The organism is Pauljensenia sp. UMB10120 (genome assembly GCF_030212035.1).
Classification (GTDB): Bacteria; Actinomycetota; Actinomycetes; order Actinomycetales; family Actinomycetaceae; genus Pauljensenia; species Pauljensenia radingae_A.
Map to the genome: position 1 here is coordinate 1 of NZ_JASODH010000002.1, position 57,671 is coordinate 57,671.

Consider the following 57,671-nt stretch of genomic DNA (forward strand, 5'->3'; position numbering starts at 1 on the left):
AAGCCGCCTTTGCGCTGATGGTACTGCGACCGGGGGGTCGTGGGAGAGTAAGACACTGCCGCAATCAACCGTGAGTTGGGGGTGGGGTACAGGCCTGGAGACAGGCACGTACCCCACCCCCCCTTTTTACGCGCACACGCAAGCCCGCACGCGCGCCTGCGCGCATAGCAGGCACTGCCCGAGCCTCACGAGCGAGATGCATCTGTCGGATTGGCTTTCAGCACCGAAGAAGCCTCCCCCCACGCACGGGGGGAGGCTCCCATAGACGGGAGGCGTCTTCAATTGCCAGGTGAGGGCCTACCTGCGGTGCGTCACCAAAACTGTTCCCATTAAGATTGCCGCCAGGCCCGCAATCACAAGACCAGAGTCCGAACCAGTCGCAGCCAGGCGCGAGGGACGCTCCAAGACCACACCTTGACCCCGACCCTCCTCATCACCAGTAGTCTGAGCTGGATCAACCTCTGGCTTGCCAGATGGTCCAACAGGCGAGGACTTCGTCAGCAGTGGAGATTCCGTTTGAGCTTGTCCAAGAAGACAATGGCGCAGCTCGGAGACCTTGTACCAGGATGATCCTTCGGCAACCGCAGTACACGAGGAATTAAACGGTGTTTCCACCTCGTTGACAAGCATGCGGACAATCGGGGTCCACGACCTACCCGTTGCAGGATCGGTGCCGGCCTGACAGGCCGTGTCCCACTGGACGTTTGCCGCCATCGGCATGACGGTGGATCCGCGCCATTCGTTGGTGGCGTAGTTAAAGACGTCGTCGATGCTGACAGGCTGTGAGACAGCAGGTGCCTGCTGGGTTGAACCAGGCAAACGAAGCAGGGCGGAGAAAGGAGCAATCGTTTCTGCGTGAGCAAAGCGGAACGTTGCAACGTGGGATCCACCTGCGGTGCGCTCATCGATCTGGGCGAAGAAATCATCGAGCAACGGTTGCGCAGGCGCGTATGACCCGTCAGTTCCCGTCACGCCCGGACCTTTTTCGTAAAAGTCCTCAGCGTCGAGCAGATAGGAGAACCACTTGGCGTCGTCCTGGTAGTTTGCGAAATACTGCTCGAAATCGAATGCGTGCTCCCCGGTGTTTTCCTCCTGCATATCAGCACCGATGATGTACAGGTTGTACAGATCCATCGCCGCATCAACAGCGCTGGTGATCTTCTTTTTGGCGGAGCCGCACGCATCAGCGTCAGTGCTTTCATCAGCGTTCGGTGCGCAGTTCTTGTCGCCGTCCTTCGAGCCATCGGCAGTGTTGAACCATGTATGCGCATCATCTCCGATCGAGTCAATAAACTCGGGCGTGAAGATCTGCGAGAGAACCCGGCGTGCCGATTCCTGCGACTGAGGCAGCAACTCGATGTAATCCATCGCTCCGGCGATCACTCCACCGTCACTGGTCTGCTCCCCAATGAATGCTTCGTAACGAGAGGCTACTTCGTAAGCCGGCGTCCCCTCCTGCTTCACTGAGCCATCAGGGTTCTCCAGCTTGTGGAAGTAAAGTGTTTCAGGATGCGCTTCGAGGGATTCCACGATCGGCGTCACACTGTTGTGCGAGGCGGCTTCAAACCCTGTGAGGAAGCTTTCGCCGGATTCGGTGGCGCGAGCCTCACCTGAGGACTCAAAGCGGATCGCGTCACCCTCGGCAATGGCGCGCTCGAAGAGAGCAGAGTTGCGTTTGTAGGTGCGTTCACCAATTCCGCGGTGCTGCGTAGCGCCCTGACCGGTGAGCATTCCGTAGCCGTTGGCCACGTTGGCCGCTGTGATCGACTCGAGGTTCTTCATGAAGGCCTCGCCCACCTCCGGTGACACGAAACCATTTTCTTTCTGAGCCGTCTGAGCCATCAGCATTAACAGAGCATCGTACTTATAGGAGGACAATCCTCGCGAACCATGGCGAGCGACGAGCTGAGTATGTTCAATGTCGAAACCTGCTGGAGGCTGTGAATATCCTGCGATGTCACTTTCGCTGGGTGCGATGTACGGCTGCTTCGAGGAATAGAAAGGACCTTCCTCGGTGGCGTCAGCAAAAGCCAGTTGCTGAGTTGACACCACGGACAATGCCGCAATTGAACAAAGCGCAGTCAGCCCGACAATCCGGGCGCGCTGTGTAGTCGTGTTCAGACTCCTAAGCACTATGAAAGCGAAACACATACAGCCCTCACGCTAAGTGGTCAAAATGGCAGGAAGGGCCATGAAAGCTAACGCGCACGTTACAGGCGCGTGAACATCTGCCGGAAGGTCGATGGCCTTGCTGTCGAGCGTCACAAGACCGACCGTGGTGCCGCACTGACATCTACTTACGGGGTTGCACTACAACCCTGTGACGGACGGTAGTGAGCGCCCAGTTGTCATGTTCGTGAAAGAGCTGATTATGCGCCGGTTGACACCGAGATAATACCTTTGATCAGGACAGTTGCAGCGCCCACAACTGCCAGGACCAGTGCCAGCGCACGGGAATGAGACTTGCTGACTCGAGGAGCAATAAGCACTCCCGCAGCGATCCCCACGAGCATCGCGCCAATAGCTACTGCGATGAGCCACCACGAGGTATGAAGCTGCACAGAACCACTCAACCACTTGGTTGTCAGCGAAATCAACCCGCCGTAGCTTCGCCCCTCGAACCACAGATGCGATCAGTGACACGGTGATGAGTGCGCCAACAATAACCTGCACCCAGGCAGGTGAAACACTACGCACCAGCAAAGCCCCAGGAATTGAGCCGACCACCATGATTGGCCCGAGCAGCACCCACCGTTTCCAGTCGATGTCGCGCCACACGGTCAGCGCGATGATGCTCGCATTGATGACAGCCAGAATATTCATCATGACGATGCCGTCCACACCGCCCATCAGCAGCGACAACACCGGGCCAGCAACCAGGCCCAGCCCCATGCCGGAAATGCGTTGCAAAGACGCTCCCAGCAGGACTGAGCAGGCAATACAACACGCTACTAGCATGTGCCGCACCTCCTTGCTGGTGGCTATCACATCCACCTAGGCGATGCCTCCACCTCAATGAGAGGAGTGTCGGCCCTTGGCGGTGCTACCTACTATTCAGCCGGCGCGTCCTTCGAGCCGGACGGTATTTCCGGTGAGTCAGTCGGTGCCGCTTGGCAGTCGAGGAATTGCAGCAATCAGTGCGCGCGCATAGTCGCCCTCGGGAGCTGACAATACACGACGAGTCGGGCCGCGATCTTCGACGTGCCCATCCTTGAGCACGACGATAGTGTCGCACGCTGAGGCCACGGTCGCCAGATCGTGAGAAACCAGCAGAAGCGACATGCCGCGCTCACGGGTGATCGAATCGATCATCTCCATGACGGAGGCGCGCGTCGCCATATCCAGTGCCGAAACAGGTTCATCAGCGATGATGACGCTCGGCTCAGACACCAGCGCCCGGGCAATGGCGATGCGTTGACGCTGCCCACCTGAAAAAGTTCGAGGATACTCGTCAGCGCGCTGCGGATCGACACCGACCAGGCGCAATGCCTCGTGCACCATCTCCCGCGCCCGTGCGCCCGACGCCACCTTCAGCGCGTGCAGCGGCTCGGCAACGATCGCCCCGACACGCATACGCGGGTTGAGGGAAGAATACGGATCCTGGAACACCGCCTGAACGTGTGAACGGAAATTGCGCATGATACTGCGCGAACGCGAGCGCACCGGCATCCCGGCAAAGGCGACAGACCCCGACTGCGCGGGCAGCAGTCCCAGGCCCAGCCGCGCAGCTGTGGTTTTCCCGCTTCCGGATTCACCGACGAGGGCGACGCGTGCACCCGGCTCGAGGTGCACGCTGAAGTGGTCAATGCCGGCATCTGTTGACGGGTAGTGGAAGGTGACGTCGTCAAAAATCAGAGCAGAATCACTCATCGTTGTCCCTCCGATCGTCGCGGGACTGGATAGTGTCCATCATCGTGTCGAGGTGGCGCGCCGCCTCCACAATGCGGCGTGTGCCATCGCTCAGATCCGTTGCGTCTGCGGCCACGAGGTTCGAGGTTGACACGTCGTCGCTGATCCGTCCCTCCTCGATGACGACGATGCGATCAGCCATCTGTGCGACCACCGGAAGGTCATGAGAGATGAACAGTAACGCAGTGTCGTGCTGGCGCGTGGCCTGGGTGAGGACATCCAGAATATGTGCCTGCACTGTCACGTCCAGCGCCGTGGTGGGCTCATCTGCGATCAGGAGGTCTGGCTGACAGGCCAGCGCCAGCGCAATCGCCACGCGTTGGCGCTGGCCTCCGGACAGTTCATGCGCAAATGCGTGGGCAACGCGTTCAGGATCAGGTAGCTGCACTCCGCTCAGCGCTTCATTGATTGCAGCGCGCATGGCGCGTCGCCCTCGTACATGCTGATGGTGGGCCAGCGGCCATTCCAACTGCTTACCGATACGCATGAGCGGATCGAGGGCAGACAGGGGATCCTGGAAAACCATTGCGGCAGTGGCTCCGCGGAAACTGCGCAAGTCTTTTTCAGAGGCGCTGGCCACATCGAGGTCGCTCACCCGTAAAGATCCGCTCACCTGAACTGGCGAAGGCAGAAGCCCCATCACAGTCTTGGCGAACATTGATTTACCCGACCCGGACGCACCGATCATGCCCACGTGCTCGCCGCGATTCATGGTCAGATTGAGCGAGTCCAGAATCGTGCTGCCGCCGATGCGCACGGTCAGATCGTTGGCCTGGAGCAGTGGCGCGGTCATGAGGCCTCCTGCTGGGTAGGATCGACCACGGCGCGCAGGCCATCCGACAGTAGATTTGCGCCGATCACGAGGACGACGATGGCGACGCCTGGTGCGATTGCGCCCAGAGGCTGTGTGGTGAACGTGGCCTGAGCATCCAGCAGCAGACGTCCCCATGACGCGTTCGGCGGGGGAGTGCCCAGCCCCAGGTAGGACAATCCTGCTTCAGCCAGAACCGCCGAACCGAACAGGACGGCCACGTTGACGATCAGGAAGGGCCAGATATTGGGTAGAACATGGCGCCAGACAATGCCAAGGGTCCCCACTCCGGACGTGCGTGCGGCAACCACGTACTGCTCGCGCAGCACACGTGATGTGAGGATGCGCGTCAGCCGCGCTATCACGGCAGATGCCGACAGGCCAATCGCCACCGTGACGGTCAGCAGTGATGCGCCTCCAACTGCGACCATCAGCATGGCGAGCAGTAGTGTCGGAAAGGCGATGAGGACGTCCAGGATCGAGGAGGCCACATCGTCGAACCAGCCGCGCGAAAGTGCTGCAAGGAGTCCGAAGCTGATGCCGATGATGGATGCGATGAGCGCTGCGCCGGCGCCGACCGTCAGCGCGATACGCGCACCGATCAGTACGCGTGTAGCGATGTCATGGCCTAGGCGGTCGGTGCCGAGCCAGTGCTGCCACGATGCGCCTTCCAGTCGGCCGCCCGACGTGTCATCGACAGGGTAGGGCAGCCAGAACAGTGAGATGAGGGCGGCCAGGGCGACCGCGGAGAGAAGAACGACGCCGATGATCAGGCCGGCTCTGCCGGTTCGACTGGTCCGGCGGCGCGGAGCGGATGGCGAAGGGGAGGGTGCGGGAGTCATTTACGCGCGACCTCCTGTCAGGGAAGTGCGCAGACGCGGATCAACGATACGTTGAAGCACGTCAGCAAGGAACCCGATGACCAGCACGAGGGCGGTGGAGGCAAGCAGGACCCCTTGAATAGAGGGGAAATCATGCTGAGCGATCGCTCGGGTCAGCATGGAGCCCAGGCCGGGCAGAGCGAAAACCTGCTCAACAACGACTGCACCGATGAAGGTTGTTGCAAGCTCGATGCTGGCTACCGAGATCACCGGGATCGATGCGTTGCGCAAACCGTGACGGATCATTGCGCGCGTGCGCGACTGGCCCAGCGCCCGCGCGCACGCCATGTAGCCTGAGTCAATGACATCGAGGGCGGCTGAGCGGGTGTAGCGCGTCATCGACGCGCTGGAGACGAAAGCGATGGTGCTGACCGGCAGGACGAGTGCCGTCCACGCGAGGAACGGGGTACCCCATCCCTGGGGTGGGAAACCGCTCGCGGGCACCAGACGCAACCTGACGGCAAAAACGATCACCGCCATCATGGCGATCCAGAAAACTGGAACAGCGATGCCGATCTGCGAAAAGATCGACACGATCAGGCCGGCAGGCCCGTTGCGCCATCGAGCCGCCACGTATCCCAGAGGAATGGCAATGATCAGGGCGAATGTGAAGGCGATCAGAGTCAGAGGAATGGTCACCGACAGGCGTGAGGCAATCTCAGCACCCACCGACGTTCCTGATGTAAACGACGTGCCCAGGTCGCCATGCGCCAGGTCAGAAATCCAGCGGACGAACTGGGTCACAACCGGCTGGTCAGATCCGACCTGACGGCGCGCCGCCTCAATCTGTTCCGGCGTTGCGGTCGATGTCAAAAGCGCATTGGCTGGGTCGCCGGGCAGGAGCCTGAGCAGCACAAATATTGCAATGAGGCCCGCCACCCCAGTGGCAACCAGCAATGCGCTGCGACGAACCAGGTACCGGATCACTCGGACTCGCTAATCCCCGCCACGAAGAACTGTGAGTTCAACCCGTTGACCCCGTATCCGCTCAGATGAGACCGTGCGATCACAACTTGAGGGTACAGGTAGAGCCAGGCGCTTGCGGCTTCCTCGGCAATAATCCTGTTGGCCTGGCGCAGCAGGTCGGCTTGTTCATCGGTGGAATGCGCGTGCTGAGAACGCTCGACAAGGTCGGACACTTCAGGATTGTCGTAGCCCCAGTAGAAATCCGGGTTGGCGTACCACACGACGTCGCGAGTGTTGACGTGCTCCTGCAACGTGGCTTCGAAATCCTTGTTTGTGAAGACCTTGGAATACCATTCGTCAGCGGTGATCGGATTGATCGTCACGGTTACACCGATCTTGGCCAGCTCGCTCTTGACGAACTCAGCGACCAGTGGATGCGGATCGTAGGTCGGAGTGTCCAGCGTGAAGGAGAAGCCGTCAGCCAGTCCGGCTTCGGCCAGCAGTGAGCGCGACAACTCCGGATCGTAAGGGTTCAGGTCAGTCAGGTCCTCATACCACGGGTCCGAGGGCGGCACCATCGAGCCGATGACCTGTCCCTTGTCCGCCCACACGGACTCCAGGAGTTTGTCGCGGTCAATGGCTGAGTAGACAGCTTTGCGCACGCGCGCATCATCGAACGGCTTGAGTCGGTCATTGAAAGCGAGCAGTTCCTTCGTCGTGGACATGCCGTCAGAAACGGTGAAGTTCGCGTTCGAATCGAAAGTGGGGATCGCATCCGGTGACTGCACATTCGTCACAATGTCGATGTCACCGGCCTGCAGAGCGTTCGTCATGGACGTCACATCGGTGAAGTAGTGGAAGATGGCACCGGCATTGGCAGGCTTGTCACCCCAGTAGTCCTCGCGAACCTTCAGCGTGAGGGTCGAACCTTTCGTCCACCCCTCCACCGTGTAGGGTCCGGTGCCGTCAGTTTGCGTCGTGGTGTCGAGCCCTTCGGGAACAACCCACATGCCGGACAGGTCATAGTCCAGTGAAACGGAAGGCTCTGACAGCGTCAGGACGACGGTCGTGCTGTCAGGTGCCTGCACGTCAGAGATAACGGATACTTCCTTCTTGCGCGCGGACTGCGATTCGTCAGACAGTAGGTGCTTGATGGAGGCGACAACGTCGTTGACGGTCATCTCTTTTCCCGAGGAGAACGTCACGCCCTCACGAATGGTGAGCGTATGGGTCAGTCCATCTTCGGAGACGACGTCTTCAGTGGCCAGCCATGGTTCCACGTCACCCGAATCAGTCAGGCGGAACAGTGTTTCATACACGTTGCCTGTCAGCGCTTCGGTCGCGCCCTGCCCACCGCTACCTGAGTTTGATAGGTTCGTCGGCTCGTACAGGGAGCCAATATCGATGGTGGCCGCTGCGTTCGCCTGGCCGCCGGCGCTTTGACCGGACTGGCTCGAGTTGAAAGCATCCGGGCCCGCACACGCAGTCATTCCCATGACGAGGGTGGCCAACGCGGCGATGACTCGTGAACGTTTCACAAAAGCTCCTATCCCAGATGCGGTCAGTGCGCTGTGTGTCACTGCGGACGCATCGCGACTGTTTAATCGGTGTGTGGGCGGGCGGTCACTATATACGCAGCCCACACTAGTCACACGTTAATGCGAGATGAAGACCTGTGCGTTGTGATATTCACCGTGTGAGATGGGAAGCGGGTCACCTGTCCTAGGCAAGGAGGTGTCGATGGTGGCACCATTTATTACTGTGAAAAACTCTGCCTCAGATGATTCGACTGCCAGCTCGACGTCGAACTTTTCGGCACCTGCGTCCAACGAGTTGCCCTCGTCGGGCACAGCCGCGCACGACGATCCCAGGCACGACGAACCCGGTCGCGACGGTTCCCGTCACGGCAGGCCAGGCCGCAATGAGCCTGGTGGCGGCGATACCAGGCGGGGCGATGCCGGGCGAGGTGCTCCTGAACGCACTGCTGCGGCGCGTGAGGATGCAGTCACGGGCACAGACCACAACCGGTACGCTCACACCGAGCGTGAACGCACCTCACTGACGCTGCACCGTATGGTGGCTCACGATCGCCTTGCTCACGCGTCGCGTATCGTGTTGCGTCTGGGACAGATGCTGTTGTCCAGCGGTGCGAGTGCATTCCGCGTCAAACACGGCATGGCTCGTCTGGCGCAGGCAGTCGGCATTGAGCAGCACCACGCGCAGGTGACATACACCGAGATTATCTCCACGGCGTACGCGTCGGGCACCTTCCGCACCGAGCTTGCCGAGCAGCGCGCGATGGGTGTCAACGCTGACCGCATCGACCGGCTTGCGAGTTTCGTCAATGGCCTGGGCGGGCCCGGATCGATCAGCATCGAGGAAGTCGACTCCACACTTGATGAGATCGAGCACGTGCCGCCGTTGTATTCGACGCTGCCGAACGCGTTGGCATCGGGTATCGCATGCGCGGCGTTCTCGTTTCTTAATCACGGCGGCTGGGTGGAGTGCTCCGTTGTTGCCATCGCGGCCTTCTTCGGTCAGTATCTGCGCCGCCAGATGCTTCACCGTCGCATGAATCACTTCGGCGTGTGGATGGCGTGCGGTGCATTGGCCTCCACGATCTACATTTCACTGGTGGCAGCCGCGCAGCACTTCATGAACGTCGAACCAACCCACCAGGCCGGTTTCATTTCAGCAGTGCTCTTCCTGGTGCCAGGATTCCCGTTGGTCACCGGCATCATTGACCTGGTGCGTCACGATTTTCAGGCGGGGATTCCGCGTCTGGTCTATGTCACGATGCTGATGGTGTCGGCGGGTGTGGCCGTGTGGAGCGTGTCGTTGATTTTCCACTGGTCGGTCACCCCTCAGTATGACTATCACCTGATGCCGTGGGTGCTGTACCTGCTGCGGTTCCTGACCTCGTATATCGCGTCTTACGGGTTCGCTATGTTGTTTAATACGCCGCCCAAGGTCAGTGCCTACGCTGCGCTGATCGGTGCGACGATCAACACGGGTCGTCTGGCGATGGTGGACGAGTTGCATGTGCCCGTTCAGGCTGCTGTGGGGATTGCGGCACTGTGCGCGGGTCTGCTGGCGTCGCTGGTGGCGCGTTCGAGCCATCGTTACTCACGCGTGAGTCTGTCGGTGCCCGCCGTTGTCATCATGATCCCGGGTGTGCCGTTGTACCGTTCGCTGGCTTACCTGAACAACGGGAACATCAATGACGCGTCTGCCGCACTTTTCTCCGTGTTCTTCACGGTTATTTCAATCGGCGTGGGTCTGGCGGTTGCGCGCATGCTCACTGACCGCAACTGGCTGATGGAGCGTCCAGTGTCTGTGCCTTCGCTCGGCCTGGCTGGGGCAATCGACGAGGGTGACGTTGATGAGCTGGGTGACAGCCTGGGCGATGAGGTCGATCCTTTCCCTGAAGGAGCCGACGGGCGGTAGCCGGTGGTATACCGCTGCAGCGCCGGCACGGCGTGCGGCACCCCGTGAGAGGGCGCGCAGGGATTGCTGCGCATCAACGTCATGCGGGTACTGTCAACGGGTCAAGGTCTGTCAGTGCGCTGCTGGGCACCTCGCCACAGTGACGGTCAACTGTTCAAGGTATTAATCAACCGGTCAAGGTAGCCGACGTTGCGAAGATCAACCGGTTAAGGTAGAACGCCGTCACCGCGCGATCTCACCATGTGAGAACCGCGGAATAGTGCGGAAAAGGCGCTGTCGCCGACGCGTGCCGGCCAGTTTTTCAGCTCTCTTACCTTGACCGGTTGATTCATGGGCAGTGCAATGACCTTGACCGGTTGACTTATGGGCAGTGCAATGACCTTGACCGGTTGATTGCATCTGACGTGATTGCATCTGACATGCTGGCCTTGGCGCACCATTCACTCAACCCCATAGTTCGCGTCGCATGCCCTTTCCGTCAGACAGCTGCTGTGCGCGGCAGCTTGTCGCCGAACCTTGTTGAGCCGGCGGCACTCTGATACCCTCATTATTAGCAGGTGTGGAATAATGCGCCTGCGGTTGTGGGCTGTTGTCGCGGCACTTACCCTCGGCTATACGGTTGCTCGCGATGACGGTGTATCTCGAGCAGCTTCGGGGCAGATTATTTGGAGCCAATGGAAAGGCTCTATTGGCTGGGGGATTTACGCAGGTGCAGTTGCGCTCGGCCCGGTTGGCGTGGTGGCCTATGAAGGGTGGAAGAACGGCTTTACGCAGGAATGCATGAAACATGACTATTGCAAGAATGGGTCGGTGATTCACAATGACTGTGAAGATGACCAGTGATGCTTTGTATGTTATTGCCACTGTGCTGTTGGGTGGCGGGTTGATTTATGCGCTTGTGGTACGCGGCGCAGTTCCTGGGCCTGCTTTGGGTGGCGGGATGCTGGTCCTGTTTATTGCTGCCGCATTGAACCTGATTGATGAGCGGCGCAAACGTCAGTCGCTCCGTTCGGACAAGGTCCGCAAGGGCAACGACAAAGATCAGTAGCCAGCTCGCACAAAAAGCGGGTCGCCCTCGTCCATAAAGGAGGAACGAGGGCGACCCGCCAATCACTTGTCCGCCAGCTGAAACGGCGGCGAAACTCAGCAGCTACATGGCGCCGAAGACCTGCGCCACCATGATCTTGCCGATCATGGCCACCGGGTAGACCAGTGCGTAGCCGAGCGCCACACGAGGATCCATGTTCGTGCGGCCATTCGCAAACGCCAATACCGCAGGCTGGGTCTGCGAACCCGCAAGTACACCGGCCAGACGCGTGCCGCCCATCTTGAAGATCCAGCGCATCGAACAGTACATGCCGATCGCCATGATCAACGTGATAATGACGCCGAGCAGGAAGATCTTCCACCATGCGCCTGATGTGAACGCTTCGATGATCTGACCGCCTGCGACGGCTCCGGCCTGAGCGAGGAAGACCAGCAAACCGAACTCCGAGAGCACCTGGCATGCGGTGTAGGGGATCGCGGTGACGATCGGGCCGACGCGACCGATCTTGCCAAAGATCAGGCCTATGATCAGCGTGCCGGCAGCGGAACCGATCGAGAAATACTCACCGGTGGGGGTGAAGAACTTCAGCTCGCCCAGCAAAATGCCCAGCGCCATGCCGATGCCCAGAGCGACCGGGTTCACGTCAGACAGGCCGCGTGCCGAGTCACCGAAGAACTCGGTAATCTTCTTCATCTTGGAGGTCGGAGCAACCACACGCACGCGGTCACCTTGCTGGAGCACCAGTCCGGGCTCTGCGACCATATCCACGTCACCGCGACGTACACGAGAAATCGTGGCGGAAAAACGAGTGGCGAAATCAAGGTCTCCCACTGTTCGCCCAGCGACCTTCGGGTCAGACACTGTCATGCGGCGGAAGTCCAGGTAGGAGCGGTCCTGCAACAGTGAGTGCGAGGAGGAGTGCCCAAGCTCGGTGGCAACACGCGCCACAAGTTCACGCGGGCCAACAACTGTCAGCAGGTCACCAGGATCGAGTGTGTCCGACATGGATGGGCGCGTGATCGGGCCAGCCTCACCGCGGCGCAGACGCGAGAACGTCACGCGGCTGCCGAGCTTTTCGTAGATGTCACCAATGAAGGGATGGTCTTCGCGCTCGACGCGGATGGTGCGGTTAGCCAGCGGGCTGGGCGCATCTTTGTCGTGCTTGCCGTATGACAGGGCAGCAGCCGCAGCACCGAGCATGCCGATGACACCAAAAATGTAGGAAATGGAGTAGCCAACAGTAGCAGCACCTGGGTCGCCGGACGCTTCTCCGGCGGCAGCCAGAGCGGGCGTGTTCGTCGTAGCACCGGCAAATGTGCCCGTGATCATCGCGGTGCTCATGCCGAATCCGCGTCCGACCAGCAGGCCGACCGAAGCGGCCACGATGTACAGCACGACCATGATAAGGATTGGTCCGATGGCCTTGCGCAGATTGTGGAAGAAGGATGCGCCGGAGGTAATACCGATAGCAAAGGCGAACAGGGCCAGGCCAAGCGTGCCGAGTTCACGGGTGACGCGCAGCTCAACACCGTATGTTTCCGCCCACGCAGCCAGGATGATCGCGAAGAACAACACCGCGGCGGCACCCAGTCCGATTCCACGAACTTTGACGCGGCCAAACGCCATCCCGATGCCGATCAGGATGAACAGGAACAGCACGGGCTGTTCAGCCAAAAATGAGAATACAGAGGCCACAGGCACACTCCCATTAAGTTCCAAAGGTCTACATGCTCTGGCATTATCTCAGGTATTTCTCAGGGGGCGACAGTCTATCGTCCCAATTGTCGTCACATTTGGCGAATGTGACGCGACTGGCTTTCTGGCCCGGCTCGCATGGGGCCTGCTGGCGTGGTGTGGGGATGACGAGGGCGTGCTGCAGGTTTGATACTGCACCGATGCCGGATGCGTGCCGAAAAGGCGCGAAGAAAGGGTGCGGAGGGCTGCCTGTGAAGCGCAGGCAATCTGGCTAATGACGCCCGGTTCTCACAATATGAGATTCCGGGACTCGCGGCCCGACGGAGCCGTAACGTATGAGACGTGCAGAACATTATCGCAGTGACGGACGTCATCCTCCTCGTAGGTTGGCGTGCGTATCCTGCTGCGTAAATGTCAGGTGGAACGCACGCCTAATCCCCACGCTTGGAGCGAAGGGGATTTTTTTGTACCACCACACAAACCATTGAGAGGACACCATGAACATGGGCGATACTCCAACACAGACAATGACCGGGGCGCAGGCCATCGTCGCGAGCCTGGAAGCACTGGGCGTGACCGACATTTTCGGTATGCCAGGTGGCGCGATCTTGCCGACCTACGACCCGCTCATGGATTCATCCATGCGTCACATTCTGGTTCGACACGAACAAGGAGCAGGACACGCCGCCGAGGGGTACGCCCTGGCGACTGGAAAAGTGGGCGTTGCGATCGTGACGTCCGGGCCGGCAGCAACCAACACATTGACTGCACTGGCTGATGCCAATATGGACTCTGTTCCGATCGTTGTCATTACAGGCCAGGTCGGTGCCTCCATGATCGGCACTGACGCATTCCAGGAAGCAGACATCGTGGGCGCGTCCATGCCGCTCACCAAGCACTCATTCCTGGTGACGGACGCGCAGGAAATCCCCTCGCTGATCGCTGAAGCATTTCACATCGCATCGACCGGGCGGCCAGGCCCCGTCCTCGTCGACGTGACAAAATCTGCCCAAAACGCACAGATGGAATTTTCGTGGCCACCGGCATTCGACCTGCCGGGCTACAGGCCTGCCGCTAAGCCGCACAAGAAGCAGGTGCGCGCAGCAGCGGCTGCCATTGCGACAGCTCAAGCTCCAGTTCTGTACGTCGGCGGTGGCGTGATCCGCTCGCGCAGTTCCGAGGCGCTGGCAGAACTGGTGGAAGCGACCAACGCGCCAGTGGTGACCACACTGACCGCGCGCGGCGCATTCCCCGACTCAGATCAGCACTGCCTGGGAATGCCGGGAATGCACGGAACGGTCGCAGCGGTGGGAGCCTTGCAGCGTGCCGACCTCGTTGTTTCTCTGGGTGCACGGTTCGATGACCGCGTGACAGGAAACCTCGACTCCTTCGCGCGTCGCGCACGTGTGATCCACGTGGACATCGATGCAGCGGAGATCTCGAAGAACCGAGTGGCAGACATTCCCATCGTGGGCGATCTGGCAGCGACCCTGCCTCGCCTGACGGCTGCCGTCAAGGCTGTACAAGACGCCAGTAAACCTGCCGATCTGGGCGGGTGGTGGCGCTACCTCAACAGGCTGCGCGACACTTACCCGATGGGGTGGACTGAACCGGAAGACGGGCGCCTTGCCCCGCAGGGCGTGATCTCGCGCCTGTCAGCTCACGCACCTGGTGCTATCTTCACCACCGGCGTGGGGCAACATCAGATGTGGGCGGCCCAGTTCCTCACCCTCGACAAGCCTCACCACTTCATTTCCTCCAGCGGACTGGGAACAATGGGCTACTGCATTCCAGCCGCGATGGGAGCGCAGGTCGGACAACCCGACACGGTGGTGTGGGCAATTGACGGCGACGGATCATTCCAGATGACCAACCAGGAGCTCGCCACCTGCGTGGTGAACCGGATCCCGATCAAGATTGCCTTGATCAACAACTCGGTGCTGGGCATGGTGCGGCAGTGGCAGTCACTGTTCTATTCGAAACGCTATTCGAATACCGACCTCAACCCCGACGAAGGTGACCAGGTTCCGAACTTCGTGGCACTGGCGAAAGCCTACGGCCTCGAAGCACGGACCGTGCGAACTGAGGACGAGGTGGACGAAGCGATCGACTGGGCAATGTCATTCAATGATCGACCTGTCTTACTGGACTTCAGGGTGTCGCGAGATTCGATGGTGTGGCCGATGGTCGCAGCCGGAGTTTCAAACGACGACATCATGTACGCCAAGGACATGGCTCCGAACTGGGAAACGGAGGACTGACTGATGGGACACTTGCGAACCTTGTCAGTGCTGGTGGAAAACAAGCCGGGCGTCCTCACCCGAGTGGCGGCACTTTTTGCCCGCCGCGCATTCAACATTCAATCCCTGGCAGTGGGGGAAACCGAACACCCGAAGATTTCCCGCATGACGATCATCGTTGAAGCCGATGGTCTGCCGTTTGAACAGATCACCAAGCAGCTCAACAAGCTGATCAACGTCATCAAAGTCGTTGAACTTGAGCCAGATTCCAGCGTGGAACGCCGACTCATGCTGATTAAGGTGCGCACGCATGGTGCACACCGCACCCCCGTGCTCGAAGTGGTCGATTTGTTCCGTGCTCACGTTGTTGACGTCCAACCGGAATCGGTGGTGATCGAATCCATTGGATCTGGTCAAAAGCTCGACGCCCTCGTGCGCGCACTTGAGCCATTTGGCATCACAGAAATCGTTCAATCAGGCGCTGTCGCCATTGGCCGCGGTCAACGCTCAATCACAGATCAACTCAAGGAGATTTAGAACAATGGCTGAAATCATCTATGACGACGGAGCAGATTTGTCGCTGATCCAGTCCAGGAAGGTCGCCATCATCGGATACGGCTCTCAAGGACATGCTCACGCCCTGAACCTGAAAGATTCCGGCGTTGACGTGGTGGTGGGACTTCGCCCTGGCTCATCCTCGTGGGACAAGGCCGAAAAGGCAGGCCTGAAAGTAGAGGACGTTCCCGAAGCTGTCAAGGAAGCGGACGTCGTCATGATTCTGGTCCCCGACCAGGTCCAGCGCACCGTTTACGCAGAGCAGATCGAGCCGAACCTGAAGGAAGATGCGGCACTGTTCTTCGCACACGGCTTCAACATCCGCTTCGGCTACATCGACCCGGGCAAGAACCATGACGTGTGTATGGTTGCGCCCAAGGGCCCTGGCCACACTGTTCGCCGCCAGTTCGTTGACGGCAAGGGCGTTCCAGCTGTTGTCGCAGTGGAAAACGACGCGTCAGGCAACGCATGGGATCTGACTCTGGCATACGCCAAGGGCCTGGGTGCCACCCGCGCCGGCGTCATCAAGACGACCTTCACCGAAGAAACCGAAACCGACCTGTTCGGTGAGCAGACCGTGCTGTGCGGTGGCGTCTCGCACCTGATCCAGGCCGGCTTCGAAACCCTCGTTGAGGCTGGCTACCAGCCCGAGATCGCCTACTTCGAGGTGTGCCACGAGATGAAGCTGATCGTCGACCTCATTAACGAGGGCGGCATCACAAAGCAGCGCTGGTCGTGCTCCGACACAGCTGAGTACGGTGACTACGTGTCCGGTCCGCGTGTGATCGGCCCGCAGGTCAAGGAAGCGATGAAAGAGGTGCTGGCGGACATTCAAAACGACTCCTTCGCGCACCGATTCATTGCTGACCAGGAAGCGGGCGGCCAGGAGTTCAAGGCACTGCGTGCCGAGGAAGAAAGCCACCCCATTGAAAAGACCGGTCAGGAACTGCGCCGCAAGTTCGGATGGGCCTCCGTTGACGAGGACTACACGGATGGCTCAGCAGCTCGCTGATCTTTCAGTTGATGACCGTGAGCCGGGGGTGGCACCGAACAGGTGCCACCCCCGGTCTATGCGTAGGCCTTCATGACCACCATGTGCGGAGCACAGTGTCCGTCATGTGGGCCGCTCATTCGCATGGTGGACGAGGAGCCGTGAGCGCAGATTGAAGCGACACAATGAAGCCATGACACGGTTGAAATTAGCTGTAATTCCCGGAGATGGCATCGGGCGCGAAGTTGTGCCGGAAGGACTGCGCGCACTGGAGGCCGCACTTGCTGGCTCAGGTACACACATTGACACCACCGACTTTGACCTGGGCGCCCATCGCTACCACTCCACTGGTGAGATTCTCACCGACGAGGACCTTGCCCGGATCGATGATTCCGATGCGATCGTTTTGGGCGCAGTGGGCGACCCGTCAGTGCCCTCAGGCGTGCTGGAACGCGGTTTACTGTTGAAGCTGCGCTTCAGCCTGGATCACTACGTCAACTTGCGTCCCTCGCTGTACTACCCGGGAGTTGCAACCCCCCTGGCCGATCCCGGCACCGTTGATTTCACTGTCGTGCGCGAGGGGACAGAAGGCCTGTACTGCGGAAATGGTGGCGCCATACGTACCGGCACCGACCAGGAAATTGCCACCGAGGTGTCCGTGAACACCGCCTTTGGCGTGCAACGCGTAGTGAAATACGCTTTCGAACAGGCGGCCGTCCGTCCAGCGCACCACCTGACGCTGGTGCACAAGCACAACGTCCTCGTCAATGCCGGGGGACTGTGGCAGCGCACGGTGGAAGAAATCGGCGCACACTACCCGAACGTCACTGTCGACTATGTCCACATCGATGCCGCCACGATCTACATGGTGAACGACCCGGGCCGATTCGATGTCATCGTCACCGACAATCTCTTCGGAGATATCCTGACCGACCTTGCCGGCGCGGTAACCGGTGGAATCGGCTTGGCAGCATCGGGCAATATCAATCCCGAGGGTACTCACCCCTCGATGTTCGAACCGGTCCACGGATCTGGCCCCGACATCGCCGGGACAGGAAAGGCAGACCCGACAGCTGCGATCGCATCGGTCGGAATGTTGTTGGAACACTTGGGATATCGCGAGGAAGCAGGCGCAGTCCACGATGCCATCGAACGCGACATGCAGCGTCGCGCTGACGCGCAGGCAAGCGGTGAGCAGCTGGTGCGTTCAACAGAACAGATTGGCAGCGATATCGCAGCGCAACTGGCACGCGACTAGGAAGTGTGCCAGTTGCCGTGGGACTGAGGTGAGCGTAGCCCTCGCGCAGCCAGAGTGCGCGCGTTCACGCCGACCACGTGCAGTGGCTCGACCCCGCGCGGCTGAGCAGTGTGCGCCCGAGGCGTCCGCTCGCGCGAAACAGGTCGACATATGGACTGTCATATTGTTCTGCGGTGCAGAGCGATAGGCTGCAGCTAGCGAATGCGAAAGTCAGTGACGATGAGGAGTAACGATGACTGTTGAGCATCAGCCCACGCAATTGGAACAAGCAGGTAGCCAGCCTCTTCCGGACGCCGACCGAATTGCTGGGCGCTTCCCGCTCGAAAAGAACACCTCGCCCGCTGATCAGGCGACCTACGACGGCATCATGAAGGACCTCACCTTCGGTCACCGCTTCACTGACCACATGGCACACATGGCGTGGACACCGCAGCAGGGATGGCACGACCGTGAAATCATTCCATTCCAGGACCTGAACTTGTCGCCGGCTGCAGCCGTGTTTCACTACAGTCAGTCCGTCTTCGAAGGACTCAAGGCGTACCGCCATGAGGACGGCTCCGTATGGACATTCCGCCCCGGATACAACGCTGCCCGCATTAATCATTCCGCTCACCGTCTTGCACTTCCACAGATGGACCGCGAAGACTTCGTGGGCTCGCTCGTAGACTATGTTCGTGCCGACGAAAAATGGGTGCCTGACGTAGAAGGATCGAGCCTGTATCTGCGGCCCTTCATGTTCGCATCTGAGGCGTTCTTAGGCGTCCACTCGGCTTCGCGCATTGACTACTACGTGATTGGATCTCCCTCGGGCCCGTATTTCGTGGGTGGATTCCAACCAGTGTCGATCTGGGTCTCCCGAGGTTTCCACCGCGCAGGCCCGGGCGGAACAGGAAGCGCCAAAGCAGGCGGCAACTACGCTGCTTCACTGCTCCCGCAGCAACTGGCAGGGGAAAAGGGCTTTTCGCAAGTCTGCTTCCTCGACAGTTACGAGGAACGCTACCTGGAAGAACTCGGCGGCATGAACATGTTCGTGGTGATGAGCGACGGTACCGTGTGCACACCTGAACTGACTGGCGTCATTCTGGAAGGCGGCACGCGCTCCGCGATCTGCCAGCTCCTGCGCTCACAGGGCGTGGACGTTGAAGAAAAGCCGATCGCCCTGGATGACCTGGTCAGCGGCATTCAGTCGGGTGCCGTCAGCGAGGTCTTCGCATGTGGAACTGCCGCTGTCGTCACACCTATCGGCCGCCTGGCCAATGATGATTTCGATGCGACGATCCCGGTGGGGCCGCTCACTGAAAAGATCTACCACCAGCTCACCGACATTCAGATGGGACGCGCAGACGACCCGTTCAACTGGACGTACAGGATCTGCTGAAACAGGTGTGATAGTCCATCGGCGGTGTTAATTTGCCGACCACGTAGGGACATCGTACTCTTACGTGGGTAAGCCGTTTTTATGTGAAACAGCGTCATATAAGCACGAGGTTTACCAACTGGCCAAACCGACTGCGACAGATGGAGTTTCAACAGTGAAAGCGGCTTCGTGGACACCAGCTGCATGCCTGAGCACACTCACGTGTGCCCTCGTCATGACGGTCACCGGGTGCGCCAACATTGCGACAGTACCCGAATCCGATGCCAGCGCATGCGACATGCCGCCAGCCTCCACCCAAGCCCGCGACTTTGACTTGTCGGAATCAGTTCAGGCCAATCTGCCCGACCCGCTACAGCTCAAGGGGCCAACAACCGCGTACACGCGAAGCGACCAGATCATCCCAATTTCCGACGATCCAACCAGCTCACAGACATTGCCTGCCACCGTGACCAGTGATGACGGTGCGCGCCAGACGGTTACGGACACCACGCGCATTCTTGCCCTGAACAATAACGGCGGACTCGCGTCCATCGTGTACGCGCTCGGATTTGGATGCCAGCTGGTCGGCAGGGACACGGCCACGGCGATCCCCGGCCTCGACAATCTGCCACAAGTCACGCGAAACGGGCACGAACTCAACGCCGAATCCATCCTGGCGCTGCACCCCTCGGTCATCATTACCGACGACAATATCGGACCGCGACAGGTCCACGAGCAGCTACGCGACACGGGCATCCCCGTCGTGTTCATACCTGACGTGCACGAGGGCGGCCTTGACGCTGTCGGTACTCAAATCAAAGCGGTGGCCGATGCTCTGGGTGTCCACGAGCTGGGCGCTCAGCTGGCTACGCGCACCGACCAGGAAATTGCGAACGCACGCCAGGCAGTTGCTTCCATTGCTCCTACTGATTCGTCGGCACGGCCACGCGCCGCATTCCTGTATATGCGCGGTCCCAAAATCTACGACTGGTTCGGCCAGAATTCAGGAGCCGACGCGCTGATTGAAGCATTGGGAGCGACCGACGTGGCAACGGAAGTGGGGTTCGAAGGATCCCAACCTACCAATGCTGAAGCGCTGGTGCAGGCGGCTCCAGACGTGATCGTGACGATGACACTGTCCATTGCGTCGGTTGGCGGGCTAGATGCGATGTTGAAATTGCCCGGCATTGCACAGACACCTGCCGGGCAGAATCGCCGCATCATCGACATGTCTGACTACGAGGTCATGACGTGGGGGCCGCGAACGGCTGATGTGATCGTGGCGTTAGGGCAGGCACTGTATGATCCGGAGCGCGCGTACCTTCCTGACCATAAGCCAGCCATTGTTCAAAAACGCCTCGATGAGATGGCGGCGCGCACAGGGCAACACGGCGGCGCTGGAACAGGGCGCGGTCACGGCGGACAAAGCGGCGCGCGTCAGTGACAACTGCCCGGCCCCGCACCCTCATCGTCTTCACCGTGATGACCGCTCTACTGGTCATCACGGTGCTCGTGTCTGCGGCGCTCGGCCAACTCGTCATTCCCTTCGACCAAGTCCTCGGATCCGTTACTCATAAAATCGGCTTGCCGTGGTTTCCTGCACCCACCCACCCATTCGGTGATGAAGCCCTGTGGAACGTGCGCTTTCCTCGCATCGCGATGAGCATCCTGGTGGGAATCTCGCTGGCGGTCGCGGGCGCGTTGATGCAGGGCATATTTGGCAACCCGTTGGCCGAGCCTGGAACAGTGGGTGTCTCCTCTGGAGCAGCGGTTGGTGCCGCACTGTCGGTCATCGCCGGATGGACATTCCTGGGGCCTCTCACCACACCGACGCTGGCATTCGTCGGCGGGCTGATCACCACATTCATCGTCTATGTCATGTCTCGACACGAAGGACGCACCGAAGTCGTGACGTTGATTTTGATGGGCGTCGCCGTCAACGCGGTCGCCGGAGCGATCATCTCATTCATCGTTTTTCGCGCGCCCACATCCGCCCGTGAACAGATCGTGTTCTGGCAGATGGGGTCCATCGCCGGTGCGTGCTGGCAGCAAGTCACCCTCGTCGCACCCCTGTGCGTGATCGGCACGCTCATCGCATTCGCTTTGTCTCGTCAGCTCGACATTCTTTCACTGGGGGAGCGGGCGGCCCGGCATGTCGGTGTCAACGTCGAGCGTCTGCGCATGATCGCGATGACACTGGTAGCACTGCTGGTTTCGTGCGCCGTCGCATTCAACGGCATCATCGCCTTCGTCGGGCTGGTCGTGCCGCACTTCATCCGCATGCTTATCGGCCCCTCTCATAGGCTCCTGCTGCCCGCAAGCGCGCTGGGCGGCGCACTCCTGATGGTCAGCGCGGACTTTTGTGCCCGTACACTCATCGCCTACGCCGACCTGCCGATCGGCATGCTCACGTCACTGGTGGGTGGCCCATTCTTCTTCTACCTGCTCAGGCGCTCACGTTCACGATCAGGAGGGTGGGCATGAGAACCCGGCGATCCCTGCTTTCACGTGAATCTGACCTGCCCGATCAGCCAGATCCGCACACGCCGCTCATCGACGCGCAGGACATCACTGTGACAATCGATGAGCACACCATCCTCGATCACATCAGTGCGCGCGTATACCCCGGCGAGGTGGTCGCCCTCGTCGGTCCCAACGGAGCAGGAAAATCCACCCTGCTGTCTGTGCTGAGCGGAGATCGCGCCCCACGGTCAGGGACAATTCGCGTTGTGCAACGCCCCATCGGGGAATGGAACGCGGTGGAACTGGCACAGCGACGCTCAGTGCTCCTGCAACGTATCGACATCGCGTTCCCCTTTACTGTCGTGGACGTTGTGCGCATGGGGCGGGCACCGTGGGCCGGCACCTCCAAGGAAAACGAGGACGACGCAACAGTCAGCGCAGTTCTGAGGAAAGCTGATATCGAGGCGCTGCGTGAGCGCACCTACACCTCACTGTCAGGTGGCGAACGTGCCAGAGCAGCATTTGCCCGCATCATGGCGCAGGCCAGCCCGCTTATGCTGCTCGACGAGCCAACAGCTGCGATGGACATCCGACACCAGGAACTCGTCCTCAGGCTGGCACGCGACTACGCGCAGACGGGCTGCGGTGTCGTCATCGTGCTGCATGCTCTGGATGTTGCGGCCGCATATGCGGACCGAGTGATCCTGCTGCACGACGGCACAGTTGACTGCGCAGGGCCGCCTGCAGAAGTGCTGACATCTGAACGTCTGACATGCGCGTACCAGTACCCTATCGACGTGTTTGACCACCCTCACACGCACACTCCGGTGATCACGCCACGACGACACTATGCTGAATAAGGCATACCTCAGTTGTGAGGAGAGGCGGAAGAAGAGATGAATAGAAAACACGTAGTTATTGCGGTGTCGTGGATGTCGGCGCTTGCGCTCGCAGGCGTGTATATCTGCAGCGGGTACGCCATCGATGCTGTCATCGAGTCGGGGCCGCTGGGCTGGGGACTATGGGCCACTGCCACTATCTGCGCTCTCATCACGGGCGTGAGCGCGTGGGCAGCATCGCGTCTTGCGGGGCACAGCGTCGGCGCTATTGAAAAGGAATACCGTCACCGCATCGTGGATCATGTCTTCGCGCGCGGTCCGGCTGAACGCTCACGCGAGCGCACAGGCCGAATCGTCAATTCAGCAACCGACGGCGTGGAACGCGTGGCTAACTATCGCGGCACGTTTATCGGTCCGATGATTGCTTCTCTTGCGACGCCGATTCTGATCGTCGTCGTCATCGCGATTGCCATCGACTGGGTGGCGGCGCTGATTTTGGCACTGGCCATCCCGATCGTGCCGCTTGCCATCGGCGCATTTCGAGCCGCATTCAAACCCGTCTCGTCTCGTTACCGTTCGGCAGCGCGTTCGCTCGCAGCAGCTGAACTCGATGCTATTCAAGGCCTGTCAGCGCTGACACTGATGAATGCCGGCGCGGCAATGGGCCGCCACCTGGCTGACCAATCAGAGAAAGTGCGCCGCAGGGTCATGCGATACCTGGCAGCAAATCAGCTGGTCCTGTTCGTAATGGACGCCGTCTTTTCGTTGGGGATCATCACGGGAGCAGCCTTGCTGGGAACGTGGCGGGCTGGCAGTGGAGCAATCAGCGTGGGCCAGGCTATAGCGCTGGTCCTGCTGTCCACCATCATGTTAGATCCGTTGGATCGGGTCGGTCAGTTCTTCTATGTCGGCATGGGCGGAATGGCCTCACAACGCGAGATCAAGCGCCTGACCAGTGAGCCTGTGGCGGTCAGCGACGCGGCAGATGCGATCGACCCGGATGCGCACGGCGTGGCGCAGCGAGGTGCGGGTGATGCGGTGCGGCGAGGTGCGGGTGACGTGACTCGCGGTTCGGATAGCGAAGAAATTTCCGGAAGCACGGGCGGCACGAGCGGCGCCACCATCGACATCGACCGCGTAAACTTCGCCTACCAGGAAGGTGTCAACGTCCTCACGGATGCTTCACTGCACATCGGAGCCGGTCAGCATGTCGTACTGACCGGGCCATCAGGAGCAGGAAAAACCACACTCGCCACCCTCATATGTGCCAACCGTCGGCCCGACAGCGGATCGATTCGCATCAACGGACACGACCTGACCGACGTGACACTGCAGTGGATTCGACGCCACATCACCACCGTCGAACAGGAAACCTACCTGTTTACCGGCACGCTGCGCGACAACCTGCTGATCGCAAACCCACACGCCACCGACCAGGACCTCCGCCGCGCACTCGACGCGGCCCGCCTCACGCAGACACTGGAGCGCCTGCCCTACGGCCTGGACACGGAAGTGGGAGAGCGTGGCCTGGCCCTATCGGGTGGGGAAGCGCAACGCGTCGCGATTGCGCGCGCACTGCTCAAGGATGCTCCGATCCTGATCTTGGATGAGCCGACCGCTCACGTGGACCTGAACAGTGAGCACGAGATCCTGCAGGCGCTCGCCCACCTCACCCAGGGGCGCACAACGCTGACCATTTCGCACAGACGCAACACGATCGACCAGTCAGGACGACGCATCACGATGTGCGACGGACAGCTGACCGACGGGAAGGCGGCATCCCGATGAACGAATCACGCTGGAAGACCTCTGCCAGACTGATCAACGTGGCACGCCCTGTCATGGCACCGTTGGGCATCTCGATCACGGCGCGCGTGATCGGAATGGTGCTGCACGTGGCGCAGTACGCAACAGCAGGGTGGGTGATTGGCAAGATTGCCTCCGATATCTCCACGATGCCGCTGCTGACCGTGGCAGTGGTGCTCGTTGTCCTGTCGCTGATCAAAGCGCTGATGCGCTACCTCGAGCAATTCAGCGGGCACTGGGTCGCATTCCGCTCCCTCGCATTGCTTCGAGGCTACTTTTACGATCGCCTCGAACCGCAAGCTCCTGCGCGCACCGAAAGCGAAGACTCAGGCGACCTTCTTTCACGAGTCACCAAGGACATTGACCGGATCGAAGTGTTCTTTGCGCACACCCTCGCTCCCGGCTTGAGCGCCATTATCTGCCCCGTGATCGTCCTGGCCTATCTGGGATGTGCGGTTTCATGGTGGGCAGTCTTGGCGCTCGCTCCGTTCCTGGTGGCCGTCAGCATAGTCGTCCCGCAGCTGGGGGTGCGTACCACCAGTGACGCTGCACGCACCATTCGAGCGACCCGAGGCGACCTGTCCCAGCACGTCACGGACACCGTCCAGGGCGTGCGCGAGATCCTGACCTTCGCGAACGAGGCCGAGCGGCACCGCACGATGCGACAGCTCGAAGATACGATCGATGAGGCTCAGCGGCGCACAACGTCGGTGGTGGCGCTGCGACGCGGGTTGAATCAGACTCTCGTCGCGCTCGCCTTGATCGTCCAACTGGCTGTCCTCGCGTCATTGGCGAGGGCGGGCGCAGTGAGTATGGCTCAGATGTGCATGGCGCTGGGCGTCACCTTGGCATCCTTTGCTCCGGCACTGGCAGTCGAAGACTTCATGGCTGATCTGGACCAGGCCTTCGCATCGGCGCGCCGCATCTTCGCTATCACCGAGCGTGCCCCGCTGGTGCGAGAACCTGACAGCAGCCAGGTGCGAGACGGTGACGTGAGCGGAAAAGACATGATCGCACTGGATGGTGTCTCATTTGCCTACCCGCCGCGCCCGAGCGCAGCAGGACCATCCCCGCAGGTTCTCCACAATGTCACGGTGTCGATTCCGGCCGGAAGAGTCACCGCAATCGTCGGGTCGAGCGGATCTGGGAAGTCAACGATCGCACGGCTCATTGACCGCATGTGGGACCCCGATCAGGGCGTAGTCAGCATTGGTGGGGCGGATGTGCGCACCGTGACGCGCCACCATCTACGTTCCATTGTCGTGTTCGCCCCGCAGACCCCGTATGTGTTCAATATGAGTGTGCGTGAGAACCTGCTGCTCGCCTGTCCCGATGCCAGTGATGAGGATCTGCAGCGTGTGTGCCGCCAGGTGGGCCTGGATCAGTGGCTGGCCAGCGAACCGGATGGTATGAACACCCGGATCGGAGAGATGGGCCAGCGCATTTCTGGTGGTCAGCGTCAACGCGTCGCCCTCGCCCGCGCACTTCTGGCTGGCGCACCGATTACTATCCTTGACGAGGCGACCTCACAACTCGACAGCGCTACCGAAGCCGTGGTGCTCGATGGCATTCGCGAAGCAACAGCTGGGCGCACACTGATCATCATTGCTCACCGGATCTCCACAATCCGCGGCGCCGACCGAATCATCGTGGTCGACGATGGGCATGTGGCGCAGATCGGCACATACGATGAGCTTGCAGTTCAGGACGGGCCATTTGCCCGCCTTCTGCAACGCGAACGCGAGGGCGAATCGGTCACAGTGCGGGAAAGTGATTAAGATCGGTTAGAAGTACACGACTGAATCGTCGAGAGCGGGTCGTGCGGCATGCGCGACCAGGATTGTGGTGCGCACAGCGATGCGCACATGCGAGGAGCCACGTTTTATGGAGCGTCTTACAGGCTGGAAGAAAAACGACGCGTGGGGGTCAACCGACGCGATCCCGAATTTCCTAGGCTCGGAACGCTCTGAGTCGCCTGTGTCAGAAGTGTGGTTCGGTGATCATATCGACGGTCCGACGTCGCTGAATGAGAGCGGCATAATCCTTCGCGACCTCATCGATCAGGATCCCACTGCCATGCTGGGCGACGGGTTGCTGTACTCATTCGGACCGCGTCTGCCTTTCCTGATGAAACTCATCGCGCCGGCAGAAGCCCTGTCACTGCAGGTGCACCCAACGAAGGAACTCGCACGCGAAGGGTATATTCGCGAAGATGTGCTAGGCATTGAGCGCACAGCCGCAGATCGCACCTACCGCGACATGAACCACAAGCCGGAAATGATTTATGCTCTCACCGACTTTGAGGCGCTTGTGGGCTTTCGAGTCCCACGTAAGGCGCGCCGGTTGCTGGATGGTCTGGAAGGCATGGTTGCCGATTCTCTGCGCAAGCGTCTCAGACTCGCTACCGTGCGATCTGGGCTCAAGATGCTGATCGGCTGGCTTTTTGATGAGGACTCTCCGGCGACGGCCGAGGGAGTGTCAGAATTTGCCGCATCATGCGCGCAGCGTCTGGAGCGCGGCACGTCTCCGTCCCGACGCACCGATGAGATGGTGACGCGGTTGGCCGCCAAGTACGTGGGTGACCCCGGTATCATCGTCGCATTCCTGATGAATCCAGTGTCGTTGCGTCCCGGTGAGGCCGTCTATATTCCACCTCGCCAGATCCACTCCTACCAGTCGGGATTGGGGATAGAGGTCATGGCGTCCTCTGACAATGTGGTGCGCGCGGGCCTGACCCGCAAGTATGTCGATAGCGCTCAACTGGTGGAAATTGCCGAGTTTTCTGCGTTGCCGCCCATTCGCGTTGCCGCCGAGCACCCCAGTGACACGACCGACACATTCCTGGCACCGGCCCAGGAATTCTCCCTGTCTGTCACCACTCTTCCCGCTGCCGAGGCGCGCAGCGCGTACAGTCATGAATCTGACGCGCGTGGCGCGTTCAAATCGGAGGCCAGCGCGCATGACGCGGTCAGTCACGAATCCGATATGCATGAGCTGTCAGATGATACGCGCGCAGTGACCATTCCTGGTGAGGGGCCGCGTATCCTGATGTGTCTGGAAGGCAGCATCGACGTAACAACGTCCGCCCCTCGTGCGCACTCAGCCGATCACCTGACTCTCACATGCGGGCAGAGCGTGTTCGTCGGCGCGTGCGAACATGACATCCGTGCCAGTGGGCGCGGCAAACTCATCCAGTGCGCCACGCCGTAGTCTCACAGCACGTCATACGCCCGCGCGCTGCCACACCGTAGAACCACAGCGTCATATGGCTACAGGCTCACACCACAGCCACCGCACTGGGCAAGTATCTGTGGTTGAACTCTAGTGCCCGGAAGGTGCAGCGCCGGCCCGCTTGGAGTACTTCAGCCGGTACACCACGTTCATCAAAAGGGAATCAAACGTTGACAACCCAGCCTCGCCAGTGATCTCAGCGATTCGAGCAGCTCTCGCGTTCTTCTCCAGAACATATTCGATGGCGGCAGCGTCGCCCTCGTCAATTCCCAGACACAATGCGGCACGCGACAAGAGGACGACATTCGAGCCGAGCCTGTTGTCAGCGCGCAGGCCGACGATTTGGGCAAAATCGTCCAGCTGCGGTGTCAACGTACGTCCGAAGAACGTGCTGACCTGCGAATCCGTGCACACGTGGATCGCGGTCACATCCTCACGTTTCGCATAGCACTGTTCATGCAGCCTGACAGTCAGAGTTGACGGGGAGCAGGGCACGAACTGGCCCTCAAGATCGCGCGTGAAATACTCGATCTGCCCTGCCGAATCCGGTGGGGTGCAGGTACGGCGTGACATGACGACGCCGTCAGCATCGGGCGCCAGCTCCGCTTCGGTCAAAGATTGCGGTACGAGGCGCTCGTAAATCTCACGGCACACCTGCTCCAGGCGGGTCGCGCGGGCCAGAGCGTCGGACTTACTGGTGCCGCACACCAGCGCGCCGTGAGCACGCATCAGCACGACATTCACATCGGGGTGATCAAACAGAACCTGTTCAACACCGTGGTGGAGTGTGTGCGTACCCGGCAGGCCGTAGCTGGCGATCGGCAGGATATCCTGACCCAGCAGACGAGCATGCTCATCGGACAACTCGAAGCTCTCGGGGCTGACGGACAAGGCCGACGCGTAGGGCTGATGCGTGTGAATCACCATCGCAGCATCCGCTCGCAGTCGGTAGCACAAGGCGTGCATCGGGTATTCCGAGGACGGCTTGAACGGGCCGCTAGCCTGACCGTCGTCATCCACTTCGCTCAGGTCCTCGGGCTGCATGGTGGAATATGAACGGCCCGAGGGCGTGATGACGAACGCATTACCGCGAACGCGAGCACTGACATTGCCCCAGGTGCGCACTACCAGGCCATGATCGAGCAGGTCGTGAGACAAAGCAATGACGTCCTCGCGTGGATTCGCGGTCAGGGGAACCTGCTCGGGCACCACGTGGCCCGGTCCGAAATCCGGCGCGCTCATAGCTTCGTGACCTGGTCAAAGACACGGTCGAAACGGGTGAGCGCGTCGTCGATCATCTCATCGGAGTACGCAGCCGAGGTGTACAGGCGCGAGCCGGCCAACGTGACGATGCCTTCAGCCATGTAGGCGGCGCCCATATGCTCCATCTCCTTCTTCCGAGCCGATGTCTCCTTCAGGACGTGAGGGATCGTCCACGGTTTCGTCCAGTTGATCGAGAAGTGCATCGTCCCCACTGTCTCCAGGTGACAGATCGACCCCTGGTTGAAGGCGACGAACGGCAGACGATGTTTTTTGATGAGGGCACGCAGACCATCGGTCAAGCGGTTGCCAGCCCGCGTCGCCTTCTCGCAGGCACCAGTTTCAGCGATCTCCTTGACGGTGTAGTAGCCGGCCAGGGCGCTCAGCGGTGTGGCCGCGAGAGTACCGCCAACGAGCGCCTTCTTGACCTTGTCGCCACTTTGGATACCAGCCGACAGGTAGCGCATGTACTTGGTGGGACCACCGACACCGCCGGCTCCGGGGTAGCCGCCTGCAACGACCTTGCCAAACACAGTCAGATCCGGGCGGATCCCCATCAGACCTTGCGCGCCGTGTTCGGACAGACGGAAGGCGGTGACAACCTCGTCAAAAATCAACAGTGCGCCGAACTTGGTTGCCAGGCGGCGCAGGCCGTGCAGGAAGTCCATCGACACGGGGCGCGTACCGCTTTCAGGGCCGACCGGCTCAACGAAAATGGCAGCGGTTCCGCCGCGCAGCTTGTTGGCCATCAGGGTGCGCTCGACATCCTTGAGATCACCGGGGAAATATTCCTGCGTGTACTTCATCGAGGCCAGCGGGATACCTTTGGCCTGTGTCCACTTCGAGCCAGGCACGCGAATACCGTATGCCAGTTGATCGCTCCAACCGTGGTAGCCGCCACCCATCTTCATGATGAATTTGTTCTTCGTAGCCAGGCGTGCGATACGTGACGCAGCCGCACATGCCTCGGATCCGGAGTTGAACATGCGGAACATATCGACGCTATCGAACAACTCGGAAATCAGTTTAGCCAGCCGGTATTCGTATTCATGGAACAGGCCGGTGGATGGGCCGCACGTGTTGAGCAGGTCAATGACTTTTTCACGCACGGACTCTGGATTCGACCCCAGCACCGTTGGTCCGCCTGCCTGCAGGAAGTCGTAATACGTGTTGCCGTCCAGGTCAGTCAGTGTTGCGTCCTTTGCGCTCGTGAACACCAGCGGGAACGGATAGTTGAACGCCAGATTGTGCTGAACGCCGCCGGGGATGTACTGCTGGGCTTCCCCGATCATCTCCTTGGATTTCTGGCACTTCGCATCAAAGTAATCGCGCTCGTAAGCGGCCAGTGCCGACGGTTTAATGGAATAGATAGGTTGTGCGATCAATGAGTCGAGCTCATGTATCACCTGGTCAATTCCAGGTCGATTCATATCCACAGCGGCCTCCTCGCCGGTTTCTACGTGCAGTGAGTACGCACTCATGTTTTCGTCCAAAATCATATCATGCAGCTTTCCGCGTGGTAATCTTTTGGCAAAGGTGAGCTGTTACAGCACTCATGGAGGAGTCATGGTTAACGCCGCAATGAAGCGGTTCCAGGCGCTTGCACCGGAAAAACGCGAACGGATTGAGCGAGCAGCCATTGCCGAATTCGCCGCGCACGGCTACGCCACGGCCAACACGAACATTATTGCCGAGCGTGCAGGCATCTCCGTGGGAGCACTGTTTCGCTACTTTGACACCAAACGCGACATTTTCATGTATGTCGTCGGACGCGCCCAGGACGAATTGCGCACCGCCCTGCTCGCAATCACAGACGAGGGAGACTCCGCACTGACTCGCATCGGTGCCCTCGCAGAACTGGCGGTAACCTCGGCGTCGACGCATCGTGACCTGGTACGCCTGTACTGCGAACTGACAGCCACCGGAAGCGCTGAGATCGTGGCAGAAAGCGTGGATCAGCTTGAAGGCGAAACGTTCAGGATGTACCGCGAACTCATTGCCGAAGGGCAGGAAACAGGTGAGATTCGCACCGATATCGATTCGAGCACGCTGGCGTTCTTCATTGACAACATCATGATGTCGTTGCAGTATGCCCGAGCCAGTGACTATCACATTCAGCGCGCGTTGCTGTATGTCCCCGGGATGAGTGATGCCGAGCTTGCCTCGGGCGCACGTGAATTCCTCATTTCCGCCTTGCGAGTGCCTGAAGGAGGAAACCACAAGTGATAACCGTGCTGGCATACGATGTTGGGACGTCGGGAGTCAAGACATGCCTGTTCGAGATTGATGACCGAATTCGTATCATCGACTCAGTTTCGGCATCGTACTCACTGCATGTTCTGCCTGATGGGGGAGCTGAGCAGGATCCTGACGAATGGTGGCAGGCAATCGTTCAGACCACCCGACAGATTGCCCGCGACCATCCTGAGCAGTGCGCAACACTGACCGGCATCAGTTTTTGCGCGCAGATGCAGTGCCTCGTCATGGTTGACCGACGAGGGCGCCCGGTCTGCCCGGCGATGAGTTACATGGATCAGCGTGCCAGCGTCGAGATGCGACTGATCGGTGGGAAGGCGCCGCGCATTTCAGGTGTGAACGCGGGGATATTGGCCAAAGCCTTGTACCACACGGGTGCGGCACCGGCTTCCGTGAAAGATCCTGTGTGGAAATACCACTGGGTGCGCCGCAACAAGCCTGAAGCGTTCGCGCGTGCCTATAAGTGGCTGGATGCTAAGGAAGCGATCATTGCGCGGATGACCGGCAAGTTCGTCATGAGTCACGATTCGGCTTTCGCCACGCTTCTATATGACGTGCGCGCTCGGAAGGGACGGTTCAGTCCCGAAGTGATGCGGGCTCTTCACGTCAATCCCGCCCATATGCCCGAAATTGTGGCCAGCACCGATGTGGTCGGTCCGCTCCTTGCCGAGGCTGCCGACGAACTCGGTTTGCCTGAAGAGACACCGGTGTATGCCGGTGGCGGCGATGCTTCGCTCATCGGTGTAGGAGCCGGTGCGACCGAGCTGCACGATACTCACGTGTATATGGGCACGTCAGGGTGGGTCGGTACCGTCACGGATAAACGCGCGGTGGATTTGAGTGCCATGATTGCAACCGTTGTCGGTGCGGACCCCTCGCGCTACCACTACTTTGCTGAGCTGGAGACGGCAGGTAAGTGCCTGGAGTGGGTGAAGGACCATCTGGCCCTCGACGAAATTAACGTCTACCTGGATAAGCACAGTGTATGCGAGGGGATGGAGGCTCGTTTCCGCAGCCTGTATGACTACATGTCGGAAGTCATTTCCCGCAGTGAACCCGGTGCGGGGGGAGTGCTGTTCACTCCGTGGCTGCATGGCAACCGGTGTCCGTTTGAGGATCCGAACGCCCGCGCAATGTTCATGAATATTTCATTGAATACCGGCAAGACGGAGCTGATGCGTGCCGTCGTCGAAGGCGTGTGTTACCACATGCGCTGGTTCATCGAAACTCAGGAAAAAAAGGTCATGACTTCATCGGTTGTGCGCTTTGTCGGTGGCGGAGCGTTGTCTGATGCGACTGCGCAGATTCTTGCTGACATTGTGGGCCGTCCGGTTGAAGTGACGGAGAATCCGCAGGATGCCGGCGCTGTCGGGGCTGCGCTGCTTGTCGCGGTCGGTGCGGGAATCACTCCGACTGTGGAAAGTGCGCGGCGCTTGGTGACAGTGCATGCTCGCTTCGAGCCGCGCCGCGAACTGGCTCAGACCTATGCACGCCAGTACGACGCGTACCGCAAGATCTACCCAGCCAATAAAAAAATCTTTTCGCTTCTGAATCGTGGGTGATGATGATGGCACAACGATCGACGAAAGTCCAGGCCGTTATGTTCGTGCTGCTCTCGTTGAGCGCAGGCGTGATCGAGGCAGTGTCTTATCTGCTGTTGGATTGGTTGACTCCGCTGCCTTATGACTGGAAACACGTCATCTCAATTATCTTGTCAGTGATCTGGAACTTCACGCTCAACAGGCGCTACACCTTCCGATCAGCCAACAATGTTCCGATCGCGATGGCGAAGGTGGCCCTGTTCTACGTCTTTTTCATCCCGATCACTGCGTGGCTAGGCCAAGTGGTCGCCAATGCTGGGGTGAGCGAAGTCCTGATCAAAGCGGCGACGATGGTCCTCAACGGGGTAGGAGAATTTGTGTGGTGGAAGTTCGTGGTCTTCCGTGGCAGTGAGGATACGAATTCCCTCGCCCAGCACGCAGACTCCGCCAACAACATGGGAAGCGCAGAACCTGCAGGTCACGCCGAAACTGAGTGAGCAGGGTAGGCATTGCGTCCTGGTATCTGTGTTGAGTGAGCCGGGCAGGCGGCGCGTCCTGATATCTGCGTGCCTGCGCGCACGATGCCCTGGGTTTACCTCTCGCGAGTGCACATTCCCCTAGATCTAACCTCCACGGGTGCACATTCCCCTAGATTCTCGCTCCTTTTTGCACAATCCCCTAGATCTAACGCCCGCCCATTTCACCGCGTTTGTGAACATGCAGGTCACCGGGCATTCTCATTTTCGAGGTGGCCCCGCCCGCTGTTGATCTAGGGGCTTGTGCACGATGGAGCCTAGAATCCAGGGCATCGTGCAGCACACAGTCCATGATCCGATCACTGCTCCACCCCGCGACAGAACCACAACACAACCAGCCAGGCAAGAACCAACCCGCCGCGGCATTCTGCGGGGGCGCAGGGGTGACGGGCCGCCAGCGGGCACCTCGCCATTCGGGAATGAGAGCTGCCCGGAATTGAGAGCTGTCGGCCGCTGAAAGACACGCGCTTACAGGCCGCTGACCAACCACTGTGCGAGGCGCCGACAGCCCGCGACGATATCGCGCTCATGTCTGTCAAAATCATCCAATATCTGGTTCGCATCGTCTTGACTGAGGCCACTGGTTGACAGGGACTGCTCCACCCACGCGCGATCCACTTCCGGGTGGAATTGCACGCCGAGGGCGTGCGACCCTACCGCGATCGCATGGATACACCGCTCAGAGCGTGCAAGGACGCGAGCCTGCGCAGGCAGCTCGTCAATCGCATCATTATGGTCAGCAAAGACAACGGGTATACGTGAAAGATCATCGACCAGACGGATCCACGGGCCACCCTCGTCCATCGCGTTACTGAGTTGGTCAGCTACCGCTGGCACCATGATGGCTGCACCTGTAGCCGAAGCGACCGGGGTCATCGGAACGGCGGCGTCAGACTCGAAGGGCGCCTCCCACTCGACAGGCACGATTCCCATCTCGTGGAACTGTGGATCTGAGCAGGCGACCGAGCCGCCGGCCGCTCGCGCGATCAGTTGGTGTCCCAAACAGATACCGAGCGTGCGCACTCCCTCGTTCATGCAACGCACCAGCAGAGTGCGGACATCGGGCAGCCACGGGGCGCGCTCATCATCGTAGGCACTCATTCGCCCGCCGAGGACGACGATGGCATCAGGCGCGGGGAGGTCGGAACCGTCGGGCGGCAGGGCGCTGGAAACGTCCTCACCGTTCCACGGGCGCACCAGTTGTATCGAGGCTCCAAGGTCATCGAGCGCGGAGACGAGACGGCGCGCATCGACGTCTTCTTCATGTTCAATAATCGTGATCACAGGCACGGATGACACGTTAGCGCGACTTTAACGGCAACACCACAGGATAAGTGGTCTAGACGAAAATGAGGAAGTGGCGCCCATCTGGTGGGATGCGCATCGATTAAACATCTGACGTTCTGTACTGTAAGGGGGTGCGCGTCAATCGGGAGGCGCACTGAACTCGTTAACGAGGAGATAAACATGACTATTCGTACAACGCACGTTGGCTCGCTTCCGCGGACCCCGGAACTGCTCCGGGCGAATGCAGAGCGTGAGCGAATGGGCGAGGAAGCGTTCATAGCGCTTCTGCAGGAAAGCGTGGACGAAGTCGTGACCCGCCAATACCAGACTGGATTGGATGTGGTCAACGACGGCGAGTACGGCCACATGATGACCCAGACAGTCGATTACGGTGCATGGTGGTTTTACTCCTTTACCCGCCTGGGTGGACTTGACCTGCGGACAGATCCCCAATTCAGCGTTGAGCCTGCGCCCTCCAGTGGCAAAGTCAAGCTGGCATCATTCGGTGAACGTCGCGACTGGCAGGCATTTTCCGACGCCTACTCAGATCCGGCTTCCGGCATTCACATCGCCACCGATCAGGGCCCCGAGGCGTTCCCCGTCATCACCGGTCCTCTGACCTACATCGGTGCAGATGCCGTCCGTCATGACGTCGAAGGCCTGACGCACGCACTGGACAAGAACGGGATCGACCGCGGCAACGGCTTCATTGCATCGGTCGCACCCGGGTCGGCTGCCCGCATCGGCAACGAGTACTACAGCACTGAAGAAGAAGTACTGGAAGCCTGCGCGCACGCCCTGCACGAGGAATACAAGGCGATCACTGATGCCGGCTTTATCGTGCAGATCGACGACCCCTCACTGGCCGAAGGCTGGGACCAGGTCAACCCTGCTCCCACCTACGAGGATTACCGTGAGTTCGTTCAGACTCGAGTCGATGCGCTCAACCTTGCGCTTGAAGGTATCCCGGAAGAGCAGGTGCGCCTGCACCTGTGCTGGGGCTCATGGCACGGACCTCACACTACGGACATCCCACTGCGCGAGATCGTTGATAACGTGCTGACGGCGAAGGCACGCTACTTCTCATTCGAGGCTGCCAACGCGCGCCACGAACATGAGTGGACCGTGTGGCAGGACGTGAAGCTGGCAGATGACAAGGTACTTGTGCCTGGTGTGGTCGGCCACTCCACAAACGTGGTCGAGCATCCCGAGCTGGTGGCCCAACGCATCCAGCGTTTTGTGGACATCGTGGGCTCTGATCGCGTGATTGCCTCGACGGACTGTGGTCTGGGTGGACGCATCTACCCGTCGATCGCATGGGCCAAGCTTGCCGCACTGGTCGAAGGGGCCCGCCTGGTGAAGTAACGCTGACTGGTCACCTCCACCGCTATTCACCGCGATAGGCGAGGTGGTGCCGCGCTGAATACCGGCGCTGCCACCGACGGTAATGGACGAGGGTGGCCTTATCACTGAGGGCGGGGAGTCTGAAAAAACAGGCTCCCCGCCCTTTGTGCAGTCACTTCATGTGCTGTGAGCGTGAGATCGTTTCCTACAGGTCTTTCTTGAATGCGACGTTGCGGACGAAGTCGTTGAGCTCTGCGCGCCAGATATCCCACGAATGGATGCCAGGCAGGTTGAACTCAGCGACGTCAACACCGATATTTCGCAAGGATTCGGCCCGTGCAGGGGATGATTCGGAGATGAAGAACAGGTGGTCCTGCAGACCCGTTCCCACGTGGATGGTGCCACGCAACGCTGCAATGTTCTCACGTTCAGCGCAGGTAAATGTCGAGCTGAGTTTGCCTGCGCTCCACAGACCGTAATACTCGAATGTGCCCGGATACTTCGTCAGCAGCTCAATGGCGCGTGCACCGCCCAGTGACAGGCCGGCAAAGGCCCGGTCCTTGGCTTCAGTCGACACATTGAAGTGATCCTCCACAAATGGGATGACGTTTTCCACCATGTCGTGCCCATAGGAAGTTGACAGCACCAGGCTGTCAACGCCCAGGCCGTTAAAGTTTGTTGCCACGATGACGGAAGGCTCCGCTGCCCCCTCGTCAATGGCGTTTTCAAGGATGTAGGGTGCTGCCCCCTGAGTGAACCAGTCGGTGTCATTTCCGCCGAAACCGTGGCTGAGGTACATCACGGGGTAAGGTTCTGCACGATCCGGATCATATCCGCGGGGTAGATAGATGGACAGCGGGTGCGCGCCTTTAGGCGCCAGCGAATAATGCGTGTCGTATGTTTCATGGACGAACGTCCCCATCTCATCGGCTGGGCGAGGCGCCTGATAGGCGTTGTCGTAGGTCGGATAATTGGGATTCTCCGGTACAAAGACCTGCGACAGGCTCTGAGATGAATACGCCGGCAGCTCTGCCGCCATCCCCGGGTTCGCCGGATCTGCGTGACGTTGGCACGAATCGACGGCGATCGGCGGGCACTCATGGGTGAATGAATAGCTGAAAGTACCTGAGGGAAGGGGCACCTTCAGTTCCCAGATACCATCATCGCCCTGATTCATCTCCAGAAGTTTCCAGGGGGCGTTGGGAACGTCCCCTGGCTGCCACAATGCGGGAATGCGGTGTTCTCCGCCTCCCAGAGTGGTGATGCGATCAGGTTGAGAAAAGAACCATTCACCATAGATCTGCACGGAATCGACATTGGCGGGCGCCTCGTAGCGGAACGTTACCTCGTACCCGGTTGGTCCCGTATCGGTACGGGTGACAGTGGGGCCGAGGGGAAGCTGCTCGTCCTGTTCAGCGGCAAATGATGAGCTGCCCGCTGCGATGAGCGAGAGTGCCAAAATTCCGGAAGCAAATAGTCGGTGTCGTGCGATGTGTCGTGTCGAGTCCACGATGTCTCCTCGAGTCGGCGGTTCTGCAGGCCATTCGGCAGCCGTGCTCCTATGTACGTGCCACAGTAACGAGGGTGACTCGATGCGTCAATATGTGTGGGGGCTTTAGTCCTGGTGGGTATCTTCTGGTGAATCACCGTCAGAGCTTGGCCCTATGACGACGTCGCCTGTTTCGTTGTCCATAAAACGCCGCCCCTTCTCATCAACCACCAGCTGCACGTCCGTGCCAACAGGCAGGTCGTACAGGCCCATCACCGCAGGCTCAATGCTGATTGCGTGATTGAACGAGATAACAGTGAAGTTCGAGGGATCAGCCAGGTACTCATCAGTGTCGATATGGGAGAAGAAACGCCACCCGTTGTCTTCGGGGCGGGCCGATTCCTCTCGCACGCACCACTTCAGACGACCTTCACCCGACAGGATCGTGTTCGTCACTAGGCAGGCGCCGGACTTGGGGATAAATTCGGGGATCTCGGGGGATTGCGTATCAGCCATCAGCTTGATGCTCCTTCAGATGTCTCGTGATCAAAGGGCCACGTGCCCGGAACGAGCCGGTCAGTTGTCGTCTCCGCAATGGTGGTGCCTACTGATCCTTTCACGATGCGAACGTCCGTGCCGCTCGGCATTCCCAGCACCGACATCACCACGGGGGTGCTGGCAACAACCGTACTCAGTGGGACGATCTCCGTTGCGACGTTTTTCGGTTGTCGCGCGTCGTCGTCCTCGTGAATGAACAGCCAGCCCGAATCGTCGTCGGCCGACGGTTGTTCGCGAATACAGCGGGAAACAGGGCGTCCCTGACCATCAGCTCCCACCCGGCACGTGCCGAGGGAGTCGGCCGCAGGGCAGTAGCGTTCGCGGATGTAGGACTGGACACGTCGGGCGAGGGTGGCGCGGTACTCAATGCGGGCCAGAGCGTCGAGGGGGCACGCGCGATAATGCGATGAGCTGGCGGTGAAGTCGAGCAGGTGCGGCGAAGAAAACCACAGGTCATAAAGGTCGGCAAGTTCGTCGTCCGTGAAAGGCAGATCGACGAGCCATGCGAAAGCGACCTCGTTGTTTGCGTTGCGGTGATTGATGTCGACGCCGCGATCAAGAAAAATGCGCGCCAATTTGAGGTCACGGTGCAGATTATGTTTTCTGGATGAGAGCAGGACATGCAGGGGGGAGTTTGCTTCCGAGCCTGCCGGGGTCAATGCGCAGTCACGCTCCAGGAGGAAATCAGCTATGTCGTAGCGATCGGGAATTTTAGTGTTGGCCAGAGCCGAAAAGATCAGTGCCTGACCGTCGAACGCCTCGCGTTCGTCGCCGTCAGTGAATTGCCCGAAGAACTCGTCGGCGGTTTTCAAGCGCGCTGTTAGAGAGATTTTCATACCCGCTCCCATGCAATCTACTCAGCTCGATGGCTCCTGTTTGATGATGGTAACTCAGGGCGATAGTTTGCAGGATCGTTATACCAGTCGCGGAATTCTTGTGGTGTCATCTCACCTTTCAAGTACAGCTCATGCATATCGGAGTACTTGTGTCCAGGCCGGTGTCCCATGTCCCAGACGCCCTTTCGGGGTTGTCCCGGCTCCCACTCCATGACCGTGTCCGTCAGGGGGTCACGCACCTTTCCGTCCACTGAATCCTCCACCGCATTTTGCCAGACTTGCTCTGGGACGCCTTTACGGAGGGAGGGGCGAGAATCCTGGTAGGGGAGATCTTCGACGACGGATACCGGCTCGATGTGGTCGGTTGATACGACGTCGTCAGCCACATTGAGGGCATCGTGGGTTGAATCAGCTGCCCGGGCGCCGTCAGCCAGATCATCGGCACCTCTGATTCCCCTTGAGGAATCCGACAGGTCATCTGCATGATCAAGCAGACGAGCAGTGCGTGATGCGTCGGAAATATCATCGGCCGCGTTGAGCGCTCGAGTACCGTCGCCAATATCGTCCAGGTTGTCCAGCGCCCGCGCACCGTCACCTGCACTATCCAGGCCGCGCAGAGCTCGTGCCCCGTCCCCGATATCGTCCAGGCTGTTCAGTGCATGTCCCGCAGTTGACGTGCCTTTGGTCAGAGCCGTACCGCTGCCGGCGGTGAGGAGCGCGATCGCGACGTCAGGCACGAGGTGTCCAACTGCACGGGCAGGATCGTCGGCCCACGCGTCCCAGTCCAGGACTCCCTTGCCGATTTGCTTGCCAAACTCCAGGGGATCCTTCTTCAGCGCGCTTAGCATCGCGGAGACGTCATCCAGAGGAAGCTGGAGCTTGGCAACCGCTTCGTCGGGTGTGAGGTCACCGGTCGCCAGTTTGGTGAGGCTGTCCAGCATGAAACCTTGAGGGCCTGTGATGAGGTTGAGGAGGTCGCCGACTGCTTCACCGGCGCCGACGAGGATGCCACCGACGAACGCCAGTCCACTTTCCAGCCAGTTGCGTTTTGCGGGTGCAAACTCGCAGGCGGAACGGATCGTCTGTGCGCATGCCTGCGCACATTCGTCCAGGCTGGCGACAGTCTGATTAAATGTATTAATCGCATCTTGGCGCATGGGTTCACCAGGGTCAACAAAGGGCGCGATTGTCACTGCGAAGGTGCCGAGCCCGTTGACTGCCTCCCAGGCAGCTTTCTCCTGCATTCCCCTGGCGACCTCAGCTTCATAAGCTGCGCGTGCCTGCTCGGTGACCCGGTTGCCTTCTTCGTAGAGCGCGCGGCATGCCGCAGCACTGTCCTGCGCATGAGTCAGGTTGTCCGCGTACGAATCCAACGCGCCAGCAGCTGAGGAGAATCCTCCACTTGCTTCCTGCCAGCGTTGTGGCTCCACGCTGAAACGCTCCCGGAATCGATCAGCTGCACGCCCTATCCACCCCTCGGTGGAAATCGAATCCAGCGCGCGGGCGATCTCTGAGTAATCGCTGCTGCGCGTACGTACAGTTGAGGCGCGTGATGAGATGGCTCCCGCGTTCCCTTCGATGGTGAAAACCGGTGCACCCTGATTCTCGACTCCCATGGCTTACCGCTTCCCTGCAAGCCCTGGCAGCTGGGCGGCTGCAGATGCGAGTTGTGACATCTCCTGCGCCGCTTTCGTGTCGTAATCAATGTAGTTCGAGGCGACCTTGCCCAAACGCCCTGCTACTTCCGTGATGTCGTCCGTCATGTTGTTGATGCCTCGTTCCCACCGTGACTGAAACTCATCAACTGCCGACCACATGATGTCATTGGCCAGATCAGCTTGGGTAGGAACGTAGTCGGAAATATCGTTGTCTTTTTTGAGCTGAACTGCTTCGCTCGTTTTCTGGGCGGCCGTAATGAGGGCTTCGATATCGACCTCAAAATCATGACTGGGCATGGGGGATGCTCCTAATCCAAAATTGCGACATTCTTCGTTTCAGTTTCATGGGCGAGGGTGCGGACGCGATCAACCGATGACGATGCGGCCTTCAGAACGTCACTGATGGTGCGGGCGTGGTCTGTCAGTTTGTCGAGGTGTTGGTCATGGGAGACGCGGGATTCGGAGCCTTCAACCCAATCGTGGACAGTTGAGAGCACATCTGCCGCCATTGCGCGGGAGTCTTGCGCAAAAGTGAGGGAAGCTGCTTTGCACGCCTGCTGCATAGCCTGGGCGGCATCATCGTGGAAAATTAAAGATGTGGTGCTCATTACGATCCTAGACGTGTGGAGATGCGCGGATTGAAGGTTCCAGTGGTGTGCGATTCAGTCGCCGCAGTCGTCTGGTCAACGGTGGTCAGCGCCTGCGCGTGCTTGCTGAGCGCTTCAGAAAGACTGGCAGCCGATTCCCCGATGGAATTGACTGCCGCCATAAAATCTTTCATTCCTGAGCCTGTGACGCGCGACGAATTGCACTGGATCGTGTTCGCGCAGTCAGCGAAAGCTGTGCGCGTAGTATCGAAACACTCGCTGACGATCCCGGCAGCGGCCGTTTGCTGGCCAAAAGTCATTCCCATTTCCTGGGACATAAGTCTCACCCCCTGACGAACGTAAAGGGTGAATCTATGTGAGACAAGACCCTCCTCTTTTCTGTGACTCACGTCACTGGAAAAACCGACCTTGTTTACCTGACGGCAACGTGGTGGTCACCTCACTGTCCACGCTGTGGCCCTCCTGACGCACTGTCACCAGGAACTCTCTAGGCTAAGAACAACATCAAGAGGAGGGGTACTGATGGCGCGACAGCTTCGTTCAGCAACGTCGACTCAGGGACGCAACATGGCGGGCGCTCGCGCGCTGTGGCGCGCAACCGGAATGGGAGATTCTGACTTTGGCAAGCCGATCATTGCCGTCGTCAACTCCTTCACCCAGTTCGTTCCCGGCCACGTCCACCTCAAGGACATCGGCCAGCTGGTCGCTTCTGAGATTGGAAAATCCGGTGGCGTCGCCAAGGAATTCAACACGATCGCCGTTGATGATGGCATCGCTATGGGACACGGCGGCATGCTGTACTCCCTGCCGTCACGCGAAGTGATCGCGGATTCGGTCGAGTATATGGTGAACGCACACTGTGCCGATGCAATGGTGTGCATTTCCAACTGTGACAAGATCACGCCCGGCATGCTGATCGCAGCGATGCGCCTCAACATTCCGACGGTCTTTGTATCCGGCGGTCCGATGGAAGCAGGCAAGAACATTCCTGAAGACGCCATTGTCGGACCGTCGCACAGCGGTCACGGCAACCTCATCACCGTCATGAACGCAACTGCCAACGATGCAGTCTCTGACGATGAGCTTGGCCAGATCGAACGTCTCGCGTGCCCGACGTGCGGTTCGTGCTCGGGTATGTTCACTGCTAACTCGATGAACTCGCTGACTGAGGCACTCGGACTGTCCCTTCCCGGCAACGGCTCCACGCTGGCTACTCAGGTCGCGCGACGCGGATTGTTCGAGCGTGCCGGTCGTCTCGTCGTTGACTTGTGCCAGCGCTACTACAACGACGAGGACGACTCTGTTCTCCCGCGATCCATTGCGACGAGGGATGCATTCTGGAACGCCATGAGCCTGGACATGGCGATGGGCGGATCTTCCAATACTGTGCTGCACTTGCTGGCGACTGCCGTTGAAGCAAAGGTCAATTTCACATTGTCGGATATTGCTGAGCTGGGGCGCACCGTACCATGTCTGTCAAAAGTTGCGCCGAACCACAACGACTACCACATGGAAGATGTCCACCGCGCCGGCGGCATCCCGGCCATCCTGGGCGAGCTGGATCGTGGGGGCTTCCTGCGCCACACGGTGCACGCCATTCACTCCCCGTCCCTGGAGCAATGGCTGGCAGATTGGGATGTTCGAGGCGGGCACGCCACTGATGAAGCAATCGCCCTGTGGCACGCAGCTCCCGGCAACGTGCGCACCACCGAACCGTTCTCAACGTCCAATCAGTGGACTGAACTAGATCTAGATACTGTGGAAGGCTGCATTCGCGATGTCGAGCATGCCTACACGGCCTCGGGTGGCTTGACGGTGCTGACGGGCAACCTTGCTCCTGAGGGTGCCATCATCAAAGCCGCAGGTATCGATCCGTCCCTTTTCCACTTTGAAGGAACGGCGCGGGTCATGGAGTCGCAGGAAGAAGCGATCGAGAAGATCCTGGACAAGACGGTGCGAGCCGGTGACGTCGTGGTGATCCGTTATGAGGGGCCCTCAGGTGGGCCGGGAATGCAGGAGATGCTTTATCCCACCTCCTTTATCAAGGGGCGCGGTCTGGGCAAGGAATGTGCGCTGATAACCGATGGCCGTTTCTCCGGTGGCACGTCCGGTATTTCGGTGGGACATATTTCCCCCGAGGCTGCTGCTGGCGGCTTGATCGGCTTGGTTGAGGATGGTGACCGGATCATCATCGACGTCAACGAGGGAGTCCTGTCACTGGATGTGCCCGACGAGGAAATAGAGCGTCGCCGCGCCGCGCAGGAACGCCGCGAGAATCCGTGGACGCCGGTCAATCGTGACCGTCAGGTCTCAGGCGCACTGAAGCTGTATGCCGCTACTGCGACCTCCGCATCGACGGGTGCGGCACGCGACATTTCCCTGATCAGACGCAAGTAGTTCACGTACCTGCGAAGCGGGGGAGTGCTGTGCTGTGTTCTGCCCCGTCGAGAACGTTAATGTCACGTTTCTTCTCTCAAATGAAAGGAGAGCCGTGGCTTTTCGTTATGATTTTTATGTTTTTTTGTTTACTTTGAGATTCGTTTTTTTCGAAACGTTGTCACAAGTGTCTGCCGGCACCAATCCTGACGCTTCATTTGGGAGGAGAAAATATCGCCTGAGCCTCCCAAAAGTTGCGACAAATCGCGCAGTGTTTCGAGAATGGTTTCCATTTGTCTCTTGCTAGAGGTACTGCATGGTAAGAGGTGGTGTGTTTGGATGTGTGGAAGCATCTGAGGGTCGGAGGCTTATGAAGTGACTGTGACCTGCATCAATGCGAGTGCTAGAGATGGTGATCTTTCTTTAGAATTTGGGTTTAACACGGAAAATCATTTTCGGCTTGTATTTGTTAGCTCATTGCTGATACCGTTACCGTTAACGGAAAGTTTCTTTTGCTTTTCGGATCAGTCGAAGATGACAGTGTTAATAAAGGAGTAATGATGAAGCGGATCAGCTCTGCAATCGGTGTAGTGGCTCTTCTGAGCGCCTGCGCATTGGCAGGATGCGGTGGCGGTTCGTCAGCAGACAGTGCGAACGCAATGTACACATGGATTTCCAACGATTCTGACCGTGCACAATGGCAGGCGTTCGTCGACGGCGTCAAAGAATCGGATCCCGAATTCAACTTGAAGATGGAAGGCCCGTCGTTCCAAGACTACTGGACAAAAGTCAAGACCCGCATGAGCGCATCAGATGCGCCCTGCATCATGACCACTCAAGCCGCACGCGCACAGGAGCTGAAGGAACTGCTCGCGCCCCTCGATGAGCTGGTCGCCAGCAATAACGTTGATATGAGCGCCTACAACGAAGCAATGCTCAAGGGACTTACCGTTGATGGGAAGCTTCGCGCGATTCCTTATGACGCAGCGCCGCTGATCCTGTACTACAACAAGGATCTGTTTGACCAGGCCGGTCTTGAACATCCAGGAAAGAACTACACGTGGGATCAGTTCGTTGCGGATGCAAAGGCATTGACGAATGGTGATGTCTATGGAGTGTCCATTCCGCCCATCTTCCAGACGCCAGCTTCGATTGTCTACGCCAATGGTGGGGCCGTCGTGGAAAACGGAGAGCTCAAGCTTACTGAGCAGACCACAGTCGATTCTATTCAGGACGTTTTTGACCTTGCCGCTAAACACAAAGTGATGAAAGCGCCGCTGGCTGCAGATGCTCAAGATATCCAACTACAGACCTTCCGTGCCGGCAAAGCTGCAATGATTATTGATGGGCCATGGGTTTATGACTCGCTCGTCAGCACCGAGGGACTGTCAGTCGGAATGGCAGTCGTTCCATCGCGCAGTGGAGAGTCGATTGGCATGGTGCAGGGATCAGGGTTCGGAATTTCTGAAAAATGCGCTGATAAAGAGACAGCCTTCCAGAACATCATGAAGATGACCACCCCGGATGTGATGCGCTATGTTGCTCGGTCGCACGGAAACGTTCCCGCCATTGACGCAGCCTTCGACGGTTGGGCAGAAGGCAAGGATCCGAACGATGTCGAGATCGTCAAGTACATGACCGAAAATGCCAAGACGTACGAAACAACGGAGAACTGGCAGCAACTTGAAGTCGAGTTCACACAAAACGTATCAAATGGCTATACCGGCGAGAAATCTGCACAGGAAATTCTCACTTCATTAGAGAACTCCATTAAGTAACGGGTAGATTCATGGCTACTCAACTCACAAAGACTCGGGTCCCTGCCACGGTCCCGAAGAGAACATCACGGTGGGATCCAAAGGCGTTTCCGTATCTGGCGCCTGGAATGACGGGGTTCTTCCTCTTCATCATCCTGCCGCTGATTTTCTCGCTGATCATTTCGCTCTTTGACTGGCAGCTTTACGGTTCGCCCACCTTCGTTGGTGTCAGCAACTACGTGAACCTGCTCAATGGGTCAGATCCTGCCTTCTTCAGGGTCTTGCTGAATACGGCGATCTTCGCCATTTTCTACACGACCCTTAACCTGATTGTCTCCACACTAGTGGCCGTATGGCTCCAGAGTGTGGGAGGCCGTCTGGCAGGTTTCTTCCGCGTCATCTTCTTTATTCCTGTTGTGACACCGATGGTGGCCAACGCACTGGTGTGGCGCCTGATGCTGGATGAACACGGGGTGGTGAACTCCTTCCTAGGGGTTTTCGGAATCTCCGGACCGGCATGGCTCGCGTCCGAAACTTGGGCAATGGTTGCACTTGTCATGATGTCGTTGTGGCAGGTCGTGGGATACAACATCGTGGTTCTCGGTGCGGGGCTGAACAACATCAACCCCTCGGTGCTGGAGGCCGCTCGCGTGGACGGTACGGGGCCTGTCCAACGCTTCACGAAGGTCATCTTCCCACTACTGTCGCCGGCACTGTTTTTCTGTACTGTCATGACGCTCATCGGCGCGTTCAAGATTTTCGCTCAGCCCTACATGCTGACTAAGGGCGGACCTGGAAACTCAACCACAACGATCGTCCTTTACCTGTACAACCAGGGATTCAGCTACGACAAGTTGGGATACGCCTCGGCAATCGCTTGGGTGCTCTTCGTCATCGTCATGTTGATTACCGCTGTGCAGTTTGCGGGACAGAAGAAGTGGGTGAATTATGATCAGTGAGAAGCGCATGACTATCGGCAGGGTACGCATCAGCAGGATTGTTTCGATCATCTGCCTGTTTATCGTTGGAGCAATTTTTGTTTTCCCGTTTATCTGGATGTTCGCGAGCGCCCTCAAACCTACTGCTGAGATATTCAGCTCTGGAGGATCGCTGTTCGGCTCACGAATCGCATGGGAGAACTTTTCGCTGGTCTTCACGGCAGTGCCATTCCTGCGGATTATCCTGAACACCTTCTTTGTTGCAGGTACTGGTGCTCTGATCGCATGCACAGTATCGGTGCTGTCCGCCTACGCGTTTTCACGCATCGAATTCAAAGGTCGCTCTCAGTTGTTCGCTGCATACCTAGCGACGCTGGTACTGCCGATGGAGGTTCTGGTTATCCCTCTGTATATTGGTGCCAATCAGCTGGGATTAGTCGATACTTACGTGGCGCTGATTATGCCGTTCGCCTTCGGCGCATTCGGCACTTTCATGCTGCGTCAATTCCTTCTTTCGCTCCCACGCGACTATGAGGAAGCTGCGAGGATCGACGGAGCCGGACAACTGCGAATCCTCGTGTCGGTGATTGTGCCGCTGCTGAGAGGACCGCTGTCTATCGTCGCGGCATTCGCATTCATTGACTACTGGAACAATTTCCTGTGGCCATTAATCGTCATCAACAGTTCGGACAAGGCCACGATCCCACTGGGCCTCCAGATGTTCAGCGGCGAACGCGGAACGGACTGGGGCGCGCTCATGGCGGCGGCCAGTGTGTCGGTGCTCGCATCGCTGGTGATCGTCATCGTGATGCAAAAGCAGCTGGCACGCGGAATTAACTTGGGCGGCTTCGGCGGCCGATAGGAGAGATACTCATAATGTCAGGAAAGGACAACATGGACTGGTCAGATCTGGAGCGGCCCACACCGCAGTGGTTCAAGAACGCCAAGCTTGGCATTTTCGTTCATTGGGGAGTGTATTCACTTCCCGCATGGGCGGAGCCCACGGCAGAGCTGGGAACCGTCGAGGATCCACTGGAGTGGTTCACCCACAATCCCTACGCGGAGTGGTACTACAACACGATCCGTATCCCCGGCTCGCCTGCAGCTGAACACCACAGGAAGGAGTGGGGCGGCTGTGACTATGACGACCTGCTGGATCAGTGGCACATGGACTCTTTTGACGCCTCCGAACTAATGGAGCTGTTCAAGGAATCAGGCGCTGACTACGTCGTACTGACGACCAAACATCACGACGGCATCACCTTATGGGACGCTGTGGGGACAGGAGACCGCAACACGGTCAAGCGCGGACCGCACCAGGATCTGGTTGGGGCCTACGCTGACGCTGCACGCGAAGCCGGTCTGCGATTCGGCACATACTATTCCGGTGGCCTTGACTGGCATGTGCGACCATTCCCGCCTCATACGACACACGAATCAGTCAACGAAGGGGATCGTCCTCGTGATGAGGAATACGCCAAGTACGCGGCCGCGCATATTGATGAGCTGGTTGAGCGCTACCACCCGGACGTGCTGTGGAACGACATCAACTATCCCGATGCGGCAAAGAACACAACCGAACCATACGGACTTGGTCAGCTGTTTGCCCGCTACTACGAAGCCTGCCCTGAAGGCGTCGTCAATGACAGGTGGAAGGTGCCGCACTGCGACTACGTCACCAGCGAGTATCAGATGAACCTTGACAATGAGGACCTAGGTATCTGGGAAAACTGCCGCGGACTCGGATTGTCATTCGGTTACAACCAGGTTGAAGGCCCTGAAAACGGACCGCATCCGCGTACCTTGCTGCACACGATCGTTGACGCAGCAGTGCGTGACGGACGAATCCTGCTTGGCGTTGGCCCCAAGGCTGACGGAACCATTCCCGAATGGCAGGCAGATTCACTGCGGGCGATCGGCCGATGGATGCAGGTTGCACATCCGATACTGGCTGGAATTGACCATCGTGGATCGGCGACGGCGTCAGCAACTGATGGCGCATGGGCCGAGGTTGGCTCTGACGGAACCACTGAGTTCCTCTTCGCTGCTCCGGAAGATCCGACAGTAGACAGCGCCGAATTCGATGTCGAGCTGGCTGACGCCTCAGTCGTCAAGGTTGTCCCCGTTCAGGGAGTGCACGTGGACCAAAACGGCACGCGGCTGCACATTACGTGCGAGGCCGACTGGGCCGGACCGGCGATTATTGAATTGAGCAAGTAGCGCTTACCGCTCCGCTGCAGCGAATAGTTGCACTGCGCACTGAGGGGGAAGGAACAGCTGTTCCTTCCCCCTCAACGCGTGAGAAACTCACATCACGCTCTACCGATCGGCATGGCGACGGCGATTCGCCGACACTCCCATCGCTAGCAGAGCGAAGAAACTGCTCAGCATCAGCGGGGAACCCGTGTGTGCTCCCGTTTGTGCCAGCCCTGAAGCAGAGGCGTGTGACGATGTGATGCGGCCAGTCGGCCCAGACGCCGACGTCAGGTCAGCGTCGTGGGTGCCGTCCTGGCCGTCATTTGCGTCCGACGGTGTCCCTGACGAGTTGCCGTTGCCGCCTGGAGTACCAGGTGTATCTGGATGTGACGGCTTCTCAGGATCACCAGGTGAATCCGGATCTGGAAGAGATGCGGAAACAACTTCGAACTGAGACGACGCAGTGCTTCCCGACGTCACGCCTGTCACCTCAACGGTGTGTGGTCCGACCTGGAAATCTGCAGGTACGCGCCACTGCACAGCCGCATTTCCCTCTGCATCAGAGGTAACAGTTCCCACCTCAATGGGCTCAGAGTGGACGATAAAGCTCAACTGCTCATTCGGCTGGAAACCGCTGGCCTTGAACGCCTGCATCTCGCCGCGTTCAATTTGAGCAGATTCAGCGCTCACCGACGGAGTCAACACAGGTTCAACACGCTCAGCAACAGGAAGAACAACTGAGATCTGATAACTCTTCGACGTGCCGTTGACAGTCAAAGTCACCGGCACGTCACGGCTCTCCGTTTTGACGCCGTCACCCTCGTTCACCACACGCGTATTCTCATCGGGAACAACGATCTGCCCGTCAACAAGAACGCGTTCAAGCCCAACCAGCTCTCCTGTGGACGAATCGAGAGCTGCTGCGGCATTCGCCGGAGCAGTGGATGGGTCGCCCTCGTACACGAGCGGGGAAGGCGATGACCACAGGAACGACACAGGCCAGGTTGCCGGTACATCCCGCTGAGAATCGCCCTCATGCTGAACGATGGTACCGCTCAGTTTGATGGGATCGCCCTGAGTGAGCTGGGTTGGTCCCTCAATTGTCAGCTCGTCGACAAATGGGCGAATCTCAAGATTCAGCCATTCGCCAGCGGAATCTCGCCACAGGCCCTGGTCCGGATTGATTCCCAACATGGTCCAGCCTGTGAATCCACCACGATCCGGTGTAGAGTGCGGTCCCTTGCCTGCGTTGCCGTTCGTCACGTGGACCACGCCATCAACCTGATAGACATCGAAAGCTCCGACGCCTGCGTTGACGACGAGCACCGACTTGCCGGCATCACGAACCTTCGCAGTCCAGTGCTCAATCAGCGCTGCATCTTGCGGATCGTTCAGTGCAGAGGCGTTCGTCAGGTTATCGCGCGTGGGATGATGCAGAGCCAGAATCAACCCGGTGGTTTCCTGATCGGTGATCACATCGTTGAGCTGCTGCTCGAACCACTTGATCTGTGCGGCATCATGCGACAGGTTGTATGGATGCGAATCGAGTGTAACGATCCGCGTGTTCTTGACGGTCTGCGCCGTGTAGGTGTCACCGAAAACAGCCTTGAAGGGGGCAAGATCATCGGCCTTCATTGCCTCATGGTTGCCGGGAACATACGTATAGGGAATGTTGGTGCCGGCAAGTTCCTCGTCAAGTATCTGCTTGGCGAGTTCCATGTCGCCCTGTTCGCCCTCGTCCGTGAAATCGCCGACGATGAGGATCTGATCAGGGCGCTGTGCGACCACATCGCGCAGCACGCGACGGGCAGCCTGCACAAGAGATGAATTCGGGTTTTCAGAAACAAACTGCGCATCTGAAATGATCGCGACCCGAAGCGGGGATGAATCAGTTGATCCGGCCTGATCGACGGACGGATCCTGATACACGCTGACCTCAGGCGGGGTGGCGAAAGGTGCGACAACCGCTTCAATGTCGTCGATGAGCGTCGTAGACACGTACTTTTTGCTACCGACAGTCTCATACGTTGCCACGCGTTGAACCTGCACAGGCATGGCCATGTCCTGGGGGACCGGAACGGAGATGTACTGCCAGTCGTTCCCTGAAATACGTGGCTGAGCGTAGAGCCACTTCCACTGGTCGTTAGCATCGGAAACGGCGAAATACACCATCGGTTGGTTCCCCGGAGCACCGTCATCCTTGAACCATGCGCCCACTTCGATCACGTTGCCCTGGGGGAGGACATAGTGCTCGGCTGCGGCATTGGGTTTGATGTTGTTGGTGCGTGTACCACCTTGCTCATTGAAACCATTGGTCAGTGCAATGGCTTCAGTGTCCTTAACGCCCGCTGTAATGTCGTCCTCGCCGGTGTGGCCTTCAGTCGACACAGCAATCGACGAGGTCGTCGTGCGAGCACCGTAATTCGTGTACAGATCAGCGCCTTCCATTGACGTGATCTTCATGCGTGACGTGCCCACCATGACGGCGAGCTGCTGTGAAAAATCGCCGGCCTGAATCGTCAGCGTTCCTGCGCCTGACTCGACAACCGGATGAAGAGCAAGCGACGCGTTCTTCCCCGCAGTAATGTCGACCACGCCGGTCGCCCCGGAAACGGTGATGTCAGCCACTTCAATGGGAGCTCCGAATCCAAAGGAGTCATATCCCATGACATTGGCATAACGCGTCACGTTCGGGTCAGGAATCGACAGCGTGTTTGGTGTGATCAGCAGACGATCCATCTCGTTAAGTACCTTCAGCTCAACAGAGCCCGAAGCATTCCCGTTCGTGGCAGTAATCGTGACCGAGCCGGCAGCTACAGCAGTGACGAGGCCGTCTGCATCTACAGTTGCGATCGCAGGGTCACTGGATGTCCACTCCTGAACCGGCTGATCAACCGACCAGGAATTCTCATCGAAGCCCTTGGCGACAAGTTGACGATGGAAGCCGGGGAACAGGCGTTTAGCTCCGTTTGCCTGGAAAAGCGGCGAAACAGTGTATCCGGTCAGCTGTCCGGATCCCTTCTTGACGCCCACTCCCAGTCCATTGCCATCGGCGCGCATCGATCCGTCAGAAGGCGTGTTGACCACCGTGACATCTTGGTCGCCTGGATCATTGACCACCATTGTGGATGAGCCACCGCCATCAAGATTGATTGCGTCGCTTGCACCCAGCTGGAGGAAGAAATCAGCGAATTCTGGAAGCGTCATACCTCGGGAATTTGACGAGCGTCCATCAATGACAGCAAGAATCAAACGGGTCCCATCAGTATTGATACCGGCACCAGTACGAGGGTGCACCGACTTATCTGTTGCGACGTTTTGCCCCGCGCGCACCAGCGGGTGGAATGCACCTATTGCAAAGAGAGGCTCCTCATTATCTGACGTGACAATCTGATATTCGACATTGACGACGTCGCCCAGTGCCAGTGAAGCCAGATGGTCTCTGACTTCACCCTGCCCTGCGGCAACAACCGTCTGACCAGCTGGAATAGCCTCCTGTCCGAGTTTCTGCGCAGTCTTGACCACACGGTGATCAGAATCAAGCCATACTTCCAACGCGTCAGGATATTTCTGCAGCGTTCCCGAGCCGCGTTGGTATTCTCCCCATCGGGAGGTATATACGGTTACTGCATCGGAGGCAAGACCCTGAGTATTGACGGAGGAAATGGGCGTGGTCCAGTCCTGCGCGGAAACACTTCCCTTAAGAGTTGCATCGGTGATCGACGCGATCTTGTTATGATCCATCACCAAAGACAGGATCGGTCTGCCGGGAACTGAACTCTTCACAATTCCTTCAGATGGATCCACACCAACACCATTGGCAGCTCCTGAGTTGTTGATGTCGAATCCATCACCGTTGACCGCTGCTTTGATGCTATCAGTGACCTGTGTCATTTCCACCAGTGTCGCTGTATCAGCCACGATTCCGGAATCGAGGTAGTCCAGTGATACCTCAGAATTGGTCAGGTCGACGTCGAGAACTGCGCCCTGCTGCCACCCACGTGGCTCAAGGCGTTCGAACTCTGTCAACGTGATTCCCGGTCCGACCTGTGTCTCGTCCTGTCGAGTCACGCTGGCTTGACCGTTCATTGTCAGGTCCAGGTATCCGGATGCCGCAACATCTGCGGGAGATTCGGCATACGCAGCGAAAAGCGGATGGGAGCCGATCCCAATCCCTGCAATCGCCAACATCGACGCAAGCAACATGGTTGCCACGCGTGATGCATTTCGGAGCATCTTCTTGATCCTTCCTCTTACATAGTCGTGAAGCCTGCAGGAAAAATGCGCACGGCTCGATAGCGGCACCGTATTCGTGAATAAGGTCGCGTACTGTGCTGATGGGCAATAGCGCTGGCGCTGAATGTGAAGCTGCGCAGCGTCAACCATCGTGGCGGGCTTCAGTAATCACCATGGCACCTGATTGTTGCCGCGAGGTGATCAGACCGTGACGGGAAAGTGACGCCCTATCCAACTCATCCGCGGTGATGTCAAGCGGAACGGCAGCGATAGCTTCGAACTGAAGTGTTCTGGTTGAGTTCTTACCGGTTGCTGGTTGAAATGCACACCTGTTGATACAGGACAACGCCCAAGACTGAACCAAGGGATATATGAGAACACCAGGAGCTTGGAATCATAAGACAACGAGCCCACACGACCTAATGAAATTGTGAAACCTGCTTCAGCAATCTTGCGCCAGCCCGACCGCCCGCCCTCATCGCCATTGCTCTTAGTGATGTGAATAGGGATCGTTCCAGTTCGGTCGAGCTACCGGAGACTTGGCGGGCCTGCTGGTGGCCAATCTACGATTCGTTGCGGCGATGGGGATGCCTAGCTGCGACCAACTAGTGCGAGATGCGTTCGTGATGAATTGTTTGTCAAGAACTACGGGGTATTCATACGAAGGATTCTGGGGCTGATGGGTGCGAAAAATAGGGCCTGCTGCCTGGCGTGCCGGCTGAAACGTTGCCCAAAACCAAGCTGTCAGGCTGATGAGATGTACTGAAAATCTGCGACGCTCCTAGAGGCTGCTCTCCTGCGACGACGTGGCCACGCGCAGACATCCGACACGTGCTTTCGACCTAGGTGCAGTGCCGGTCTAAGTCAGACACAGCACAATGAACTGTGGCTGTTAGCCGGCAACTACCTAGGCGCGCACTTGCTGTGGTTCTTTGCCGTGTTTGGGACTGATTCGTTTAGTCGCCAAATCGTCAGTTGGGCAGGAAGATCAGCAATGAACAACTTAAGTCCCTCGGCTGGAGACTTCAGAACAAGAAGCGGAACCAGACCCACGACACTTCACAATCTTGCTTGCTTCGTTCCTATTGCCCGCCCATTCCTGTTGTTGCGAATCCTTTGACAATCTGACGTTGGAAAATCATAAATACGATGACAAGAGGCAAGGCGCCTATGACAGCACTAGCCATCCCCTGAGCGTATTGCACGCCATAGGCGTTCTTGACAGTACCCAGACCAACGGGGATCGTCATGAGGTCAGGCGAGTTCGTAATGATAAATGGCCAAAGGAAATTGTTCCAGCATCCAATAAAAACAAAGATGGCCACGGCTACAACAATCGAGCGAGATAGCGGAAGAACCACAGAAGTGAGAATCTTGAAGTTCGAGGCACCATCTAGACGGGCAGCTTCCTCTAGCTCTACGGGCAGCTGATCGAAGAAGTTCTTCATCACGATAACCATTAACGGTGCCACCACTTGTGGCAACGCAACACCTGCCAAGGTGTCTGACAGTCGCATAAACCTCATCTGTTCGAATAGCGGAACAATGAGGATCTGTGGCGGAACCATGATCGCAGCAACTGTCAACGCGAAGAATATCTTTCTACCCGGAAAGTCATGACGAGAAAACACGTACGCTGCTGGAACAGAAACAAGAAGCGTAATGAGGGTGACGGCTGCAGAAACGATGAAGGAATTCCACAACCATAATGGAATATCACCTGCTTTAAACACCGCTATGTAGTTTTCAAAAGTCCATCCTTGCGAAGGCCAGAACTGAAGGGGCGCCGCAGAGGCATCGGTTTCCTTTTTGAAAGACATCTGAAGCGCAAAAAGAATTGGTATGGCCCATGCCAAAGCGGCAATTGCTAGTGCTGCAAAAGCAGAAATTTGCGCTGCCGCAGAGTTTCCCAGTGTTAAGGAGCGCGCCTTAGAGTTTTCAGAAGACTTAACCAAGCGGGGAGAACGACGCGTCGATGACGTCTGAGATAAATCGTTCATACCAATTTTGTTAGCAGTTTGGGTAGTGCTCATCGTTGCTCCTCTGGTTTGTGATTAACGATGGTGATTTGAATGATTGACACAAGCACGATCAGAGCAAAGAAAACATAAGAAACAGCTGAAGCGTACCCGACGCGGTATCCGCTGAAGCCGACATCATATATGTACTGAATAATCGAACGTGTCGCACCATCTGGTCCACCAGCGGTCATCAGGAAAATCTGATCGAAGACTTTAAGCGATGCAAGAATCTGCAATAGGACGATCATGATTGTTGTCGACTTCATAAGTGGCAGTGTCACTGAGATCAAACGTCTCCATGATCCAGCGCCGTCAACTTGCGCTGCTTCGTAGATTTGATCGGGTATGTTTTGCAGTGCTGACAGGTATAGGAGGAAATTGAATCCTATGGTCCACCACACGGTCGTAAGGGCAATTGACCACATTGCCACTTGTTTGTCGCTGAGCCAGCCGATTTGATCAATTCCCAGATGCTGTAAAAGCCCGTTGATAAATCCAAAGTCATTTGCATACATCACTCCCCACATCGCGGTAACGACAGATACCGGCAGGAGGTACGGAGCGAAGAATGTGAGTCTCCAGAGCCATTGGCCAGGTAAACCTGTGACAACGAGGTAAGCGAGGATGAAGGAGAGCATCACCAGAGGGATGGTCGAAATGAGGGTGAAAAAGATAGTATTGCCAAGGCTGGACCACATTTCGGCGCTTGTGAGGGTCTCAATATAATTCTGAAGACCTACGAACTTAACGTTTCGTGAGGCTAGCGATTGGTTCGTGAAGCTCATCCAAATTCCCCAGATAATAGGAGTAATCAGGAAAAGAGTAAATACGACCATATACGGAAGTGCGAACCAAACTGTTCCGCGGGAAGCTAGTTTTGATTGTGTTTTCATGACGATCTTTACTCGGTTGGATTAGGTTGCTGGGCAATTGACGATGCGGTCTCAAGCATTTGCTCGATTACTCGTTTTGGCTCGGTGGTGCCTCGGAATCCTTCAATCAGGTGTTGGCACATGCGATTTTGGAAGTCAGTTCCTGCCCCGGCATACCAGACAGGTGGATCAAAGATCACGGTCTGTGCTGCATCTGCATATTGATTTTGCAGCTCTAGTTTCTGATAGTCCGGCTTTTCCTGAGAAGGCAGATATCCAGGAATGTGGCCGGCTTTGCCCCAGCGGTCGCCCAACTTCAGCATTGCTGCAACGAATTCATAGGTCTTTTGGCGAAGATCGTCAGTCATGCGGCGATTAGTCGGCAAAACGTAGGTATGCGAGTCGGCGTAGTTGGCAGGTTGACCAAACATAGTGGGAGTCGGTGAGGCTGCAAGCGCAGGTAGGTTTTCAATGAATCCGTTTAACTCCCAAACCCCGGAGAAAATCAGAGCATTCCTGCCTCCGTTAAAAGCAGATAAAGCTCCGCCATAGTCTTGGTCTTTTGCCATGCACTTGCCGTCCATCCACATGTGAACGGCCTCAACTACTTGGGCCGCTTTGTCAATGTCCAGCTGTGCCCGCTGTCCGGCAGAAAAATCATATCCACCACCGGTTTGGTTATAAAGTCCCCAGAAAAGACGCCATGCTTGCGCAGTGTCGAGTTGGAAACCGAACGCCACGCCCGGGCCACCGATAACCTCACCCAGTTTGACGCCGACTTCATAAAAGGCCTCGGCTGAATCGACCTCGAGTCGTCCATCGGAGCCGAGCACACCGGCCTTGTCTGCGACATCCTGGTCGTAGAAAGTAATAAAGGGATGGGTGTCGAGAGGAATAGCGAACTGCTTGTCTTCGTATGTTCCTGCGCCAAATAGCGCATCAGTAAAGTACTCCGGACTTACGTCAAATTCTTGAAACAGCTTCATGTCCCACGGCTCAATAAGGCCTCCAGGTGCGAAACCAGGCATGCGTGAAACGTGCATGATCGCAGTGCTAGGTGGTGCGCCAGAAGCTGATGCCATCGCCAACTTGGTGTAATAAGGGTTTCCCCAGCTGAGGGTAGTGGGAGCAACGAATAGGCCAGGATGTTCTTGGACGATTGACTCGATCATCGCGCGCGTATTCGCGCCATCCGCTCCGCTGAACAAGTCCCACACGCTCACCGTTACTGTCTGCGATGCTGAAGACGAGCAACCAGAAAGACCGGATGTTAAGCCGAGTGCACTAAGACCCAAACCGAACAAGCCTAAAGCGGAACCCTTTATAAAAGAGCGCCGTGAGATTCCACTGCTAGAAAGCATATTGTCCTGATCATCCACGACCAAACATGCCACCTTCCTGATCAACGTTGATTGGCGGAAAAAGCTGCAATGGGATTGCAGATTGAATTCTCACGTGAGAGTATGGCACTTGACTGCAGTGAGGTCAAATGAAACAGCAGCGAGGAGAGTCTGAATGTCGCTCATTGATGAGCGCCTAGAGAACCAGGAGTACCTGCCCTAAAGTGAAAAGAGCAACCATCAAAGACGTGGCAGCGCGCGCAGGTGTGTCGTGGAAAACGGTATCGAATGTCATGCACGGAAGACCATGCGTCAGCCCTGACACCAAAGATCGGGTAATGGCCGCAGTGAAAGATCTCAACTACATTCCGAATTTTTCCGCGCGCGATATTAGAGGTCATGCCACCAGAAGAATAGGGCTTGTAATACCACATTTGACTAACCCATATTTCGCAAGGTTGGCAGAAAAGTTTCATATCATTGCAAATCAAGCAGATTATACTATAGAAATTGAATTGAGTGGACAACATGGTGAAATAGAGCGTCGCTATGTATTAGGCCAATTATCACGATCAATAGATGCCTTGATTATTTCTCCAACTTTACCCGATACGACGAAGCGTCTAGTAAAACGAGATGATATGCCGGTTGTTCTTCTAGGCGAAGCAGTTACCGATCGTGGGGCAATGCATCACGTATCGATTGACAACGTGGCTAGTGCTGCTGAACTGACAAGGCATCTAATCGGAAAGAACACGCAGAGAGTTGTTTTCTTAGGGGCTCAACATGGTGCGTCGTCCACCGGATCTGAACGCCTCATAGGCGTCGCCGCCGAGTTGGACAAAGCGCAGATTTCTCCTGATAGGAGGTTGTTCGTCTCCAGTGCGGAATGGAGTCGCGAAGAGGGATATCGGTTGACAAAACAATTGATCCAGTCCGAAAAATCCCTGGGGAAAGTCGGAGATGTCGTTATTGGAGGAAATGATCTTCTTGCCCTGGGTGCTATGGATGCATTTCGTGAACAAGGCATTCGGGTCGGTGAGACAGTGCGTGTAGCCGGGTGGGACAATATTCCAGAGAGTGAAAGCTCGTTGCCCTCACTTACTACTATTTCTCCTGATTTGG

General features: G+C 58.1%; 45 protein-coding genes and 1 pseudogene (1 of these 46 running past the window's edge). 24 read left to right on the forward strand and 22 right to left on the reverse strand.

Annotated elements, in window-relative coordinates:
* Positions 1–297: 297 nt before the first annotated feature.
* From QP093_RS01820 to QP093_RS01850, 7 genes are all read right to left on the reverse strand, one after another.
* Positions 298–2,049 (reverse strand): histidine-type phosphatase, encoded by a 1,752-nt coding sequence (locus QP093_RS01820; RefSeq protein WP_285014330.1) that lies wholly within the window; start codon positions 2,047–2,049, stop codon positions 298–300.
* Positions 2,050–2,310: 261 nt separating this feature from the next.
* Positions 2,311–2,958, reverse strand: coding sequence for a sulfite exporter TauE/SafE family protein (locus QP093_RS01825; protein WP_285014331.1), 648 nt, complete (start codon positions 2,956–2,958; stop codon positions 2,311–2,313).
* Positions 2,959–3,096: 138 nt separating this feature from the next.
* Positions 3,097–3,870, reverse strand: coding sequence for an ABC transporter ATP-binding protein (locus tag QP093_RS01830; RefSeq protein ID WP_285014332.1), 774 nt, complete (start codon positions 3,868–3,870; stop codon positions 3,097–3,099).
* Entirely contained in the window at positions 3,863–4,702 is an 840-nt protein-coding gene (locus tag QP093_RS01835) for an ABC transporter ATP-binding protein (protein WP_058236250.1), read from the reverse strand. Before QP093_RS01835 ends, QP093_RS01830 begins: the two co-directional genes overlap by 8 nt.
* A complete protein-coding gene (locus QP093_RS01840; protein WP_285014334.1) occupies positions 4,699–5,562 on the reverse strand; it encodes an ABC transporter permease in 864 nt (287 codons plus the stop codon). Before QP093_RS01840 ends, QP093_RS01835 begins: the two co-directional genes overlap by 4 nt.
* Positions 5,563–6,528: an ABC transporter permease gene (locus QP093_RS01845; RefSeq protein WP_285014335.1), complete on the reverse strand. Its 966-nt coding sequence runs from the start codon at positions 6,526–6,528 to the stop codon at positions 5,563–5,565.
* Positions 6,525–8,045: an ABC transporter substrate-binding protein gene (locus QP093_RS01850; protein WP_285014336.1), complete on the reverse strand. Its 1,521-nt coding sequence runs from the start codon at positions 8,043–8,045 to the stop codon at positions 6,525–6,527. The genes QP093_RS01845 and QP093_RS01850 overlap by 4 nt, the downstream gene beginning before the upstream one ends.
* A gap of 535 nt (positions 8,046–8,580) precedes the next feature.
* Between QP093_RS01850 and QP093_RS01855 the strand changes: the two are divergent.
* The 3 genes and pseudogenes from QP093_RS01855 to QP093_RS01865 all read left to right on the forward strand — a co-directional run.
* Positions 8,581–9,855, forward strand: a pseudogene (locus QP093_RS01855) (threonine/serine exporter family protein); the annotation flags it as partial.
* A gap of 666 nt (positions 9,856–10,521) precedes the next feature.
* Entirely contained in the window at positions 10,522–10,797 is a 276-nt protein-coding gene (locus QP093_RS01860; protein ID WP_285014337.1) for a hypothetical protein, read from the forward strand.
* The gene (locus tag QP093_RS01865) at positions 10,787–11,002 is read left to right on the forward strand and encodes a hypothetical protein (protein WP_285014338.1); all 216 of its coding nucleotides are present in this window, start codon (positions 10,787–10,789) and stop codon (positions 11,000–11,002) included. The genes QP093_RS01860 and QP093_RS01865 overlap by 11 nt, the downstream gene beginning before the upstream one ends.
* A gap of 102 nt (positions 11,003–11,104) precedes the next feature.
* Here the strand turns inward: QP093_RS01865 and QP093_RS01870 are convergent, their stop codons facing one another.
* Positions 11,105–12,697: an aspartate:alanine exchanger family transporter gene (locus QP093_RS01870; protein ID WP_058236826.1), complete on the reverse strand. Its 1,593-nt coding sequence runs from the start codon at positions 12,695–12,697 to the stop codon at positions 11,105–11,107.
* A gap of 503 nt (positions 12,698–13,200) precedes the next feature.
* On the opposite strand from QP093_RS01870, the gene QP093_RS01875 reads away from it, so the two are divergent.
* From QP093_RS01875 to manA, 11 genes are all read left to right on the forward strand, one after another.
* Positions 13,201–14,958, forward strand: coding sequence for an acetolactate synthase large subunit (locus QP093_RS01875; protein WP_285014339.1), 1,758 nt, complete (start codon positions 13,201–13,203; stop codon positions 14,956–14,958).
* A 3-nt stretch (positions 14,959–14,961) separates the two neighbouring features.
* Positions 14,962–15,474, forward strand: coding sequence for an acetolactate synthase small subunit (gene ilvN, locus QP093_RS01880; RefSeq protein ID WP_058236255.1), 513 nt, complete (start codon positions 14,962–14,964; stop codon positions 15,472–15,474).
* Positions 15,475–15,478: 4 nt separating this feature from the next.
* Complete coding sequence (gene ilvC / locus QP093_RS01885; protein WP_285014341.1) at positions 15,479–16,504, forward strand: ketol-acid reductoisomerase; 1,026 nt, start codon at positions 15,479–15,481, stop codon at positions 16,502–16,504.
* 172 nt (positions 16,505–16,676) lie between these two features.
* Positions 16,677–17,741 (forward strand): 3-isopropylmalate dehydrogenase, encoded by a 1,065-nt coding sequence (locus QP093_RS01890; RefSeq protein WP_285014342.1) that lies wholly within the window; start codon positions 16,677–16,679, stop codon positions 17,739–17,741.
* 232 nt (positions 17,742–17,973) lie between these two features.
* On the forward strand, positions 17,974–19,119 hold the full coding sequence (locus QP093_RS01895) for a branched-chain amino acid aminotransferase (RefSeq protein ID WP_285014344.1): 1,146 nt from the start codon (positions 17,974–17,976) through the stop codon (positions 19,117–19,119).
* Between the two features lie 154 nt (positions 19,120–19,273).
* Complete coding sequence (locus tag QP093_RS01900; protein ID WP_074026143.1) at positions 19,274–20,542, forward strand: heme/hemin ABC transporter substrate-binding protein; 1,269 nt, start codon at positions 19,274–19,276, stop codon at positions 20,540–20,542.
* Positions 20,539–21,582, forward strand: coding sequence for a FecCD family ABC transporter permease (locus QP093_RS01905; protein ID WP_285014346.1), 1,044 nt, complete (start codon positions 20,539–20,541; stop codon positions 21,580–21,582). The genes QP093_RS01900 and QP093_RS01905 overlap by 4 nt, the downstream gene beginning before the upstream one ends.
* Complete coding sequence (locus QP093_RS01910) at positions 21,579–22,421, forward strand: heme ABC transporter ATP-binding protein (protein ID WP_285014348.1); 843 nt, start codon at positions 21,579–21,581, stop codon at positions 22,419–22,421. The genes QP093_RS01905 and QP093_RS01910 overlap by 4 nt, the downstream gene beginning before the upstream one ends.
* Positions 22,422–22,457: 36 nt before the next feature.
* Entirely contained in the window at positions 22,458–24,188 is a 1,731-nt protein-coding gene (locus QP093_RS01915) for an ABC transporter ATP-binding protein/permease (protein WP_285014349.1), read from the forward strand.
* Positions 24,185–25,984 carry a thiol reductant ABC exporter subunit CydC gene (cydC, locus tag QP093_RS01920; protein ID WP_285014351.1) on the forward strand — a complete coding sequence of 600 codons (1,800 nt, stop codon included), beginning with the start codon at positions 24,185–24,187 and terminating at the stop codon, positions 25,982–25,984. The genes QP093_RS01915 and cydC overlap by 4 nt, the downstream gene beginning before the upstream one ends.
* A gap of 106 nt (positions 25,985–26,090) precedes the next feature.
* Positions 26,091–27,416, forward strand: a complete 1,326-nt coding sequence (gene manA, locus QP093_RS01925) for a mannose-6-phosphate isomerase, class I (RefSeq protein ID WP_285014352.1) — start codon at positions 26,091–26,093, stop codon at positions 27,414–27,416.
* Between the two features lie 111 nt (positions 27,417–27,527).
* Here manA and QP093_RS01930 read toward each other — a convergent pair whose 3' ends face one another.
* Positions 27,528–28,679 carry a class II aldolase/adducin family protein gene (locus QP093_RS01930; RefSeq protein ID WP_285014353.1) on the reverse strand — a complete coding sequence of 384 codons (1,152 nt, stop codon included), beginning with the start codon at positions 28,677–28,679 and terminating at the stop codon, positions 27,528–27,530.
* A complete protein-coding gene (locus tag QP093_RS01935) occupies positions 28,676–30,127 on the reverse strand; it encodes an aspartate aminotransferase family protein (RefSeq protein ID WP_070725118.1) in 1,452 nt (483 codons plus the stop codon). Before QP093_RS01935 ends, QP093_RS01930 begins: the two co-directional genes overlap by 4 nt.
* Before the next feature lie 136 nt (positions 30,128–30,263).
* Between QP093_RS01935 and QP093_RS01940 the strand changes: the two genes are divergently transcribed.
* The 3 genes from QP093_RS01940 to QP093_RS01950 are packed head-to-tail and all read left to right on the forward strand — an operon-like array spanning position 30,264 to position 32,991.
* Positions 30,264–30,923, forward strand: coding sequence for a TetR/AcrR family transcriptional regulator (locus QP093_RS01940; protein WP_285014354.1), 660 nt, complete (start codon positions 30,264–30,266; stop codon positions 30,921–30,923).
* Complete coding sequence (locus QP093_RS01945) at positions 30,920–32,515, forward strand: xylulokinase (protein WP_285014356.1); 1,596 nt, start codon at positions 30,920–30,922, stop codon at positions 32,513–32,515. The genes QP093_RS01940 and QP093_RS01945 overlap by 4 nt, the downstream gene beginning before the upstream one ends.
* A 5-nt stretch (positions 32,516–32,520) precedes the next feature.
* Positions 32,521–32,991 carry a GtrA family protein gene (locus QP093_RS01950; protein ID WP_227469053.1) on the forward strand — a complete coding sequence of 157 codons (471 nt, stop codon included), beginning with the start codon at positions 32,521–32,523 and terminating at the stop codon, positions 32,989–32,991.
* A 507-nt stretch (positions 32,992–33,498) separates the two neighbouring features.
* Here the strand turns inward: QP093_RS01950 and QP093_RS01955 are convergent.
* On the reverse strand, positions 33,499–34,320 hold the full coding sequence (locus QP093_RS01955; protein WP_157886323.1) for a type 1 glutamine amidotransferase: 822 nt from the start codon (positions 34,318–34,320) through the stop codon (positions 33,499–33,501).
* Positions 34,321–34,497: 177 nt separating this feature from the next.
* Here QP093_RS01955 and QP093_RS01960 point away from each other — a divergent pair, with 177 nt between their 5' ends.
* Positions 34,498–35,682: a cobalamin-independent methionine synthase II family protein gene (locus tag QP093_RS01960; RefSeq protein WP_070725048.1), complete on the forward strand. Its 1,185-nt coding sequence runs from the start codon at positions 34,498–34,500 to the stop codon at positions 35,680–35,682.
* Positions 35,683–35,866: 184 nt separating this feature from the next.
* Here QP093_RS01960 and QP093_RS01965 read toward each other — a convergent pair whose 3' ends face one another.
* The 7 genes from QP093_RS01965 to QP093_RS01995 form a co-directional block, all read right to left on the reverse strand.
* Positions 35,867–37,171 (reverse strand): alpha/beta hydrolase-fold protein, encoded by a 1,305-nt coding sequence (locus QP093_RS01965; protein WP_285014361.1) that lies wholly within the window; start codon positions 37,169–37,171, stop codon positions 35,867–35,869.
* 105 nt (positions 37,172–37,276) lie between these two features.
* The gene (locus QP093_RS01970; protein ID WP_285014362.1) at positions 37,277–37,666 is read right to left on the reverse strand and encodes a DUF2185 domain-containing protein; all 390 of its coding nucleotides are present in this window, start codon (positions 37,664–37,666) and stop codon (positions 37,277–37,279) included.
* Positions 37,666–38,544, reverse strand: a complete 879-nt coding sequence (locus QP093_RS01975; protein WP_285014363.1) for a DUF2185 domain-containing protein — start codon at positions 38,542–38,544, stop codon at positions 37,666–37,668. Before QP093_RS01975 ends, QP093_RS01970 begins: the two co-directional genes overlap by 1 nt.
* 17 nt (positions 38,545–38,561) lie before the next feature.
* A complete protein-coding gene (locus QP093_RS01980; protein WP_285014365.1) occupies positions 38,562–40,160 on the reverse strand; it encodes an HNH/ENDO VII family nuclease in 1,599 nt (532 codons plus the stop codon).
* Positions 40,161–40,163: 3 nt separating this feature from the next.
* Positions 40,164–40,499, reverse strand: coding sequence for a hypothetical protein (locus QP093_RS01985; protein WP_285014367.1), 336 nt, complete (start codon positions 40,497–40,499; stop codon positions 40,164–40,166).
* An 11-nt stretch (positions 40,500–40,510) separates the two neighbouring features.
* Complete coding sequence (locus tag QP093_RS01990) at positions 40,511–40,810, reverse strand: hypothetical protein (RefSeq protein ID WP_070725057.1); 300 nt, start codon at positions 40,808–40,810, stop codon at positions 40,511–40,513.
* Positions 40,810–41,127 (reverse strand): hypothetical protein, encoded by a 318-nt coding sequence (locus tag QP093_RS01995; RefSeq protein ID WP_285014368.1) that lies wholly within the window; start codon positions 41,125–41,127, stop codon positions 40,810–40,812. Before QP093_RS01995 ends, QP093_RS01990 begins: the two co-directional genes overlap by 1 nt.
* Positions 41,128–41,332: 205 nt before the next feature.
* On the opposite strand from QP093_RS01995, the gene ilvD reads away from it, so the two are divergent.
* The 5 genes from ilvD (at position 41,333) to QP093_RS02020 (ending at position 48,101) form a co-directional block, all read left to right on the forward strand.
* Positions 41,333–43,207 carry a dihydroxy-acid dehydratase gene (gene ilvD, locus QP093_RS02000; protein ID WP_285014369.1) on the forward strand — a complete coding sequence of 625 codons (1,875 nt, stop codon included), beginning with the start codon at positions 41,333–41,335 and terminating at the stop codon, positions 43,205–43,207.
* Between the two features lie 536 nt (positions 43,208–43,743).
* Positions 43,744–44,964 (forward strand): ABC transporter substrate-binding protein, encoded by a 1,221-nt coding sequence (locus tag QP093_RS02005; RefSeq protein ID WP_285014370.1) that lies wholly within the window; start codon positions 43,744–43,746, stop codon positions 44,962–44,964.
* 107 nt (positions 44,965–45,071) lie between these two features.
* Complete coding sequence (locus QP093_RS02010) at positions 45,072–45,902, forward strand: carbohydrate ABC transporter permease (protein ID WP_285014372.1); 831 nt, start codon at positions 45,072–45,074, stop codon at positions 45,900–45,902.
* A complete protein-coding gene (locus QP093_RS02015; protein ID WP_285014373.1) occupies positions 45,892–46,743 on the forward strand; it encodes a carbohydrate ABC transporter permease in 852 nt (283 codons plus the stop codon). The genes QP093_RS02010 and QP093_RS02015 overlap by 11 nt, the downstream gene beginning before the upstream one ends.
* Before the next feature lie 14 nt (positions 46,744–46,757).
* Positions 46,758–48,101, forward strand: coding sequence for an alpha-L-fucosidase (locus tag QP093_RS02020; RefSeq protein WP_285014374.1), 1,344 nt, complete (start codon positions 46,758–46,760; stop codon positions 48,099–48,101).
* A 99-nt stretch (positions 48,102–48,200) separates the two neighbouring features.
* On the opposite strand, the gene QP093_RS02025 is transcribed toward QP093_RS02020, so the two are convergent.
* The 4 genes from QP093_RS02025 to QP093_RS02040 form a co-directional block, all read right to left on the reverse strand.
* Positions 48,201–52,313, reverse strand: a complete 4,113-nt coding sequence (locus QP093_RS02025) for a phosphodiester glycosidase family protein (protein ID WP_285014375.1) — start codon at positions 52,311–52,313, stop codon at positions 48,201–48,203.
* A 1,082-nt stretch (positions 52,314–53,395) separates the two neighbouring features.
* Positions 53,396–54,346 carry a carbohydrate ABC transporter permease gene (locus tag QP093_RS02030; RefSeq protein ID WP_070725063.1) on the reverse strand — a complete coding sequence of 317 codons (951 nt, stop codon included), beginning with the start codon at positions 54,344–54,346 and terminating at the stop codon, positions 53,396–53,398.
* Positions 54,343–55,227, reverse strand: a complete 885-nt coding sequence (locus QP093_RS02035; protein ID WP_058236285.1) for a carbohydrate ABC transporter permease — start codon at positions 55,225–55,227, stop codon at positions 54,343–54,345. Before QP093_RS02035 ends, QP093_RS02030 begins: the two co-directional genes overlap by 4 nt.
* A gap of 8 nt (positions 55,228–55,235) precedes the next feature.
* Positions 55,236–56,585 carry an ABC transporter substrate-binding protein gene (locus QP093_RS02040; RefSeq protein ID WP_285014377.1) on the reverse strand — a complete coding sequence of 450 codons (1,350 nt, stop codon included), beginning with the start codon at positions 56,583–56,585 and terminating at the stop codon, positions 55,236–55,238.
* Between the two features lie 185 nt (positions 56,586–56,770).
* On the opposite strand from QP093_RS02040, the gene QP093_RS02045 reads away from it, so the two are divergent.
* On the forward strand, positions 56,771–57,671 hold the 5' portion of the coding sequence (locus tag QP093_RS02045) for a LacI family DNA-binding transcriptional regulator (RefSeq protein WP_285014378.1). It continues 143 nt past the right edge of the window; only the first 901 of its 1,044 coding nucleotides appear in the window; its start codon is at positions 56,771–56,773; its stop codon lies beyond the right edge, outside the window.

Coding starts and splice junctions, on each gene's coding strand:
- QP093_RS01825 (WP_285014331.1), bottom strand. CDS start 2,958: ATGCTAGTAGCGTGTTGTATTGCCTGCTCAGTCCTGCTGGGAGCGTCT.
- QP093_RS01830 (WP_285014332.1), bottom strand. CDS start 3,870: ATGAGTGATTCTGCTCTGATTTTTGACGACGTCACCTTCCACTACCCG.
- QP093_RS01835 (WP_058236250.1), bottom strand. CDS start 4,702: ATGACCGCGCCACTGCTCCAGGCCAACGATCTGACCGTGCGCATCGGC.
- QP093_RS01840 (WP_285014334.1), bottom strand. CDS start 5,562: ATGACTCCCGCACCCTCCCCTTCGCCATCCGCTCCGCGCCGCCGGACC.
- QP093_RS01860 (WP_285014337.1), top strand. CDS start 10,522: ATGCGCCTGCGGTTGTGGGCTGTTGTCGCGGCACTTACCCTCGGCTAT.
- QP093_RS01865 (WP_285014338.1), top strand. CDS start 10,787: ATGACCAGTGATGCTTTGTATGTTATTGCCACTGTGCTGTTGGGTGGC.
- QP093_RS01875 (WP_285014339.1), top strand. CDS start 13,201: ATGGGCGATACTCCAACACAGACAATGACCGGGGCGCAGGCCATCGTC.
- ilvN (WP_058236255.1), top strand. CDS start 14,962: ATGGGACACTTGCGAACCTTGTCAGTGCTGGTGGAAAACAAGCCGGGC.
- ilvC (WP_285014341.1), top strand. CDS start 15,479: ATGGCTGAAATCATCTATGACGACGGAGCAGATTTGTCGCTGATCCAG.
- QP093_RS01890 (WP_285014342.1), top strand. CDS start 16,677: ATGACACGGTTGAAATTAGCTGTAATTCCCGGAGATGGCATCGGGCGC.
- QP093_RS01895 (WP_285014344.1), top strand. CDS start 17,974: ATGACTGTTGAGCATCAGCCCACGCAATTGGAACAAGCAGGTAGCCAG.
- QP093_RS01910 (WP_285014348.1), top strand. CDS start 21,579: ATGAGAACCCGGCGATCCCTGCTTTCACGTGAATCTGACCTGCCCGAT.
- QP093_RS01915 (WP_285014349.1), top strand. CDS start 22,458: ATGAATAGAAAACACGTAGTTATTGCGGTGTCGTGGATGTCGGCGCTT.
- cydC (WP_285014351.1), top strand. CDS start 24,185: ATGAACGAATCACGCTGGAAGACCTCTGCCAGACTGATCAACGTGGCA.
- manA (WP_285014352.1), top strand. CDS start 26,091: ATGGAGCGTCTTACAGGCTGGAAGAAAAACGACGCGTGGGGGTCAACC.
- QP093_RS01930 (WP_285014353.1), bottom strand. CDS start 28,679: ATGAGCGCGCCGGATTTCGGACCGGGCCACGTGGTGCCCGAGCAGGTT.
- QP093_RS01935 (WP_070725118.1), bottom strand. CDS start 30,127: ATGAATCGACCTGGAATTGACCAGGTGATACATGAGCTCGACTCATTG.
- QP093_RS01940 (WP_285014354.1), top strand. CDS start 30,264: ATGGTTAACGCCGCAATGAAGCGGTTCCAGGCGCTTGCACCGGAAAAA.
- QP093_RS01950 (WP_227469053.1), top strand. CDS start 32,521: ATGGCACAACGATCGACGAAAGTCCAGGCCGTTATGTTCGTGCTGCTC.
- QP093_RS01960 (WP_070725048.1), top strand. CDS start 34,498: ATGACTATTCGTACAACGCACGTTGGCTCGCTTCCGCGGACCCCGGAA.
- QP093_RS01970 (WP_285014362.1), bottom strand. CDS start 37,666: ATGGCTGATACGCAATCCCCCGAGATCCCCGAATTTATCCCCAAGTCC.
- QP093_RS01975 (WP_285014363.1), bottom strand. CDS start 38,544: ATGAAAATCTCTCTAACAGCGCGCTTGAAAACCGCCGACGAGTTCTTC.
- QP093_RS01980 (WP_285014365.1), bottom strand. CDS start 40,160: ATGGGAGTCGAGAATCAGGGTGCACCGGTTTTCACCATCGAAGGGAAC.
- QP093_RS01985 (WP_285014367.1), bottom strand. CDS start 40,499: ATGCCCAGTCATGATTTTGAGGTCGATATCGAAGCCCTCATTACGGCC.
- QP093_RS01990 (WP_070725057.1), bottom strand. CDS start 40,810: ATGAGCACCACATCTTTAATTTTCCACGATGATGCCGCCCAGGCTATG.
- QP093_RS01995 (WP_285014368.1), bottom strand. CDS start 41,127: ATGTCCCAGGAAATGGGAATGACTTTTGGCCAGCAAACGGCCGCTGCC.
- ilvD (WP_285014369.1), top strand. CDS start 41,333: ATGGCGCGACAGCTTCGTTCAGCAACGTCGACTCAGGGACGCAACATG.
- QP093_RS02005 (WP_285014370.1), top strand. CDS start 43,744: ATGATGAAGCGGATCAGCTCTGCAATCGGTGTAGTGGCTCTTCTGAGC.
- QP093_RS02010 (WP_285014372.1), top strand. CDS start 45,072: ATGACGGGGTTCTTCCTCTTCATCATCCTGCCGCTGATTTTCTCGCTG.
- QP093_RS02015 (WP_285014373.1), top strand. CDS start 45,892: ATGATCAGTGAGAAGCGCATGACTATCGGCAGGGTACGCATCAGCAGG.
- QP093_RS02020 (WP_285014374.1), top strand. CDS start 46,758: ATGTCAGGAAAGGACAACATGGACTGGTCAGATCTGGAGCGGCCCACA.
- QP093_RS02025 (WP_285014375.1), bottom strand. CDS start 52,313: ATGCTCCGAAATGCATCACGCGTGGCAACCATGTTGCTTGCGTCGATG.
- QP093_RS02030 (WP_070725063.1), bottom strand. CDS start 54,346: ATGAGCACTACCCAAACTGCTAACAAAATTGGTATGAACGATTTATCT.
- QP093_RS02035 (WP_058236285.1), bottom strand. CDS start 55,227: ATGAAAACACAATCAAAACTAGCTTCCCGCGGAACAGTTTGGTTCGCA.